Origin of the sequence: Alloalcanivorax marinus (genome assembly GCF_016785095.1) — a bacterium.
GTDB classification, from domain to species: domain Bacteria; phylum Pseudomonadota; class Gammaproteobacteria; order Pseudomonadales; family Alcanivoracaceae; genus Alloalcanivorax; species Alloalcanivorax marinus_A.
This window is the reverse complement of sequence record NZ_JAEKJB010000011.1, coordinates 281,912-324,595: the sequence shown is the minus strand read 5'-3', so window position 1 is coordinate 324,595 and position 42,684 is coordinate 281,912. Positions and strand designations below refer to the sequence as shown.

The following is a 42,684-nucleotide window of genomic DNA, read 5'->3' as shown; positions in this document are numbered from 1 at the left end:
TATGGCGGCGGTGGTCGCGAGTCGTCACAACCCGGTGGTGGGTGCGTTTTACGCCCGATTGCGTCAGGCCGGAAAGCCCCCGATGTCTGCCCTCGGCGCCGCCATGCGCAAACTGGTGCACATCGCCTTCGGCGTACTGAATCGACAAACCCCATTCCAGACCCAACCCCTCGGGGGTTGAGTCCGGATAGGAGAGACGGTATCTACCGCAACATCCAACCGCCAACGCCACACTACGGAGCCGCCACCACCACCCACCCTGGTTCATCGTTGTTGGTACCCGGACCGGTTCGGCTACCTCGAAGCGGAGCTGTGTGGGTGCCTTCCGGGACCCTTTTTGGCAGGGATGCCAAAAACGGGAGCGCCCAGGGACGGCTTGAGCGATCCCGGAAGGCACCCACACAGATCCGCGCCCCGGATAGAGACCGCCCGCATCGATGCCCCGCCAAAGCGCGATGAACCAAAAAAAGCCGGCGGGCTGGGAGCCACGCCGGCATTCTCGGGGGGAGACGAGGAGCGAATACGCTTAGAAGTTGTAACGACCAAACAGACCGAGATTGTCGGAATCGTCGGTGAAGCTTACCCGGGCGCCCACATCCCAAGCCTGGGTCAGATGCACCAGCCCCTGGCCGTAAACACCGAAGTTGCCATCATAGATGTCCTCGTAGAGGGCACCGCCAGCCAGCTCCAGGCTCTCGGTGGTGCGATGACGCAGGCCGCCACGCACCGCGTAGCCCCATTCGGAATCATCGAAATCGTTGTCATCGCGGATCACGTCGGCGGTACCGACCAGATCCAGGTTACGCTGCAGCGGCGTATGGAAGCCGACACCCGCGTAGGCGCGGTTACCGTCCACGTCATCGCTGCCCGGGCTATCGTAGTCGCCGTCATAGAAACTCAGACCGCCACGCAGAAAGACATGCTCGTCCAAGGCGAAGGCGCCTTCGCCGGTAATCACATCCACATCCGGGCCATGGTCATAATCCCACTGGTCATAGCCGAACTGGCCATAGCTGTAGGAAAAACCGTTATCCCGCACCGGGGTGGTGCTTTGCGCGTGGGCACCGAGGCTGGCCAGAGTGCCGGCGGCAATGGCGGATGCAATCAGGGTCTTCTTCAACATTTCCGTGTCCTCGCTCATGTTAGCGGCTCAAAACGTGGGCCTATACTCGCTCCCCAAGGATTGCCACGCCAGGGACTGAATCGCGCTACGCGCCGCTTTTATAAAAGTTTTCATTGTCGCCCTATTTCCAGGGGACCGTATTTGACCTGGGGGTTACCCCGAGGTTGGATACTGGGCAACATCCGCCGAACCAACGGCCAAGGAGGTAAATCATGAGCCGGCAAACCCTTCCCATTCAGGGCGCCACCTGCCAGCACTGCGTGAAGAGCATCCACAAGGCGCTGGAGCCCCTGAACGGTGTCAGCGCCGTGAGCGTGGACCTGCAAAACCAGACCGTCACCGTGGACGGCGACGCCGACCGGGGCGCGCTGCGCGCCGCGCTGGCCGAGGCCGGTTACGCCGCCGACGAGGACGACGATCCCGGGCCAGCGCCGCCGGCCAACGACGAACCGACAGGCGGTGACGCCAATGGCGCGCCACCGAAAAGCGACGCACCCGCCAGCGAACCGCGCGACCTTTCCCTGGCGGTGACCGGCGCCCACTGCGCCTCCTGCGTGCGCACCATCGAGAGCGCTCTGCAAAGCGTACCCGGCGTCGACACGGCGAGCATGAACCTGGCCAACCACACCGCCCGGGTGAGTGGCTCCGCCGACCCGGACGCCCTGGTGCGGGCGGTGCAAAACGCCGGTTATGACGCCACTCCGGTGCGCGACCCGGCCCGCGCCGAGGATGACCGCGAGGAGCAGGAACACCGGCTTTACCGCAAGCTGGTGCGCCAGACCACCGTGGCCCTGGCGGTGGGCGTGCCCGTCATGCTGTGGGGCTGGTTCGGCGGCACCATGACCGTGCAAGCCGGTGGCGCCAGCCAGTGGGGGTGGGGCGCGGTCTCGGTGATCACCTTCCTGATACTGGCTCTGCCCGGGCGGCATTTCTTCGTCGGCGCCTGGAAAGCGTTCCGACACCACAACGCCAACATGGACACCCTGATCGCGGTGGGCACCGGCGCCGCCTGGGGCTATTCCACCCTGGTGGTGATCGCCCCCAACCTGCTGCCGGAGATGGCCCGCCACGTCTACTTCGAGGCCAGCCCGATGATCATCGGCCTGGTGAACCTGGGCCTGGCCCTGGAGCTGCGTGCCCGGGGCAAGACCGGCGCCGCCGTGAAGCGGCTGCTCAACCTGGGCGCCAAGACCGCCCGCCGCCTGGACGACGACGGCGAGCACGACGTGCCGGTGGAGGACATCCGCGTGGACGACCGGCTGCGCGTGCGCCCCGGTGAAACCATCGCCGTGGACGGCGAGGTGCTGGAAGGCGACAGCGAGGTGGACCAGTCCATGCTCACCGGCGAGCCCATGCCGGTGGTGAAAAGCGAGGGCGACACCGTGGCCGCCGGTACCCTGAACGGCAGCGGCACCCTGGTGTACCGCGCCACCCGGGTGGGCGCCGACACCGCCCTGGCTCGCATCATCGATCTGGTCAAGAAGGCCCAGGGCGCCAAGCCGCCCATCGGCCGGCTGGCGGACACCGTGGCCAGCGTGTTCGTGCCCACCATTCTGTTGATCGCCGTGGCCACCGCGCTGATCTGGTACAACTTCGGCCCGCAACCGGTGGCCGCCTACATGGTGGTGGCCTCGGTGACCGTGCTGATCATCGCCTGCCCCTGCGCCCTGGGCCTGGCCACGCCCATGTCGGTGATGGTGGCGGTGGGCAAGGCGGCGGAGTCCGGCATCCTGATCCGCCAGGACGCCGCCCTGCAGACCGCCGCCGAGTTGGACACCGTGGTGCTCGACAAGACCGGCACCATCACCGAGGGCCGGCCTTCCGTGACCCGGGTGATCGCCGCCGAAGGTCAGGATGAGGACACCGTGCTGCGCCTGGCGGCCAGCCTGGAGGCCGGCTCCGAGCACCCGCTGGCGCGGGCGATCCTGGACGCCGCCGAGGAACGCGGCCTGAAAACAGCGCCGGTGAGCGACTTCCGCGCCCTCAACGGCAAGGGCGTCAGCGCCCGCCAGGACGACACCCTGCTGCGCCTGGGCAACCGCCGCTGGCTGGAACAGGAAGGCATCCGTCTGGGTCTGGAGGACGAGGCCCGGCAGCTCAGTGACGAGGCCGCCACGCCCCTGTTCCTGACCCGCGACGACACCGTCATCGGCGTGCTCGGAGTGGCCGACCGCATCAAGGCGGACGCCGCCGAGGCCATCGCCCGGCTGCGCGACCGGGACGTGCGGGTGGTGATGATCACCGGCGACATCCAGGCCACCGCCGACGCCATCGCCAAGCAGGCCGGCGTCGACGAGGTGCTCGCCGAGGTGCTGCCCGAGGACAAGGCCCGCGAAGTGGAAAAACTGCAGAAGGAAGGCCGCAAGGTGGCCATGGTCGGCGACGGCATCAACGACGCCCCGGCCCTGGCCCAGGCGGACGTGGGCTTCGCCATCGGCACCGGCACCGACGTGGCCATCGAGTCCGCCTCCATCACCCTGATGAGTGGCTCCCTGCACGGTGTCGCCGACGCCATGGCGATTTCCCGGGCCACCCTGCGCAACATCAAACAGAACCTGTTCGGCGCTTTTGTTTACAACACGCTGGGCGTGCCGGTGGCCGCCGGCCTGCTCTACCCCTTCACCGGCTGGCTGCTCAGCCCGGTAATCGCCGGCGCCGCCATGTCGCTGAGTTCGGTGACCGTGGTCAGCAACGCCAACCGGCTGCGTTTCTTCAAACCCCGCGGTCATCACGGCCCGCGCGCCAAAACGGGAGATCATTCATGAGCCTGTTGATCAATGTGACCGGTCTGGCGCTGATGGCCCTGATCGTATGGTGGTTCTGGCTGTCCTCCAAGGGCCGCCCGGCGAAACGGGCGGAAGGTGGCGCCATCGACATCGTCGTGAGCGACGGCGTTTACGAACCCTCGGTGATCGAAACCAATGCCGGAGAGACCCTGACGCTGCGTTTTGAGCGGCGCGACCCCAGCCCCTGCGCCGAGCAGGTGATCTTCCACAAACTGGACGTCAGCGAGACCCTGCCGGTGGGCGAGAAGACCACCGTCACCCTGACGCCGGAAAACCCGGGTACCTACCGATTCACCTGCCAGATGCAGATGTATCAGGGCACCCTGATCGTTCACTAAAGAAGGGAAAAAAGGAGATTTTCATGACCCGCCTGATGATCGCCGCCGGCCTGCTGCTGACCAGTACCCTGGCCGCCGCCGGCAGCCTGCAAGTCTACAAATCACCGAGCTGCGGCTGCTGCACCGCCTGGGCGGAGCACATGCGCGACAACGGCTTCGAAGTGGAGGTCCACAACACCCAGAACCTGCAATCCATCAAGGAGAAAGCGGGCCTGAAACCGGGCATGGGCTCCTGCCACACCGCCTTCATCGGCGGCTACGCCATCGAGGGCCACGTGCCCGCCGAGGACGTGAAGCGGCTGCTGGAGGAACGCCCGGACGCCCACGGCCTCACCGTGCCGGGCATGCCGGCGGGCTCCCCGGGCATGGAAATGGGCGACCGCCGCGACGCCTACAAGGTCTTCCTCTACGGGGACCAGGGCGTGCGGGTGTTCTCCGAACATCCCTAGCTTCGCCGAACCCGCCGCGCCGGTCCTTCTGGGTCTTTTTTTAAACGCTATTGCACCTCATTCCTATTCGCAATAGCATGCGACCGACCCGGCCCATCGGGGGCCGGGGCAGGTTTCGCTGATCTTCCGCCAGCCATGCAAAGCCCGCCAGCCTGGTTCACGCGAGCCTGAATCGCGCCGTCGTCCGGCCTGCTCCGCGACGGTCCCGGATACGCAGTGAACTGGAAACCGACCCATGGCCTATATAACCCGCCGCAAACGCCCGGTGGCACGCACCGCTTTTTCCCAGAGCATGACCCTGGGCACCGCCGTCCTCACCGGCCTGATGGCCTCTTCCGCGGGCGCCGCCGGACTACGCGACGAATCCAACAACAGCGCCTACACCCTCGATGAAGTCTCGGTGCAATCGCCGAACACCGGCGATTACAAGAGTGATCGCCTGGCGACCCCTAAATTCACCCAGCCGGTTTCGGAAACGCCGCGCACCATTCAGGTCATCAACAAGCAACTGATCCGCGATCAGCAGACCACCACCCTCACCGAGGCGTTGCGCAACAGCCCCGGCGTCGGCACCTTCTACGCCGGCGAGAACGGTGCCAGCACCACCGGCGATTCGGTGTACATGCGCGGCTTCGACAGTTCCAGTTCGATTTTCGTGGATGGCGTCCGCGATCTGGGATCGATCTCCAGGGACACCTTCAACACCGAGCAGGTGGAGGTAATCAAGGGCCCCGCCGGCGCGGACTATGGCCGCACCGCCCCCACCGGCTCCATCAACATGGCCACCAAACAGGCCTTCATGGGTGACCTGAACGCCGGCTCACTCACCGGCGGTACCGATGGCCAGAAGCGGGTGACGCTGGATCTCAACCGCCAGCTCGGCGACAACCTGGCCGGGCGTCTTAACCTGATGGGCCAGGACAGCGACGTGGCCGGCCGCGACACCGTCAACAACAGCCGCTGGGGGATCGCCCCGGCCCTGACCCTGGACCTCGATGATCGCGGCCGGCTGGCGTTTAATTTTCTCCATATCACCCAGAACAACGTGCCCGACGGCGGCGTCTCCACCGTCGGCCTGCCCGGCTATACCACGCCGGACCCGGCCTATCCGCAAATCAGCAACGCCCCCAAGGTGGACAGCGAGAATTTCTATGGCGCCGAATCCGACCACGACGACGTGGACGTGGATATGGCCACGGTCCTGTTCGAGTATGATCTGAGCGACGACACCCGGTTTCACAACACCCTGCGCTGGGGCCGCACCCACCAGGACTACCGGCTGACCGCGATCATGGCAGTGAACGCCAACGGCTCCACCGACCCGGCGGATTGGACGGTCCGGCGCCTGCCCAATTTGAAGGACCAGACCAACACCATCCTCACCAACCAGACCGGCCTGGTCACGGCGCTGGACACCGGGCCGGTGTCGCACACCCTGTCCTACGGCGTGGAGGTGACCCGCGAGGAAATCGAGACCTCGGGCCTGGCCCGCCCCACCGTGCCCGACGCCTCGCTCTATGATCCGAACGACAACTTCTACTACGGCGCCACCAAGGACGGCAGCGGCGGCGAAGGCACCACCGACACCGTGGCCGGCTATCTGTTCGACACCCTGACGTTCGGCGAACACTGGCAACTGAACGGTGGCGTCCGTCTGGACCGCTACAAGGCGGACTACCAAAGCACCTCCGCCTGCACCGGCGGCGGCCGCGACCCGGCGGCCTGTTCCGGCCAGGCGGTGGGCACCGTGGTGCCGTCCGTGGACAGCGACAGCAGTGATACCCTGTTCAACTGGAAGGCCGGAGTGCTGCACAAGACCACTCCGTGGCTGAACCTGTACGCCGACTACGCGGTATCCCACCAACCCCCGGGCGGCGAAAACCTGCAACTCAGCGACAGCGACCGCAGCGCCGACAACAGCGACTACGATCCCCAGAAAGCCCGCACCGCCGAAGTGGGCGCCAAATGGAAACTGGCCCATAACCAGCTTCTGCTGACCACCGCCCTGTACCGCACCGAAGTCAGCGACCTGATCGAACAGGACCCCACGGACGGCAACTACTACCAGACCGGCGAAAAACGGGTGCAGGGGGTGGAAGTCTCCGTGGTCGGCAACCTGACGCCCAACTGGAACCTGAGCGCCGGCTACACCACCATGAACGCCACCGTCGAGGAAGGTTCGGCTCAGGCTCAGGACGGCGGCAGCCGGCTGACCTACACCCCCAAGCACGCCTTCACCAGCTGGACCACCTACCGGCTGCCGTTCGACCTTACCGTGGGCGCCGGCGCGCGCTACACCGGCGGTCTGAAACGAGGCCGCGACGGCGCCGTGGGCACCCCGGACCATACCGAGGGCTACTGGGTGGCGGACGCCATGGCCCGCTATCCGTTGAACCGCAACGTGGACCTGCAGCTTAATGTGTATAACCTCTTCGACGAGGAATACGTGGCCGCCATCAACAAGAGTGGCTACCGTTATACGCCGGGCACGCCGCGCACCGCGTTGCTGTCCGTGAATCTGCACTATTGATGTAGTCGACTATGCTGCTGCACGTACCCGAGGTGTTCGGCGCCGAGGAAGTCAGGGAGATCCGCCGGGCGCTGGAAACCAGCGACCAATGGGTGGACGGTCGTGAAACGGTGGGCGCCCAGGGCGCCGCCGTGAAACACAACCAGCAACTAGCGGAGAACGCGCCGTTACGGCGACAACTGGCCGAACGGGTGCTGGCGGCGCTGGCGCGCCATCCGCTGTTCTTCGCCGCCGCCCTGCCGGTGGAGATCCTGACGCCACGTTTCAACCGCTATCAGGGCGGCGGCACCTACGGCATGCATGTGGACGGGGCGGTGATGCGGCTGCCCGGCCACGGCGGCTTCCCCGGCAAGCAGCTGCGCACGGACCTGTCCTGCACGCTGTTTTTGTGCGAGCCGGAGGAATACGAAGGTGGTGAGCTGATCGTCGCCGACACCTACGGAGAACACGAGGTCAAACTGCCGGCCGGCGACCTGATCCTGTACCCGGCGTCCAGCCTGCATCAGGTGCAGCCGGTCACCCGGGGAGCCCGGCTGGCCTCGTTCTTCTGGGTGCAGAGCATGATCCGCGACGACGCCCGCCGCACCCTGCTGTTCGACATGGACACCGCCATCACCCGCCTCAAGCAAACCGGCGGCGATGAAACGGCGGTGCTGCAACTGACCGGCACCTACCACAACCTGCTGCGCCAGTGGTCGGAAACCTGAAAAGCAGGGCCTCCAAGGAGGCCCTGCTGTTTTGGGGGGATGACAATGCCGGTCAGTTGGTGGTGGTGCGGCTGAGCAGAAACTCCACCAGGGCGTCGCGACCGTTCTGGTCGTCGCCATTGTCGAGGCTGCCCGGGAAGTAGAACGGGTGCGGCGCGTTCTCGCCACGGGCCGGGTCGAGCAAGGCTTCGAGCCCGGCAGCCGGGGTATCCAGACCCACCGAGCCATCATGCAGGTAGTTCAGCTTGGTGTTCAGACCCAGCAGCAAGGGCTTGGCCTGGCCGCGTTGTTCGCCGCGCACACTGGCGTCCAGTACCACCACGGAATCGTCGTAGGACGGCGCCGGGCCGGCGGTGCTGTTCTGAATCGGCGTCAGGCCGTTGGCGGAGCGGTCCAGGATCACATCCGGCATGCCGTAGGCCCGGTACAGGGTGTCGATGGCGATGATGCGGTTCTCCACCGGCTCGTTGGGGTTGGCGGTGTGGCAGCCGGCACAGCCGGCGCCGCCCTCCCCGCGGGCGGTGGTGAACAGATCCTGGCCCTGGCTGACGAGCTGGTCGTCCAGGCCGTCCGGCGCCGGCGGCGCGGCCAGTTGATCGGTGTAGGCGGTCAGCGCGTCCAGCTTGTCCTGGCTGACGCGGCGGCCCACCGGACCGGCGGCGCTACCGGCGGCCAGATCGTCCCGGGCCACGTCCACCAAGGGCAGCACGTCCGAGGCGGCCATGCCGTCCGGAATCACCCCGGTGTCGCGCAGCACCGCTTCATAGCGGTCGGCGATTTCGTCGCCCACTGGCCCGGCCAGCACGTTCAGGAAGGCGCGGCCATCGGCGGTGAGCAGGCTGGTGGGATCCAGAGCCACGGTGTAGACCAGATTGTTGAAATCCTCCAGTTCCGCGAAGGCGCCACTGTGCCCCCAGGGCGCGGCCAGGTCGGTGCGGAAGAACGGCGGGATGTAGGTGGCGTTGCCGATGCCGTCCGGCGTGGCGTCGAAGGAGGTGCTGCCGTAGTAGCGTTTTTCCTCCTCGCCGTCCACGAAAGTGCCGGTCAGATAGGTGCGGGCGGCGGCGGTGGCATCGGCGCCGGTACCGCCGGAAGCGATGCCGGCGAAGTCGCCCTTGCCGATGGTGGCACCGTTAAGAGCGTCGAACCGCAGTTGCAGCAGCGGCAGGTAGGCGAGCGGGTTGTCGGCGGCGGCAAAGATGGCGCCCACGTCCAGGCCGCCGGCGATCACGCCGTCGGTTTCCGCGCCCACGGAGCCCGGGCCCACCATGCCCGCCGGCACCACGGAGCCGTCGGTCTTGGCGTGGCACAGGGCGCAGGTCACCCCCACCTTGTCGCCGCCGGCGATGTCCAGGGAATCCATGCCGTTGTAGTCCGCGTCGCTCCCCAGGGGCTTGCGGTCACCGTTTTCATCGAAGGGCACCACGCCGATCACCGCGCCCTCGTTGATCAGCAACAGGGTGACGGCGGGGCTGCCCAGGGCGGTATCTTCCGGCGGAGTGCCGCTGCCCACCTGCTCCAGGGCGTCCAACAGGGCCTGGGCGGTGCCGTCGCTGAGCGCGCCCACGTTGACGTTCAGGCCCAGCCCCAGGGCTTGCAACGGCGTGACGCCGGCGCCGGCGATGCCCTGGGGCAATTGCATGGCGTCGGTCCAGAAGCGCTGGTTGCCGAAGGTTTCATAGCGGAACACGGTCTGGCCCTGCACCGCCGGGTCCGGAGCCTGCATCACCGGGTCGTCGTCATCGTCGTCGCCCCCGCAACCGCTCAACAGCACGGCGGCGGCCATGAGTGCGCTAAGCAGGGTCGGCATGAGTGCCGGGCGCCGGGGCATTCCGGCACGGTCTCTGGCTGGCCCTTGAGGCTGGCTGTACATGATTATTCTCCTGATTTGGTCGGCGGTCGTTCCCGTTCATGTGGAACCCGCGACCGACGCTGCACGCGCCGGAGTGAGCCCCGGGTCAAGGACCCGGCGGTTTTCGTCAAGGCCCCGTGAGCGGCCGTCACGGGGTCCCGCCGGGCCGCCGCGAACTGCTTTGCGGACAGCCACTTAGCGGCGGCGAACCGTTTGGTGTTTTTATGTAAGCGTTGACGGGAACGGCGCCCTGGCGTGCAATGCCCGCTTCCTGAACGGACGAACGACATGCTTGCGATCGAGGACTGGTTACTGCTGGCCGGGGTGTGTGCCCTGGGGGCGATGACGCCAGGCGCCAGCCTGGCGGTGGTGTTGCACCATACCCTGCACGGCTCGGCACCGGCCGGGGTGCGCGCCGGTCTGGCCCACGCCCTGGGCATCGGCGTTTACGCCGCCGCCACCGTGGCCGGCCTGGCGGTGGTGCTGCACCGCTTCCCGTCCCTGGAAACCGGCATCCGACTGGCCGGCTCGCTGTTCCTGCTGTGGCTGGCCTGGAAGAGCTGGCGTGGCGCCGGCGAGGCGCCGGCCTCCGCCCCGGAGGACCGAGGTCGCCCCGCCCGGGACGGCTTCCTGATCGCCTTTCTCAACCCCAAGGTGGCACTGTTCTTTCTGGCGTTGTTCAGCCAGTTCATCGATGCCGGCATGAGCACCGCCGCCCGGGTGCAGGTGGCGGCCACGGCGGTGGTCATCGACGGCGCCTGGTATTCCCTGGTGGCGCTGCTGCTGGCCCGGGGGCCGGTGCTCGCCGCCCTGCGCCGGCATCACGTCCGCGTGGAGCGGGCCACGGCCCTGGTGCTGGCCCTGGTCGCCGTCGTCGTCTGGGTGTAGGAGCGGCCGGGAATCAGAAGCGGAACAGCAACCGCCCGAACCAGCTCTTCAGATACGCGGTTTCCGGCATCGCCGGCTGGATCGGATGGTCCGGCCCCTGGCCTTCCTGACCAATGATCTGTAGGGCGCGGTCGATGTGGCGAGCGGAGGCACGCACCACGTCCAGCAGCTTGTCCGCCGGCAGGTGCATGGAGCAGGAGGCGGACACCAGATAGCCACCGGGCTTCACCAGCCGCACCGCCAGCTCGTTGATGGCATGGTAACCGGCCAGGCCGTTCTTGAAGTCCTTTCGACGCTTGATGAAGGCGGGCGGATCGAGGATCACCAGGTCGAATTTCTCGCCGTCGGCGATAAGCTCCTTCATGGCGGTCTGGGCGTCCCCTTCCAGGGTACGCAGGCGATCGCCGACGCCGTTCAGTTCCGCGTTGCGGTGCATGAAATCCAGCGCCAGGCCGGAGCTGTCCACGCCGGTGACCTCGCGGGCGCCGGCCAGGGCCGCCTGTACGCCCCAGCCACCACAGTAGGCGAACACGTCCAGCACCCGGGCGCCCTTGGCCAGCGGCGCCATGCGCGCGCGGGCGGCACGATGGTCGAAGAACCAGCCGGTCTTCTGGCCGTCTCGCAGGGGCGCCACGAAATGGCCACCGTTCTCGTGCAGATGCACTTCCTCGGGCACCTCGCCCTTGAGCGCCTTGGTGTAGAGCGGCAGGGCTTCCAGCTCGCGCACGCCGGCCTCGTTGCGCACCACGATATTGGCCGGGTTGATGACCGCGTCCAGCGCGGAGGCCACCGTCTCCAGGTGCGCCTCCATGCCAGCGGTGCCGGCCTGCATCACCAGGGTATCGCGGTAACGGTCCACCACCAGCCCGGGCAGGCCATCGGCCTCGCCGTGGATCAGCCGGTAGCCGGGCTCGGCAAACAGGGTCTCGCGCAGGGCCAGGGCCTGCTCGATGCGTTTCTTGAAGAAACTGCGGCTGGGCTCCTGCTCCGGGTCGCGGCTGTAGAGCCGGCCCACGATCAGGGAATGGGGGCTGAGCAGCGCCCGGCCCAGGGATTTGCCACGGGCATCCTGGACCAGGGCGGCGGCACCGGCGGGCAGATCCTTTACCGGGGTTTCGCCGCTGTCCACCTCGTTGGCGTAGATCCAGTCGTGGCCGGCCTTGAGGCGGCGTTCTTCATTCTTCCGCAGGCGCAGGACGGGTATTGCTTGGGACATGGCGGTGGGCTCGCGCAAAACGGGCATCTTAGGCCCTGGCCGATTGCTTTGCATCCTTGAATCAGCGGCGACCGTCGAAGTAGTGCTCAATCCTGGCGATTTCCCTCTTGCTGGCCGGGGTCAGCCGGTCAAGCCTCGCTCTGGCGGCTATAAACCACACGGCTCAGGCTGCTGCTGGCCACCAAACGGGACTCCAGGCTTTCCAGCGCCTGCCAGTCAGGGAACAGCGACCGGACGAGCGCCTCAACGCCGCCGGCTCGCTCACTGTTCATCCAGCCATCGAAATCGTGGTTGCTCAACGCCATCGCGGAACACGGTTTCCTGGAACTGAGCCAGGGGACGCACCCACAGCCCACCTTCTCCGTACAGGGGACGATAGACCACCAGGTGGTCACCGGTTTCCGAGTGCGTGGCCGTGCCCAACACCTGATAATCATTGCCTTTAAAGTGCCGATAACGGCCTGGACGGGGGGGTTCCATCGACATTACTCCTGAAACACGAACCTTGGCATTATAACCACCCAGGACCGGGAAGACCGGCCCGCAACCCCTGAATTCCCCCCTGCATACCTATCGGTATGCCCGATAACACCGGCGGAGTACACTGAGCCGAGCCGTCATAACACCAACAACATACCGGGGTTTCCATGCGTTTCTTTCAACGGCGCCCGCCGTTCTTCCTGATGGTGACCACCGGGGCCCTGTGCACCGTGGTGCTGCTGGTATTCGCCCGGCTCAGCTATGGCCTGGTGCTGCCGGCCATGCGCGAGGGCCTGGACCTGAGCTACCAGCAGGCCGCCAACCTGAGCACCGCCAACGCCCTGGGTTATCTGCTGCTGGTGATGGTGGCCGGGGTGTTCGCCGCGCGCTTTGGCGGCAAGACCGCCATCCTGATCGGGCTGGTACTGGTGATCGCCGGTTTCCTGGGGCTCAGCCGCGCCAGCGACTACCCCCTGCTGATCGTATTGATGGTGGTACTGGGCACCGGCACCGCCTTCGGCTATACCCCGTTGATTTCCTTGCTGGCCAACACCTATCCGCACCGGCGCGGAGCGGTGATCGGCTTCACCAACAGCGGCGTGGGCATTGGCATGCTGCTGGCCGGCGCCCTGGTGCCGGCGCTCACCGAGGCCGCCGCCGGCGACGGCTGGCGTCGGGTATGGCTGCTGTTCGCCGCCGGCGGCGTGGCGGTGACGGTGCTGGTGGCCCTGTTCCTGCGCAATCCGCCCCGGCCCCTGGCGCCGGACACCGCCAGCGCGCTGGGCGAGCCGGACGAGCCTGTTTTTCGCAATCCTCATGTGATCGTGGTGGGGCTGATCTACGGTGTACTGGGGCTTACCTTCATCGTCCAGACCACCTTTATGTACAGCTTCGCCCTGGACGCGGGCACGCCGCCGATCACCGCCGGGCATCTGGTCTCCACGATGGGGATGTTGTCGATTTTCGCCGGGCCCGCCTGGGGCTGGCTGGCCGACCGGCTCGGCTACGCCAGCGGTCTGATGCTGTCCATGGGCCTGTCCCTGGTGGCCACCCTGGTTCCGGTGATCCACCCGGGCAGTTGGGCGTTCGGCGTTCACTTCGTGCTGATCGGGCTGTGCGCGGCGGGCATGTTCTCCACCGTGTTGGCGGCGGCCACGGAAACCGTGCCGGCCCACCGGGCGCCGGTGGCGGTGAGTTTCGTGACCCTGTTCTACGCCGTGGGGCAGTTGCTGGGGCCGGCCCTGGCCGGGCCACTGATCGAATGGCGCGACGGCTTCCGGCTGGTGTTCGCGTTCAGTTGCCTGGTGATGGCGGCGGGGGTGGCGCTGAGCGCCTACAGCCGCCGCCATCAGCGCTACCGCCCGGCGCCACCGGTGGCCTGCGAGGCGGACTGGGACTGATCCGCCAGCCGCTGCCACAAATGCAACACCGCGTAGGCCCGCCAGGGCCGCCAGCCCTCGGCGCGCCGCCGGGCCCGCGCCGGTGAGCGTTCATTCAGCGCCTTGAGCACGCCGTAATCCGAGGCCGGGAAGGCATCCGGCCAGGACAGGGCACGCAGGGCCAGGTACTGGGCGGTCCAGTCGCCGATGCCAGGCAGCGCCCGCAGCCGTTCCAGGGTGGCATCCACCGGCGCCCCCGGTGCCAGCACCAGGCCGCCGTCGGCGCAGGCCCGGGCCAGAGCCTGAATGGCGCCCACCCGGGCACGCAGGATACCCAGCTTGCCGAGCGCTTCCGGGTCGGCGTCCGCCACCGTGGCCGCCTCCGGGAAGGTGTGGGTCAGTTCCGGGAAGGGCGTGTCCAGGGGCTCACCCAGGCGAGACGCCACCCGGCCGGCCAGGGTCTGGGCGGCGCGCACCGTGATTTGCTGGCCGAGCACCGCGCGCACCGCCGCCTCGAAACCGTCGAAGGCACCCGGCACGCGCAGCCCCGGCCACCCCTGGGCCAGCTCGCCCAGGGCCCCGGCCACTTCCTCCGGCTGGCAATCCAGATCGAACAACCACCGCAGACGGGTCAGAACCTCGGGCACCACCGCCGCCAGGGAGGCGGACAGGGTTACCCGTAACTGGTCCTTGCCGGCCACCGGGGTCACCGCCAGCCAGCCCCGGTGCAGGCGCTCCCCGCGACGCAACGCCACGGTGCGCCGGTAAACATCACCGTCAAGGTGTTCGACCCCGGCAATGGCCCGCTGGCCGAGGAAATCAGCCAGCGGCGCCCAGGGATAAGGCGGCCGGTAGGCGAGCAGGAAAGTCAGGGTATCGGTGGGCCGCGCGCCCCGGCGGCGCAGGCTGGAGGGCTTGAGCCGGTAGCGCTGCTGGAACAACGCATTGAAGCGGCGCAGGCTGCCAAAGCCGGCGGCCAGGGCCACCTCGGTCACCGGCAGACGGGTGTCGGTAAGCAATTGCTTCGCCAGCAGGAGCCGCCGGGTCTGGGCGTAGGCCACCGGCGTAACGCCGTACTGGTCCCGGAACACACGCCGCAGGTGGCGATCGGTGACGCCCAGTTCGACGGCCAGGGCCGCCAGCCCGCCCTCGTCCAGGGGCCCGGCTTCCAGCCGCGCCGCCGCCGCCCGCGCCAGCCGGCCACGGGCGTCCACGCTGGCGTGGCCGGGGGCCAGTTCCGGGCGGCAGCGCAGACAAGGACGGTAACCGTGCGCCTCGGCGGCGGCGGCACTGGGGTAGAAACGGCAGTTTTCCCGGCGCGGCACCCGGGCCGGGCACACCGGCCGGCAGTACACGCCGGTGGAGGTGACGGCCACGAAGAAGTGGCCGTCAAAGCGGGGGTCCCGGGCGCTCAGGGCGCGGTAGCGGACATCGTCATCGAACATGAGCCGATGATACCCCCGGAGCGAACCACGGCACTCGCCGTTTTCGGACCCCGGGGCCCGCCGGGCCTAGGGAGCGTAGCCGCGCAGGAAAACGCGCACCACCTCGCGCACATGGGCCTCGGTCTCGGCCTGCCCCGGCGGCGGCGCGCAACCAATCAGCACCTGCATGTGCCGGCAGCTTTGCAGCATGCCGAAGAACAGCTCGGCGGCGCCCCAGGGGTCGTCCAGGACCACCAGCCCCCGCTCCCGGGCGGCGATCAGCAAGCGCTCCATGTCCTTGAGGGTGCGCTCCGGCCCCACCTCGAAGAACAGCCGGGCCATCTCCGGGTCCTGGCTGGCCAGACTGTTCATCAGCCGTTCCAGGCCAATGGCTTCCTCGCTGTTGATCAGTTCCATGAAGGCATGGCCGATGCGCTCCAGCACCCGGGGCAGAGCGTCATCGCTCTCCAGGGAAAAGATGGGAACGGGCATCAGGCCCTGGCACTTGGCCTCCACGGCGGCGGCGAACAGCGTCGCCTTATCGGAGAAGTGGCTGTAGACGGTGAGCTTGGAGACTCCCGCTTCGGCGGCCACGGCATCCATGCTGGTCCCCGAGAAACCCTGGGCGAGGAACAGGGCTTTGGCGGCATCCAGAATCGCCTGGCGTTTGGCCGGGTCCTTGGGCCGGCCGCGCAGGCCAGTCTGGGGGTCATTATCGGACATGTCGCTCCAAATGGCCTTCCAAATACTGGACCAGTAAGTTCAATAAAATTACTATACCGGCGAGTATAGCATTGCCGATGCGCTAACCGACGCTTTTTTTACGTGATTCCACAATAACGCTCCGAGGGTCCACGCCATGTTCCGTCCTCTCTTGCTTGCCTTGACGCCGCTGGCCTTGACGCTGGCCGCCTGCTCCCCGGCGGAGCCCCAGGGCGAGGTGAAGCCACGCCCGGCCCTGGTGGTGCAGCCGGAAGGCGCCGACACCCTGATGGATATTTTTCCCGGTGAGGTGCGCGCCCGCTTTGAGCCGGAGCTGGCGTTCCGCATCGGCGGCAAGATCAGCCGGCGGCTGGTGACCGTGGGGGACCGGGTCGAGCAGGGCCAGCCCCTGGCGGAGCTGAACGCCGAGGACGTGGGCCTGGAGCTGGATGCCGCCCGCGCCCGGCTGGCCTCCGCCCGCGCCGACCACCGGCTGGCCGCCAGCGAGCTGGAACGCTACCGGCCGCTGGTGGAGCGCGGCGTGGTGAGCCGCTCCCAGTTCGACAGCGTGGAAAGCCGCTTCCAGGCCGCCGAAGCCCAGCTCAAACAGGCCCGGGCGCAGATGGACGTGGCCCGTAACCAGGCCGGCTACGCGGTCCTTGAAGCCCCGGATAACGGCGTCATCGCCCGACGGCTGGCGGAGGCCGGCCAGGTGGTGGCCGCTGGCCAGACCGTGTTCGTGCTGGCGGTGGACGGCGACCGGGAGGTGCGCATCGACCTGCCGGAACAGGACATCGACCGTTTCCAGGTGGGCGACGAGGTGGCCATCGAACTGTGGTCCCGACCCGGCGACACCTTCCCAGGCCATATTCGTGAGCTGGCGCCGTCGGCGGACCCGGCGTCGCGCACCTTCGAGGCAAGGGTCGCCTTCGACAACGACGAAGTCGGCGCCGATCTGGGCCAGAGCGCCCGCGTGCTGGTGCACGGCGGTAACGGCGAGGCGCTCAGCCTGCCGCTGTCGGCGGTCACCGCCGACGACGGCGACGCCTATGTGTGGGTGGTGAACCCGGACGACCTGACCCTGACCAAAACCCCGGTGCAAACCGGCGCCTACCACGCCGAGCGGGTGCCGGTGCTGGCCGGCCTGGCCATGGACGCCTGGGTGGTGGCCGCCGGCACTCAGGTGCTGCGCGAGGGGCAGACGGTGCAGCCGGTGGACCGGCAAAACCGGCCGCTGCATCTGAACGGCACGGACGGGGAGTAAGCCATGCGCTTCAACCTTTCCGAATGGGCACTGCGCAACCGCACCCTGGTGCTGTACGCCATGATCGTGCTGGGTGCCCTGGGCGTCCTGTCCTATTCCCAGCTCGGACAAAGCGAGGACCCGCCCTTCACCTTCAAGGTGATGGTGGTGAACACGGTCTGGCCCGGGGCCAGCGCCAAGGAAGTATCGCGGCAGGTCACCGAACGCATCGAGAAGAAGCTGATGGAAACCGGGGATTACGACCGCATTACCTCGTTTTCCCGGCCGGGCCAGTCCCAGGTGCTGTTCATGGCCCGCGACGACATGCACTCCCGGGACATTCCCGACCTCTGGTACCAGGTGCGCAAAAAGGTGGGCGACATCCGCCATACCCTGCCCCAGGGCATTCAGGGGCCGTTCTTCAATGACGAGTTCGGCACCACCTTCGGCAACATCTACGCTCTCACCGGTCCGGGCTTCGACTATGCCCTGATGAAGGACTACGCCGACCGTATCCAACTGGCTCTGCAGCGCGTGGAAGACGTGGGCAAGGTGGAGCTGGTGGGCCTGCAGGACGAAAAGGTGTGGGTGGAAATCTCCAACACCAAGCTGGCCTCCCTGGGCATTCCCATGGGCGCGGTGCAGCAGGCGCTGCAATCCCAGAACACGGTGGCCGAGGCGGGCTTCTTCGAGACCCCCAGCGACCGGGTGCGGCTGCGGGTGAGCGGCCAGTTCGAATCCGTGGATGAAATCCGCCGCTTCCCGATCCGCGCCGAGGGCCGCACCCTGCGCCTGGGCGACATCGCCGACGTCTACCGGGGCTTTAGCGACCCGCCCCAGCCGCGCATGCGCTTCATGGGCGAGGACGCCATCGGCATCGCCGTGTCCATGAAGGAAGGCGGCGACATCCTCGCCCTGGGCGAGCACCTGGACGGGGAGTTCAAGCGGCTGCAGGAAACCCTGCCCGCCGGCCTGGAGCTGCGCAAGGTGTCCGACCAGCCGGCGGCGGTGGAACACGGCGTGGGCGAGTTCGTGCAGGTGCTGATCGAGGCGCTGGTGATCGTGCTGCTGGTGAGCTTCTTCTCCCTGGGCGCGCGCACCGGCCTGGTGGTGGCACTGTCGATTCCGCTGGTGCTGGCGATGACCTTCGCGCTGATGAATTACTTCGACATCGGCCTGCACAAGATTTCCCTGGGCGCCCTGGTGCTGGCCCTGGGCCTGATGGTGGACGACGCCATCATCGCCGTGGAGATGATGGCGATCAAAATGGAACAGGGGCTCAGCCGCATCAAGGCGGCGGGCTTCGCCTGGACCAGTACCGCCTTCCCGATGCTCACCGGTACCCTGATCACCGCCGCCGGCTTTCTGCCCATCGCCACGGCGCAGTCCGGCACCGGCGAGTACACCCGCTCGATCTTCCAGGTGGTGACCCTGTCGTTGCTGGTGTCCTGGATCACGGCGGTGGTGTTCGTGCCCTACCTGGGCGACAAGCTGCTGCCCAACCTGGCACGCCGCGACGACAGCGGCCAGGTGCATGACCCTTACCAGAAACCTTTCTATCAGCGCTTCCGGCGGCTGGTGCTGTGGTGCGTGCGGTACCGCAAGACGGTGATCGTTTCCACGGTGCTGATCTTCCTCGGCGCGGTGGCGTTGTTCCGGCTGGTACCGCAGCAGTTCTTCCCGCCTTCGGCGCGGCTGGAGCTGATGGTGGACCTGAAGCTCCACGAGGGCGCCTCTCTGGCGGCCACCGAGGAGCAGGCCCGACGTCTGGAGAAGATGATCGCCGGTAACGACAAGATCGAGAATTACGTGGCCTACATCGGCTCCGGGTCACCGCGCTTCTACCTGCCACTGGACCAGCAACTGCCAGCGGCCAGCTTCGCCCAGTTCGTGGTGCTGACCCGCGATATCCAGGAGCGCGAGGAAGTACGCGCCTGGCTGATCGACGCCCTGCACGATCAATTCCCGACCCTGCGCAGCCGGGTATCGCGGCTGGAGAACGGCCCGCCGGTGGGCTACCCGATCCAGTTCCGGGTGTCCGGCGAGCACATTCCCGAGGTGCGCGCCATCGCCCGCTCGGTGGCCGCCAAGGTGCGCGGGAATCCGGAGGTCACCAATGTGCACCTGGACTGGGAGGAACCCAGCAAGGTGGTTCGCCTGAACATCGACCAGGCCCGCGCCCGGGCGCTGGGCGTGAACAGCGCCGACCTGTCCCGGGCCCTGCAGAGCTCCCTGTCCGGCGTGGTGGTGAGCCAGTACCGGGAAGACAACGAGCTGATCGACGTGGAAGTGCGCGGCGACCGCCGCGAGCGCCATGCGCTGGGCCAGCTCGGCAACCTGGCGGTGCAGACCGAATCCGGCCGCAGCGTGCCGCTCAATCAGGTGGCGACCCTGGAATACGGCTTCGAGGAAGGGGTGATCTGGCACCGTAACAGGCTGCCCACCATCACCGTGCGCGCCGACATCTACGGCGACGAGCAGCCCGCCACCCTGGTGCAGCGGATCTGGCCGGACCTGGCCGGTATCCGCGACAACCTGCCGCCGGGCTATCTGCTGGAAGTCGGCGGCACGGTGGAGGAATCCGCCCGGGGCCAGGCCTCGGTGAATGCCGGCATGCCGCTGTTCATCCTGGTGGTGGTAACGCTGCTGATGCTGCAGCTGCGCAGCTTCTCGCTGGCCACCATGGTGTTCCTCACCGCGCCCCTGGGGCTGATCGGGGTGACCGTGTTCCTGCTGCTGTTCGGCGAGCCGTTCGGCTTCGTGGCGATGCTCGGTACCATCGCCCTGGCCGGCATGATCATGCGCAACTCGGTGATCCTGGTGGACCAGATCGAGCAGGACATCGAACAGGGACATAGCCAGTGGGATGCGATCATCGATTCCACGGTACGCCGCTTCCGCCCCATCGCTCTCACCGCCCTGACCGCGGTGCTGGCGATGATTCCGCTGTCGCGCAGCGACTTCTTCGGGCCCATGGCGGTGGCGATCATGGGCGGGCTGATCGTGGCCACGGCGTTGACGTTGCTGTTCCTGCCGGCGCTGTACGCGGCCTGGTTCCGGGTCAAGGAGCCCGCTCGATGAAGCGCGTGCCGTCCACCAGGGCCTGCAGATCACCGAACGCGCGGGTTTCGCTGAACGGCGCCTCCCGGGGCGGGTCATACACCTGGCCGTTGCTGCCCTGCACCACCAGATCGATGGCGTAGCACACGCCACGGTGCACGGCCCGGTAGGCGTGCACCTTGCGATAGTGGTTCATGGCGGCATCACCGCCCTGGAAGGTGGTGAAGATAACGCCATCCAAGTGGGCCTCGCCGACGCTGCCACGCCGCGCCCAAGGATCGGGCTCGGTGCAGGTGGCCAGGGCCGCCTCGTCGCGGCTGGCGCCCAGGCGCAACTCGCCAGCGCGGATTTCATCCGAGCCCTTCAGCCGCAATACCAATAAGGCCGCGCCCGGAGCGTCCGGGCCCGCGCCCAGCCGCCAGCCTCCCTCGTCGAAGTAATCATCGCGGTCCTTGCTGCGCTCCGCCTCTTCCTTCGGGTAGCTCAGCGCGATGCCATAATCCAGATTCTCATATCGAGCCTGGGGCGCGCCGGACGCTACGGCGGTGCTACGCGCGCCGCTATTACCCGGGGCAGCCTTGCCCAGGGGCGACGAGTCACAACCGCTCAGAGCGACCAGCGCCGCGAGCAAGACGGTGCAGTAACGCATGGGTCCTCCTTGATGTTTCCCTCCTATTTGACCGCATACGGGCCCCGACCGCGCCCCGGACACTTCACGGATTTACAGTCTTTAACGGCCAGCGGCGCTCTTCCACCCCCCCCTGGCGCCGGAGTAGAGTGAGCGCCGCGACCAACGGCGGGGAACGGGCTTGGAACTGGAACTGACAACGCTGTTCATGCTCGGCGGCCTGGCGCTGCTGGCCGGCTTCATCGACACCCTGGCCGGCGGCGGCGGGCTGCTCACCCTGCCCGGCCTGCTGTTGGCCGGACTGCCGCCGGTGCAGGCCCTGGCCACCAACAAGCTGCAGGGCACCTTCGGTTCCGGCATGGCCACCTTCACCTTGCTGCGTTTGCGGCGGTTCTCGCCGGCGGCGGTACGCCGGCCGTTTCTCTGGGCACTGGTGGGCAGCGCCGCCGGCACGGTGCTGGTACAGGTGGTGCACACCGATGCCCTGGAGATTCTGGTGCCGGTGGTGCTGGCGATCATCGCCCTGTATTTCCTGCTCACGCCCGGCGCGGGCCGGGTGGAACGGGCTCCGCGTCTGGGCGCAGCCCTCTACGAACGCACGGTGGTGCCGGCGATCGGCTTCTACGACGGTTTTTTCGGCCCCGGCACCGGCTCCTTCTTCTCCCTGGCGGAGGTGGCCCTGCGCGGCCGCGAGCTGATCACCGCCACCGCCCACGCCAAGGCCTTCAATTTCGCCAGCAACATCGCCTCGCTGGTGCTGTTCGTGATCGGCGGCAAGGTGTTGTGGCTGGTGGGTGGCACCATGATTCTCGGCCAGCTCACCGGCGCCTGGCTCGGCGCCCACGCCGTGTTGCGCGGCGGCCAGCGGCTGATCCGACCGCTGATCGTGCTGATGTGCCTGGCGATGATTGGCCGTTACCTGTACGCCACCGTGGCGGGCTGAGCGCCCTGGCGGTTGACCCGGAGCCCCGTCGCTCTACAGTATTTCAAAACACTATTTTGGCTCGGGAACCAAGATGAGAGACTATCGCCGCGCGGACGGCGAGACCCGCTACTGGCCGCTGGGTCCGTTCAAGGTCCGCCTCCCCTTCCTGCATTACCGCTTTGAGTGGCCCGATTATTTCCAGGGCCTGCTGATGTGCGCCGTCGATCTGGCCGCCATTCCGTTGATGACCGAACTGCTGGGCATGCCCTTCGAGGCGGCGCTGGCGGTGGTGATGCTCAACGGCCTGCTCTATCTCACCCATCACCTGCTCGGCGACCCGGTGGTGCCGGGCTGGATCACGCCGGCGATTCCGTTGCTGATCGCCTACTGCCAGACCTTCCCGGAGGGCCCGGAGCGGGTGCACGCATTGATCGCCTTCCAGTTGTTGCTGGGGCTGTTCTGCATCGGCCTGGGCATCACCGGCCTGTCGCGCAAGGTGGTGGGCCTGGTGCCGCCGGCGATCAAGGCCGGCATCATCATGGGCGCGGGCATCGCGGCGGTGATATCGGTGTTCAAGGTGGGCGGCCGCTTCGACAGCTTCCCGTGGACCATTTCCATCGCCATCGGTATCGCCTTTTATCTGATCTTCTCGCGGCACTTCGCCTGGCTGAAGCGACGCAACGCCTTCTGGGCCAACTTCGGCAAGCTGGGTATCTTCCCGATCATCGTCCTGGCCATCGTGATCGCGCCGCTGTTCGCGGAAGCGCCCTGGCCCACCATCGAGTGGGGTTTCTCCAAGCCGGACTTCGTGACCCTGTGGAACGAGTACACGGTGTTCGGCCTGGGCCTGCCGTCGGTGCCCATGTTCCTGCAGGCGATCCCGACCATGCTGGCCGCCTACATCGTACTGTTCGGCGATGTACTGCAGGGCAAGGCGCTACTCAAGGAGGCGGACGAATCGCGCCGGGACGAGAAGGTGGACTACAACCCGGACCGCGCCCACATGATCTTTGGCGGCCGTAACGCCACCATGAGCATTATCGGCCCGGACGTGGCCATGTGCGGCCCGCTGTGGGCGGCCATGCACGTGGTGATCGTGGAGCGCTTCAAGGAAGGCCGCAAGGCGATGGACTCAATCTTCGGCGGCGCCGGCTCGTTCCGATGGGGCACCAACACCGGCCTCATCCTGATGCCCATCGTCAGTCTGGTGGAACCGATTCTCGGCGTGGCGCTGGCGCTGACCCTGCTGATCCAGGGCTATGTCAGCGTCCGCATCGGCGTGCTGGAAGCACGCAGCCAGCGTGACCTGGGCATCGCCGGCGTGATCGCCGCGGTGCTCGCCACCAAGGGCGCCACCTGGGCGTTCGCGGTGGGCGTGGCGCTGTGCATCCTGATTTACGGTCGCCGCTTCTTCCAAGGCGAAAACGACCGCACCTTCAGCAAACACGACCTTCCCCCGGACAACCCTTCCCAGGACAACCCTTCCCGGGACAACCAAGAGGAATCCCCATGAAGACCCGCGCGGCAGTACTTCGCGAAATGGGCGCCGAGCGCCCCTACGGCGGCTCCAAACCGCTGAAGATCGAAGAGGTGGAGCTGGACGCTCCGGAACACGGCGAGATCCTGGTGCGGGTGCGCGCCGCCGGCCTGTGCCACTCGGACCTGTCGGTGATCGACGGCAACCGGCCCCGACCGCTGCCCATGGCCCTGGGCCACGAAGCCGCCGGGGAGGTACTTGAAGTGGGCCCCGGGGTCACCGACCTGGAAGTGGGTGATCATGTGGTGTTTTCGTTCGTGCCCAGCTGCGGCACCTGTGACTACTGCCTGGGCGGCCGCGCCGCCCTGTGCGCGCCGGGGGCGGTGGCCAATAACGAGGGTGTGCTGCTGGGCGGCGGCCGCCGGCTGCACCAGGGCGACACCACCGTGAACCATCACCTGGGTGTCTCCGGCTTCGCCGAGCACGCGGTCACCTCACGGCGCTCGGCGGTGAAAATTCCCAAGGATCTGCCGTTCGATATCGCCGCCGTGTTCGGCTGCGCGGTGCTCACCGGCGTGGGCGCGGTGGTGCACACCGCCGGCCTGCGCGCCGGCCAGTCGGTGCTGGTGGTGGGCCTGGGTGGCGTCGGCCTGTCCGCGGTGCTCGGCGCCGTGGCCGGCGGCGCCCGCCAGATCATCGCCGCCGACATCGCCCAGGACAAACTGGACATGGCGAAATCCCTGGGCGCCACCCACGTGGTCAACTCCGCCGACGAAGACGCCGTGGAACAGGTGAAGGCCATCAGCGGCGGCGGCGTGGACATCGCCGCGGAATTCGCCGGCGTGGGCCCGGCCCTGGAATTCGCCTTCGCCGCCACCGGCAAGGGCGGCAGCACGGTCACCGCCGGCCTGCCCCACCCGAGCACGCGGCTGGCGGTAAGCCCGGTTCAGATGGTCGCCGAGGAACGGCGCTTCCTGGGTTCCTACCTGGGTGGCCACGTGCCGGCGCTGGATATTCCCGAGTACATCGCCCTGTATCAGGCCGGCCGCCTGCCGGTGGACAAGCTGCTCACCCACCGGCTCAAGCTGGAGGACATCAACGAAGGCTTCGAGCGGCTCGCCAAGGGCGAGGCAATCCGGCAGGTGATCGTTTTCGACTAGCGGCCTGTCGGCCGCGATACAGGGTGCAGGATGCATCCTGTATCGGGTCCGCCTTGGCGAGCCCTTTATTTTTTCAGCCGCTCCAACATGGCGCCCATCATTTCGTGGATCTTGTTGACCCCTTTCAGCGGGCGGACCATGACCTTGAAATCGTCGATGCGACCCTCGGCGTCGCAGTGAATGATGTCCACGCCGTTAAGGTGAATGCCGTCCAGGTTGGTGGTGAATTCCAGCATGGCGTTGTCGCCCTGAAGGATTTCGCGCTCGTAGCGAAAGTGCTCGTTATTGAGCGTGTGCAGGGCGGCGGTGAGGTACATTTTGGTGATCGCCTTGCCTTCCTGGGGCGTGTGTACCACCGGCGAGTGGAACACCACGTTATCGGCCAGCAGCCGGTCCAGCTCATTGGCGTCCTTGCTCTCCACCAGGCGGTGCCAGTGTTGGATGGTTTGTTCGATCATATCAGGCTCCCGTTTCAGTGTTTACAGTGTAAACATTTAGACGGGACTGTAGCGTTTTTGGCGGGTTGGGGCCAGCCCTGGAGCAGGTAGCCATGACGGCGCCGGGTATCGCGACTGAAGCGGAACGCCGCCCGGTCGCTCCTACAACTTACTGCCGCCGTAGGAGCGACTTCAGTCGCGATCCGCTTCAGTCGGCGCCAGGACCGCTCTCGGCCTTGACCTCGAAGTAGTTGTAGAGCGCATCCAGTACCGCGCGCAGGCTTCCGCCCTGCAGCTCCAGCCCCGCCATCATCTCGTCCAGGGCGTCCTCGGCGTTGATCCCATCCAGGTTTTCCTGGATCAGGTCCAGGGGCTTGAGGCGCTTGATGGCGAAGTCCTGCTGCAGGTCGAACTCCATCTCGTCCTTCCAGGCCAGGTTCACCTTCACCGCCGCCAGTTCCTCCAGGTGGGCGAGGATTTCCTCGCGGCCCAGGTCCAGGGCGGTGATGCGCACACTGGCGCCGTCGCCGTTCTTGAATTCACAGCGGTCGCCCAGGGTGAAGCCGTCGGGCAGACCGCGCGGATCACGCAGCCAGCCGGCGAACGCGGCGGTGGTGGCCGACGCGGCGGTGGGGCGGCTCACCGGCAGCGAGTCCAGCGCCTTGCGCAGGGCCGACACTACCTGCTCGGCGCGGCTCTCGGAGCCGCAATCCACCATCACCCGGCGGCGCTGGGGGTCAATCAGCACGCCGGTACGCCGGGAACGGGTGAATGCCTGGGGCAGCAGTTCGAAGGTGATCTGGTCCTTCAGCTCGGAGCGCTCCTTGCGACCCACCGGCCGCCCCTCGCGGTCGCGGATTTCCTCCACCCGGGCGTCCAGTTCCTCCTTGACCACCGGCCCGGGCAGCAGCCGGGTGATTTCCTGGTGCACCAGGTAGAAATAGCTGCCGGTGGCCACCACCATGCGGTCCTCGTTCTTCAGCGGCGGCACGAAGCCCTCGCTGCTCGGACTCTGGCGGCCACAGGGCGGACAGCGGTGCGCGTCCAGGCGCTCCTCCAGCTCGGCGGCGCTCCAGTTGAAGGGTTCGGTGCCCAGAAAGACGGTGAGGTTCTTGATCCACATAGCAGGGTTCCGGAAAGCGGCTGTCACGAAAGGGCGGCCACATTATCCCAGCGAGCCACGGAAGAAAACCGTGACTGTCCCAATGGTGGGTCAAGCGGACTGATTCAGTTTCCAACGCCGAACCCGTTTCCTTTCACAGGGATACGACCGGCACGCCGCCACCCTGGTCCGGACGGATTTGACAGCTCCTTCGGATAAAGGAAATCTCGAAGGTCTCAAAACAACAACGGCAAACACTCGGAGAGCTCCTATGCTAGGCCAGATGATGAACCAACCGCTGCTGATCAGCAGCCAGATCCGCCACGCGGCCCGCTACCACGCCGACGGCGAAATCGTCTCGGTGGAAACCGCCGGCGGCCTGCACCGCACCAACTGGGGAGAGGTGGAACAGCGCGCTCGGCGCCTGGGCTCCGCCCTGCTGGGTCTGGGCCTGGAACGCAGCGACCGGGTCGCCACCCTGGCCTGGAATAACCACCGCCACCTGGAGATCTACTTCGGCGTGTCCGGCGCCGGCCTGGTCTGCCACACCATCAACCCGCGCCTGTTCCCGGAACAGCTGGTCTATATCTTCAACCACGCCGAGGACAAGGTCCTGTTCATCGACAAGACCTTCCTGCCGCTGATCGAGGCCCTGCAGGACAAGCTGCCCAAGCTGGAGCACGTCTACCTGCTCAGCGGCAAGGACGACGAGGCCGCCGCCAAGGTGCCGGGGCTGAAGTTCTACGAGGACCTGATCGAACAGGGCGACGACGGCTTCGAATGGCCGGAGTTCGACGAGAACACCGCCTCCAGCCTGTGCTATACCTCCGGCACCACCGGCAATCCCAAGGGCGCGCTCTACTCGCACCGTTCCACGGTATTGCATTCCCTGGCCGTGGCCCTGCCCGACAGCCTGGCGCTGACCGCCCGGGACTGCCTGCTGCCGGTGGTGCCCATGTTCCATGTGAACGCCTGGGGCATTCCCTACGCGGCGGCCATGGTCGGCGCCAAGGTGGTGCTGCCCGGCCCGGGCCTGGACGGCGACAGCCTCAAGAACCTGATCAACAGCGAGGAAGTAACCTGCGCCGCCGGCGTGCCGACCCTGTGGCAGGGCCTGATCGGCGCCCTCAAGAAAGCCGGTGAGAAAGTACCGACCCTGACCCGCACGGTAATCGGCGGCTCCGCCTGCCCGCCGTCCATGATCGCCACCTTCCGCGACGACTACGGCGTGGACACCCTGCACGCCTGGGGCATGACCGAAATGAGCCCGGTGGGTTCGGTGAGCACCCTGCTGCACAAGCACATGGCGTTGTCCCCGGAAGAGCAGGCGGCGATCCGCGCCAAGCAGGGGCGGCCGCCGTTCGGCGTGGACCTGATGATCGGCGACGAAGACGGCAACGAGAAACCCATGGACGGCGACACCCAGGGCGACCTGTACGCCAAGGGCCACTGGGTGATCAGCGAGTACTTCAACGTGGACACCCCGGCACCGCACAAGCAGGGCTGGTTCCCCACCGGCGACATCGCCACCCTGGACCCCAACGGCATCCTGACCATCAAGGACCGCTCCAAGGATGTGATCAAATCCGGCGGTGAGTGGATCAGCTCCGTGGAGCTGGAGAACATCGCCATGGGCATGGAGCAAGTGGCGGACGCGGCGGTGATCGCCGCCAAGCACGCCAAGTGGGACGAACGCCCGCTGCTGATCGTGGTGAAGGCCGAGGGTCAGGACCCGTCCGAGCAGGACGTGCTGGCCGGCTTCGAGGGCCAGGTGGCCTCCTGGCAGGTGCCCGACGCCGTGGTGTTCGTGGACGCCCTGCCCCGCAACGCCACCGGCAAGGTGCTGAAGACCAAACTGCGCGACGAGTACGAGAACCACCTGCTCGGCTGAGCCTGGCCTCGGCATATCGCGACCAAAGTCGCTCCTACGGTTCAGGATGGTGTAGGAGCGGCCGGGCGGCGTACCGCTTCAGCCGCGATTCGAGCCTGCGACACGACCACGGCGGCATGGAGACACGATCGCGGATGAAGGGAGCCACCGTGCGCCGCCTGTATCCTGCATCCTGAATCCGGGTTCCCCCCCTCCCCTTTCGACAGCTTCCTGAAGCGCTGCTAGGCTTTTCGCTTTACGCGCACAGTAAGGAAGCACCATGGGAGAGTTCATCGACGTTACCGCCAAAGATGGCGGCCGGTTCCGGGCGTACCTGGCGCTGCCACCGGCAGGCAAGGGCCCGGGCCTGGTGGTGGGGCAGGAAATTTTCGGCGTCAACGAGACCATGCGCCGGGTGGCCGATGGCTACGCCGAGGAAGGTTACGTGGTGCTGGTGCCCGACCTGTTCTGGCGCATCGAGCCGGGTATCGAGCTGGGCTACGAAGAGGCGGATTTCCAGCGCGCCTTCGAGCTGTTCCAGACCGTGGACCTGGACCGCGCCATCGACGACATCGACGCCAGCCTGGAAACCCTGGCGGCGCGCCCGGAGGTGACCGGCGGTGACCTGGGTTTCGTGGGTTTCTGCCTGGGCGGCAAGCTCGCCTACCTGACCGCCGCGCGCACCCGGGTGGCGGTGTCGGTGGGCTACTACGGCGTGGGCATCGAGGAGCATCTGGACGAAGCGGCCCAGATCCAGGGCCGCCTGGTGCTGCACTTCGCCGAACAGGATGGCTTCTGCGACGAAACCACCCGCAACCAGATCATCACCGCCCTGGGCGGCACCGTCAGCAAGCTGGAAACCTTCGTCTACCCGGGCGTGGACCATGCCTTCGCGCGCCCCGGCGGCGACCACTTTCACAAAACCAGCGCCGACATGGCCCACGAGCGCACCATCGCCGCGCTGAAACGGGAGATCGGCCCGGACGTGGACCTGTCGGCCCTGTGGGATGAACACTGCCGGCATGAATTCGCCACCCGTAACGTGGACGCCACCATGGCGACCATGGTGGCCGAGCCCTACGTGAACCACATCCCCACCATGACCGGCGGTGTCGGCTACCAGCAGCTCAGCCGCTTCTACCGCAACCATTTCGTGCACGGCAATCCGGACGATATGACGCTGGTGCCGGTGTCACGAACAGTGGGCGCCACCCAGCTGGTGGACGAGTTCATCCTCAGTTTCACCCACGACCGGGAAATCGACTGGATGCTGCCCGGCGTGGCGCCCACCGGCAAGAAAGTGGAGATCCCCATGCTCGGCGTGATCCGCTTCCGGGGCGACAAGCTCTGCCACGAGCACATCTACTGGGACCAGGCCAGCGTGCTTAAGCAGATCGGCCTGCTGGACGGCGAGGGGCTGCCCGTGGCCGGCGCGGAAACCGCCCACAAGCTGCTCGACGAAAGCCTGCCTTCCAACACCCTGATGGCCCGTTGGAAGGACAGCGAAGGGAAATAACAAAAGCCCCTGATCGGGATCCGCCGTGAAGCTACCTCGGAGCGTTTCGGCGTGGTCCCCCTTCCGGGACCCTGTCAAACAGGATGTTTGACGGGAGCCCCCATGGACGGGTTCACGGCGTTCCCGGAAGGGGGACCACGCCGAAACGCGGCCCGAATGGAGCGCCCGGAACGCTAGAAGAACAGATCCGGCAGATAGGTGGCGATCTCCGGGAACATCATGATCAGGGCGATGCCCACGATCTCCACCAGCACGAACGGAATCACCGAGACATAGATGTCCTTCATGGTGATGCTCGGCGGCACCACCCCCTTCAAATAGAAAAGGTTGAACCCGAACGGCGGTGTCATGTAGCCGATTTCCATGTTGATCACGAACAGGATGCCGAACCAGACCGGATCGAAGCCCAAGGCTTTGACCACCGGCAGGAACACCGGCAGCGTGATCAGCATGATACCCACCGGGTCCAGCACCATGGCGAGCAGGAACACGATCAGCATCATGGTGATGATGATCGCCCAGGGCCCACCGGGAATGCCGGTGATCAACCCCTGGATCATCTCCTGGGCGCCCATGCTCTGGTAAGCCGCGCTGAAGGCGTGAGCGGCGAACAGAATCCACATGATCATGCCGGTGAGCTTGAAGGTGCGCAGCGCCGCGTCACGCATCAGCTCCCAGGACATGCGCCGGTACACCAGCGCGGAGATCAGGGCGCCGAGCACGCCCATGGCGGCCGCTTCGGTGGGCGTGGTAACGCCCAGGATGATGGAGCCGAGTACCATGAAAACGATCAGGATCGGCAGGATCACCGCGCGCAGGGCGGTCATCTTTTCGCCCCAACTGGCACGCTCTTCCTTGGGCAGCGCCGGCGCCAGATCCGGCTGGAAGTAACAGCGGATGATGATGTACGCGCAGGTAAGCACCATCAGCAGAATGCCCGGCAGCACGCCGGCGGCGAACATCTGGCCCACGGACACGCCGGTGATCAGCGAGTAGAGGATCATCAGAATGCTGGGCGGAATCAGAATGCCCCAGCCGCCGCCGGTGTTGATGCAGCCCAGCACCATGCGCTTGTCGTAGCCGCGCTCCAGCATGGACGGCAGGGCGATGGTACCCATGGCCACCACGGCGGCGCCGGAAATCCCGCACATGGCGGCGAAGATGGCGCAGATCGCCAGGGTACCGATGGCCAGGCCACCGCGCAGGCCACCCCACCACAGGTACATCATCCGATACAGATCCTTGGCCACGCCGGTGCGCTCCAGCACCATGGCCATGAATACGAACAGCGGAATCGCCACCAGGGTGAAGTTGCCCATGGTGCTCCATATCTGCGAAGCGACCATATAGAAGGCATCCGGCCCCCAGGTGAAATACAGGAAAATCACCGACACACCGCCAAGCACGAAAGTCAGCGGCAGGCCCAGTACCAGGAAGAACAGCAGCGAGCCGAAGAACAGCAGCGTGATCATTTCAATGCTCATCAGATCTGCTCCTCTTCACCGGTGTCGATGCCGTCTTTAAGCACGTTGGCGTTGTTCGGGTTGATCGCCACGGCGATGTCGCGCAGCAGTTTCACGGTGCCTTGCAGGAACACCAGGAACACGGCGATCGGCATGAACGCCTTGACCGGCCATACCGGCGGGTTCCAGGCGGAATAGCTGGTTTCCATGCCCTGTATTGATTCCCAGGCCATGGAGGTGGCGAAGTACAGAAACGCCAGAATGAAGATGTAGAACACCACGGCGGTGAAAATGTCGATGATCGCCTGGCCGCGAACCGGGATGTGCGAATACAACAGGTCCACGTTGACGTGGCCACGATGGGCCATCACATAACCGCCGGCCATGATCGAATAGATCGCGAACAGGAACTGGGTCAGCTCCGTGGTCCAGACGGTGGGCGAATCAAACGCATAACGGCAGATGACCTCGAACAGCAGCAGCGCGCTCATGACAAACACCAGCAGCGCGATCCACCGGCCCAGAAAATCATTCAGGCGGGTCACCCCGTTAATCAGCTTCTGAAGGAAGGACATGGTTCCTCCGCGGGGGGCATCAATCGATCAATGGGAAAACGGGGACGCCGGAACGGCGCCCCCGGGGGTTCACAACGGGCTTACAGGTAACCCAGGTCGGAGAGGAAGTCCTTCAGCTTTTGTACCGCTTCGGCGGCTTTGTCGCTGCGCTTGGCTTCTTCGTCCCACATCTTCTGCGCCACCTGGGCCAGCTTGTCCTGGACGTCCTTGGGCATGGTGTTGACCTGCACGCCCTGGTCGGCCATCACCTTGGCCAGGGTGATCTGCTCTTTGTAGAGGTATTCGTTGGTGCGCACCCAGAACTGCTCGTCGAGGGCGTCCTTGACGATCTTGGCCATGCCTTCGGGCAGCTTGTCCAGCGCCTTCTGGCTAACGATGAAGGCATCGGTGCCGGCGATATTCAGCGCCGGATGCACGTGGTACTTGGCCACTTCGTAGAGGCCCATGCTGGCGGCACCCTGTACCGCGCCCCAGTGAGCCGCGTCCACCACGCCGCTGGACAGCGCCTGGTACAGCTCGCCGCCAGGCACATAGGTGGCCGCCGCGCCGGCTTCGGTGAGGAACTTCTGCAGCGCGCCGGAAGAACGAATCTTCAGGCCGGTGAAGTCATCCCAGCTCTCGATCGGCTTCTTGGAAACCATCTCGGTGGGATACACCTTGTCGGTGGAGTAATAGACGTTAAACTTCGCCGCTTCCTCGCGGAGCATGTCCTCGAAGCCCATGTTCTTGTGGAAGTAAGCCGCTTCCCAAACGTTGCGGAAAGCGAACGGCATGCCGGAGGCAACGCCCGCCAGGGTCATCTTGTCCTGGGCATAGGCCGGGGAAATGGTGCCCATCTGGATCACGCCGCGGCTTACCGCGTTGAAGGTTTCCTGGGCCTTGAACAGAGCGCCGGCTTCATAGAGCTGCAACTTGAGCTTGCCATCGGTGCGATCCTCGATCACACGCTTGATGCGCTCCAGGCTGTCCTTGTAGGAACTGCTGGAGCCGGGCCAGTGGGACTGGACCTTCCAGGTAATGGTGTCCTCGGCGGCCTGGGCCAGCGGCGACAGCGCGACGGTGGCCGCCACGGCGATCACCGAGCCACCGATCGCGAGGGTCTTGCGGAAACGATGAATCAGACTCATGGGGAGCTCCTGGTTGTTGTTTTCACCCGGGGTGTTTCGCATAGCGAAACACCAAGGCCAAAAAATGAAACTGCGAGGGGAATGTAGCACAGCTCTCACCTTCCCCAATACCCTCTTTTTCTCCCGGAGCCCGGTTTTGGCGGCTCATGTATACAACTTTATGGCCGATGTTGACCGCCCATCGCCTCACTCCGCCGTCGGCGCCGGAGGCAAAGGCGCCAGGGTCTCCGCCAAACGGGCGGCGAACGCCAGCACGGTGCGGTCCTCCAGGTAGGGCCCGACGATCTGCACGGCCAGCGGCAAGCCGTCCCGGGTCAGGCCGATGGGCAGGCTCAGCGCCGGCAGATAGACGCCGCCGGCCAGCCCCGCCCACACCAGAATATCCATGTAGGGCTGATCGACGCCGTTGACCTCCAGCACCCTGGCATCCGGCCCCGGCGTGTGCTGGTGGGGGAACGGCAGGGTCTGCACCACCGGGCACAGCAGCACGTCGTAGTCCTGAAAGAAGCGCTCCCAGGCCAGCCGCATACCCTGGCGGCGCTCGTCGGCGCGCAGCCAGTCGGCGTGGGACTGGGTGGCACCCCGGGCGAAGCGGGCGCGGTAGCCATTGTCGCTAGCCGGCGTGGTGGCGGCGCTCTCCGCCATCTGTTGGTACAGACCATCGGGCAGGCCCACGCCCATGGTGCCCGCCAGTAACTGGTAATAGACGTCATAGGCGGTTTCCAGGGTAATGCCATCCGGGCGCGCCGCCGGGTCCACCGCCACGCCGGCCTCGCCCAGCTCCACCAGCAGCCTCTCCAAAGCCGCCTTCAAGGTGCCGTCCACCGGGCAGCGCGGGTCATCCAGCCAGGCGGCAACGCGGAAATCGGCCAGATTCTGGTGACGGGACGGCGGCAGCGCCAACCGCCAGGCCGGCGCATCCTCGGGCTCCGGCGCCGCCAGCACCTCCAGAGCCAGCTCCAGATCGCCCACGTTGAGCGCCATCGGCCCGGCCACGGACAGATCCCGGCGTGCCAGGGCCCCGGGCGGACCCGGTACATGGCCCCGGGTCGAGATCAGCCCGTAACTGGGCTTGAGTCCGCACACACCGCAAAACGCCGAAGGGGTACGAATCGAGCCACCAATATCGCTGCCCAGCTCCAGGGGCGAGAAGCCGGCGGCCAGGGCCACCGCGGCGCCGCCGGAGGAACCACCCGGGGTGAGATCCGTGTTCCAGGGATTGTTGGTGGTGCCATGGATCTCGTTGTAACTCTGCAGATCCCCGGCGTAGGCCGGCACATTGGTCTTGCCGAAGATCACCGCGCCGGCATCGATCAACCGTTGCACCGCCCGGCTGGTGGTGTCGGAAATGTGCTCACGCAAGCCCTCCACGCCGGCGGTGGTGGGCCAGCCGCTGATCTCGTAGGTTTCCTTCACGGTCATCGGCACGCCGTGCAGCGGGCCCCAGTCCTCACCCCGGGCCAGGGCCTGGTCCGCCCGCCGGGCGCGTTCCCGGGCCAGATCGAAACGTCGCACCACCACGGCATTGAGCGGGCCATCCAGGCGCTCCACGCGATCGATGAAATACTCCAGGGCCGCCTCGGCGGTGATCGCCCTGTTGTGGATACGGCGCGCCAGGGCCCGGGCGCCAATACGATGCAGGTCCATGAACTCTCCCTCTGTTATTATGAAATGACATTCTGTTCGCCATTCCTTGTATCAAAGGGCATCCGAAACATGAAGTATCTGCATACCATGGTGCGCGTCCGCGATCTGGACGAGACACTGCGTTTCTATTGCGACGGCCTGGGCCTGCGCGAAACCCGCCGTAAGGAAGTCCCCAAGGGCCGCTTCACCCTGGTATTCCTGGCCGCCCCGGAAAGCCCGGAGGCGGAGCTGGAACTGACCTGGAACTGGGACCCGGAAGACGACATGGGCTCGGCGCGCAACTTCGGCCACCTGGCGTTCCGGGTGGACGACATCTACGGCCTGTGCGAACACCTGCAATCAATGGGCTACACCATCAACCGTCCACCCCGGGACGGTCACATGGCGTTCGTGCGCTCACCGGATCTGATCTCCGTGGAGCTGCTTCAGAAAGGGGACGCCCTGCCCGCGAAGGAGCCCTGGGCGTCCATGGAGAACACCGGCACCTGGTAGGCGCGGTCAGACGTAGAAATCCAGCTCCTCCTGGTGTTTGAGAAGCTCGCGCATCCGGTAGGGATCGTCGCCGTGGAAGTACACCAGGCCCCAGTGGGTGCCGAAGGCGGTGCGTTTGGTGACGGTCTCTTCCAGGGGCGGCGTCAGTTCGTGGAAATCGAAGTAGGGGTCGTCCTGGGTCTCCTCCGGAATCTCCAGACGGCTCACCACCCGCCGGCGCGGATAGACCCCGAAGCAACCGGCGTGGCCGTCCGCGTCCACCACCTCGCGGGGGAAGAAGGCCTTGATCTCCTCCGCCGTGGCTTTCGGGTCGAACACCAGCACCATGCCCTGGTAGGCGTTAAAGCCATAGACCCGCTCCAGCAGCTCGAACACCTTGAAGCCCGGCGGGCGGAAGGCCACTTCGCCGAAGTACATGGTGCCGTCGCTGGTGACGAAGTACTCCGGGTGAATAAAGCCGGATTTGAGATCGAAGGTCTTGATCAGTTTCTCGATCTCCTCGCGGATGCGCGGCCGCCAGGCTTCCAGCTCCGGGCTGGCCGGCACGAACACGGAATAGCCCAGGGTCACGTACTCGGAGATGTTGAGGAAGCAGATCTCACCGTCGTGAATCCAGGCTTCCACCGCGAATTCCCAACCATCCAGGTGGCTCTCCATGAGCACCGGGAATTCCTCTTCCGGGATGGTATCGACCTCATCCGGCGTGCGAATCACCCGGTGGCCCAGGCAACCGGCCTTGTCGAAAGCCTTGAGGTGAATCGGGTCGTTGGGGTCACCGTCCAGTTTCAACAGTGTCTGGTTAACCCGCTTGAGAAAGCGGATCACGTCATCGCGATCATGGGCTTCCTCGAAAATACCCACGCGAATGCCGCCCAGTTGCGCGCGCCGTTTCATCAGCGCCTTGTCGCGGAACAGCACGGACTGGCCGTACAAGCGGGGGTTATCCATCAGCACCGAGTTGATGGCGCCGGCCCATTCCACGGTTTCCTCGAACAGCGGCACCGCCACGTCCACGCCTTCGTCGCGCAGCCGCTCCGCGATTTCCATGGAGCGGTCATTGAGGCGTTCGAAATCCCAGCGGATGTAGGGGATATCGTGCTCGCGAGCGTAGTCCTCGGCCCAGTTGGGCGCCACCACCACGAAACGGCGGTCGAATTTTTCCAGAGCGTCGATGGCGTTGAGACTCCAGCCAAGCAACGCGATGTAGCCTTTCTGCGGGTTCTTCTCCTTTACCATGAGGTCACCTCCTGTCGAGGGCGCGCCTCAAAAGTGAGTGGAACCGGCTGGCGGCCCCTGAGCGGCCCTTTTTCTACCCTAGCAGAAGCGACCCGGGCCTGCAGAGCGGCCCCGGCGGTGGGGTGGTGTTCCGGGGAGATGACGGGCAAGCTACGGCTGACAGGCAGCGAACACGGTCCGAAAGCAGCATGAGCAGCAGTGAAATCCAAGATAACGGCAGCGGCGCCCAGGCCCGCTTCGAACGTGCCCTGGATCAGCTCGCGCAGACCCGCGACTTCGCCAAGGGGCTGCACAGCGCCAAGGTCCTGCAGCAAGCCGCCCGGGTGCTGCGCGAACCGGATGGGCCCGCCTGGCTGCTTGAACGGGCGGCCGATTTCGAGCGCGCCGGCGTGTTCGCCGGCACCGACTGGGCGTTCCCGGAAATCCTCCAGGCCGACCTGACGGTAAACACTCTGCGCCTGGGCGGCGCCGACGACATTACCCTGGAGTGCCTCAGCGAACTGCGTTTGCTGGCCGTGGCGCTGGGGCGGCTGCACCATCCCGCGCTCTCCGCCGAGCAGGCGCACCATTATCTGGCACAGGTGCTGGCGCTGAACCTGGATTTGCTGTTCGACATCGGCGGCGAAGCGGTGCGCATACGCCAGGGTCGCCTGGCGCCGGCGGTGCGTGGCGTTCTGCAACTGCTGGTGGAAAACATCGGCTATGACAACATTCTCGACCGCCTGATCGAGGAAATATGGCGCATCCTGGCCCAGCGACCGGTGCGCCTGGATCACATCAAGGCAATGATCACCCAGATCGCCGCCTGCTTGTACAACCCGTCCATTGATGTGTCCGGCAGCCGCGGCGCGGACCGCCTGGTCAGCGCCCTGTTCGGCCCCACCCAAGCCTGCTCGGAGGACCCCGGCCTGCCGCTCTACCGGGAACGGCTTGCCGCCATGGATGGGCCGTCACTGGCCCAGGAAGCCAACGGCTTCGCCCGGGCCATGCACGACACCGGGCTGGTTTCGCCCTATCACGCCGTTTTTCTGCGCTTCGCGCTGGACCACTCCGCCGATCTGATCAGTAGCGCCCTGGGCCTCAGCGCCACCGGTCGCGACGGTCTCCTGTGCTACCAGGAACTGGTCCACGCCCTGATCGAGGCGGCGGTGCATCCGGAAACCGCCCAGACCGTCTATGGTCTGTCGCTGCTGCTGGAACGGGGCACGCTGTTCGCTCCGCCCATGGCTCCGGCTCTGTGGCGCCAGCTCAACCTGGAGCTGTGTCCCGAGGCGGAAACCGCCATTCTTCGCGCCCAGGGCGAGGCGCAGCCGGCCCGGGTGCGGCTGCTGGCCGACGTGCTCGGCGTACTCGGGCTGCCGCTCGGGATCGGCCAGGGCAACAACCCCACCTGCCAATCCGCCCGGGCCCTGTCCATGTGGGCCCATAATGACCCGGACTATCTGCTGCAGATGATCGTCTGGGCGGCCCGGGACGACGACCTGGTGATGCACTTCGAGGGTCAGCGGCTGTCGTCCCGGGAACTGAGCGGCGGCGCCGCCGGCACGGCGCCTTTGGATGTGGACGCGGTTTCCACCCTGCTGGTGCCACACCTGGATCGCATCTATCACGCCATGGGCGCCCTGTGCGCGGACCGTGGCGACGATCCGCACCGTTGGATCAACCCGGAATTCCATGGCTGGTGGGTGGGGCGCGGCTTCAAGCTGGCGGTGGACCTGGCCAGCGGCGCCCTGCATGACTACGAGAATTTCGTGCGCCATTTCCATGCCTGTTATCACCCGCTCTATAACGGCAACCAGCCGCTGATTCACCCGCAACCGGCGGGTCTGGCGGTCACCGACAGCGCCGCGCGCTTCGTCGGCTGGCACGCCATCACCATCCAACGAGTGGCGCTGGATCAAGACGAGGTAATGCGGGTGTATTTCTACAACCCCAACAACGATTCCGGGCAGGATCTGGGCAATGGGGTCAAGGTCTCCACCGAGGGACGCGGCGAACGGTTCGGCGAATCATCGCTGCCGGTGGCGGAGTTCGTATCGCGGCTCTATATCTTCCACTTCGATCCCCTCGAGCACATCGACCCGGCGAGCGTGCCGGCCAAGGACGTGGCCGACGTGGAGGCGCTGGCTCGGGGCAGCTGGGCCCAGGAGCGTTAGCAGGCCGGCTTTCAAGCGCGCATAAAAAAACGGGGCCCGATGGGCCCCGTTTTTCGTTCCGGTCCTTGGACCGGGTGGCTGCGCCTTATACGGCGACCACGTTTTCCGCCTGCGGACCTTTCTGGCCCTGAGTGACGGTGAACTCAACCTGTTGGCCTTCGGCCAGGGTTTTGAAGCCGGAGCCGGTGATGGCGCTGAAGTGAACGAACACGTCAGGGCCGCCGCTCTGCTCGATGAAACCAAAACCTTTTGCTTCGTTGAACCACTTAACGGTACCGGTGGTGGTAGACATAGTTGTCTCCTGATAATTCATAACTGTTGGGTAGCCCAATGACGGGCCGGTTTTGCTGAAAGGTCTTACGGGTTACTTATGAAGGTCAGGACGAAGACTACGGAATGGCATCGAACGGGGTTCATAAATACGGGCGTACTTTCTAGCTCCGTGCAGGATACACCGCCAGAATCCCCGGTCAATCTATTTCGCACCTATTCCCGCGCACCGCTCCGGCAGGTGGACAGCCCGAACGGCAGATAGGCCGGGCACCATCTCAGGGTCGCGGTGGTGATCGGCACCAACCCGACCAGCCCCCACCAGCTTTGGAAGTAAACACCGGCGCCCAACAGGGCGATGCCCACCAACAACCGCAGGCCGCGATCCAGCTCACCCACATTCTTGACCATGGCGATGTCCTCCGAAGTCCGGGCAAAACGCCCATGACGCCACTCTAACCCCACCCCCGCCAAGAGCATTGATCCGGATCAAAGGCGCCAAGGCTAAAGTTTCAGGGCTCACGGCCGATACTGATTCCGGTGAACTTTATCCTTTTAAAACAATAACTAACGAGAATATGAAGGCCCGTTTATTGCAAGGGTCCGATTGCCAAGCGATAAGGGGTACGACCATGCAAGACAACACCATTCTCGAGCTGGCCTACGACATCTCCCAGGTCACCCGCGAGAAAGTCGGCGCCATCGAGGACATCATGCAGACCACCAAGATCCTGGCGCTCAACGCCCGCATCGAGGCGGCCCGGGCCGGCACCGCCGGCGCCGCCTTCGGCGTGGTCGCCGAGGAAATCGGCAAGGTGTCCGAGGAGATCAACCACATCGCCGCGGACTTCCGCGACGCCGTGGAGGGGCACACCAGCCGCATCGAGGACGCCGGCGAGCGCATGCTCACGGAGTTTCGTGGTCAGCGCCTCACCGACCTGTCCCTGAACGCCATCGAAATCATCGACCGCAACCTGTTCGAGCGCTCCTGCGACGTGCGCTGGTGGGCCACGGATTCCGCCGTGGTGGCCGCCGCCGACGGCGGCGACGAGGCCTCGCTGGCCCATGCCAGCGAGCGGCTGGCCACCATTCTGCGCTCCTACGTGGTCTACCTGGATCTGTGGATCGCCGACGCCCAGGGCCGGGTGGTGGCCAATGGCCGCCCGGACCGCTACCCCGGCGCCGTCGGCCTCGACGTGTCACGCAGCGCCTGGTTCCAGCAGGCCATGGCCACCGCCAGCGGCGACGATTTCGCGGTTACCGACATCGCCCTCAACGGCGCCCTGGATGACGCCGCCGTCGCCACCTACGCCACCGCCATCCGCCGCGAGGGCCGCGCCGACGGCGACAAGCTTGGCGTGCTCGGCATCTTCTTCGACTGGAGCCCGCAGGCCGGCGACGTGGTCAAGGGCGTGGGCCTGAGCGAGGAGGAACGCGCCCACTGCCGGGTGATGCTGCTTGACGCGGAGCACCGGGTGATCGCCGACGCCACCGGTCAGGGCGAGCTGGGCACGCCCTACCCGCTACGCACCGAGGAGCGCGAACGGGGCTTCTACCGGGACGGCGACAAGCTGGTGGCCTTCGCCCTGACCCCGGGTTATGAGACCTACCGGGGCCTGGGCTGGTACGGCGTGATCGAGTGCGACCTGGCTACAGGAAGGTGAGCCCGACGCTGATCACCACGCCGGTGATGATCAGCAGCATCAGACAATAGCCCATGATGTCCTTGGCCTTGAGACCGGCGATGGCGAGCACCGGCAACGCCCAGAACGGCTGCAGCAGGTTGGTCCAGGCATCGCCCCAGGCCACCGCCATGGCCACCCGGGGCACGTCGGCGCCAAGCGCCTCGGCCGCGGGCAGCATCACCGGCGCCTGCACCGCCCACTGGCCGCCGCCGGAGGGCACGAAGATGTTGACCAGGCCGGCGCTGATAAAGCTCCAGAACGGCAGGGTATCGGCGCTGGCGATGGAGGCGAAGCCGTTGGAGATAGTGGCCGCCAGGCCGGAGTCGGTCATGATCGCCATGATGCCGGCGTAGAATGGAAACTGGATGACGATGCCGGCGCCGCCCTTGATCGCCTCATGCAGGCTGATCAGCAGCCGACGCGGGGTCTGGTGCAACACGATGGCCAGGAACAGGAACATGAAGTTGACGATATTCAGGTTCAGCCCACCGCCCTGGCTGAAGTAATAGACCGCGTAGGCGACACCGCTGAAGCCCACCAGCCAGGCCAGCACGCGGCTGTTCTCCAGGTGCTCGGCGGGCCGCTGTGGGGTAACGTCAGGCACTTCCGGGTCCTCGATGGCCTTGGGATCGGCGAACACGCTCTCCTCTCGCGGCGGCAGCATCAACCGGTTGATCACCGGCACCACGATGAACAGGGCCGCCACGATGGCCAGATTGAAAAACGCGAAGATGGTGTCGCCGGTGCCGATCACGCCGATCTGGTTCTCGGTGAAATGCCCCGGCGTGGCGATGGTCAGCGGAATGGAACCCGCCAACCCGCCGTGCCAGACCACGAAACCGCCATAGGCGCTGGCGATCAGCAGCGGATAGTGCACCTGGATACGGCGCGCCAGAGCCTTGGCGAACAGCGCCCCCACCACCAGGCCGAAGCCCCAGTTGATCCAGCTCGCCACCAGGGACACATAGGTGACCAGCAGAATCGCCTGGCCCGGCGAACGGGCCAGGGCCGCCAGCTTGTCGAGAATGCTCTTCACCAGCGGCGTACTGGCCAGCATGAAGCCGGTGATCAGTACCAACAGCATCTGCATGGAAAAGGTGAGCAGGTTCCAGAAACCCTTGCCCCACATGTCCATCACCGCCACCGGAGACTGGCCTTCCACGGCCATGGCGGCGACCGCCGCCACCAGGGACAGGATCAGAACGAAGATATAGGGGTCGGGCAGGTAGCGGTCCACCAGACGGACCAGAGGCTGGGATGCGCGATTGAGCATGGCGGGTGTCTCCCGGTTGTTGTTTTTTTCAACACTCGAGGAATTATCCGGCCCCGGCGGGCCCGCCGGCAATCCGATCAGGCCACACTTCGACGAAAGTCGAATACGGCGCTCAGCCTGGCCTGCGCCAATAGCGCTGCATTTCCAGGTACAGGAAGGAGGCGGTCCAGGTGATCAGCACCAAGCCGGTCAACGCCTCGATACCGGTCAGGTAGCGCACGTCACCCAGCGGCTGGATGTCGCCGAAACCGAGCGTGGTATAGACGGTGAAGGAAAAATACACGCAGTCCAGCAAGGTGCCATTATAGTTGCCCGAAAAGGTGGCGTTGAATTCGCCCCAACCGAGCTGGTTGACCATCACGTAGTAAGCGGCGCCGAACAACCACACCTCAACGGCGTGGGCCACCAGGGCGCCCCCCACGCCCACCAGCACCCGGTAACGGTGCTTGATGCCTGCCTTGGGAAGCCAAACGGTGATGCGCGACAGAAATTCGTAGTGGATCAAAACCACCGCCGTCACCAGCAGGACGTTGACGGCGACAATGTAGAACATACGCCTACCCCTGGCTGGACGCTGACGACGACGGCAGTTTATCGCAGCGTGTCACTGGCCCGCCAGCGCAGCCCTTTACCGCTTTTTACGACGCGCCCCTCATGTTCCGCCCGCCCACCCCGTAAACTCGTTGTTTCCATGCTCAAGGACGGAGAACGCCCCCTCAATGGACGACCCGCGCACCCAGGACCGAACTGGCGGCGACCAGGACGATGTCGTCACCCGCCAGGAAACCCGCAAGCTGATGGAAAGGGTGACGGTGCGCTCGGCGATGCTCACCGGTATCTTCGTACTGCTGGTGATGTACACCCTGTACGCCGCCGCCACCCTGTTCGCGCCCCTGGTGGTGGCGTTCCTCACCAGCCTGATTTTCACGCCGGTGGTGCGCGCCCTGCGACCGCTGCGCATCGCGCCGCCGGTGAGCGCGGCGGTGATCGTGTGCCTGGTGTTCTCTCTGGCGGTGAGCGCCCTGTACGGGCTCACCGAACCGGCCATGGAATGGCTGGAGAAAGCGCCCCGGGACCTGCGCAAACTGGAGCTGGAATTCCGTGAACTGGCCGCGCCCATGGAAAAACTGCGCCAGGCCAACGAGCAGATCGCGCGCATCACCCCCGGCGAAGGCGGCAACGACGCCGCCGGCGGCCAGGTGCCCTGGAGCCCGGTGAAGTGGCTGCTGTCCGGCACCTGGTCGGCGCTGTACGGCATCGCCATCAGTTTCGTGCTGCTGTATTTCATGCTGGCTTCCGGCGACACCTTTCTGCGCAAGCTGGTGCGGGTGATCCCTCAATTCGAGAACAAGCGCGCGGCGGTGGCCACGGTGCGCGAGATCCAGAACCGCATCTCCATCTACCTGGGCACCATCTCCATCATCAACCTGTGTCTGGCGATGCTGTCGTCGCTGATTCTCTATGTTCT

General features: G+C 66.0%; 36 protein-coding genes and 1 pseudogene (1 of these 37 running past the window's edge). 19 read left to right on the top strand and 18 right to left on the bottom strand.

The features are described from left to right. A pseudogene (locus tag JF515_RS19500) lies at nt 1-181 on the top strand (IS110 family transposase); the annotation flags it as partial. Between the two features lie 345 nt (nt 182-526). Here JF515_RS19500 and JF515_RS17130 read toward each other — a convergent pair. Continuing rightward, on the bottom strand, nt 527-1,123 hold the full coding sequence (locus tag JF515_RS17130) for an outer membrane beta-barrel protein (protein ID WP_203105672.1): 597 nt from the start codon (nt 1,121-1,123) through the stop codon (nt 527-529). A 212-nt stretch (nt 1,124-1,335) separates the two neighbouring features. Between JF515_RS17130 and JF515_RS17125 the strand changes: the two genes are divergently transcribed. The 5 genes from JF515_RS17125 (at nt 1,336) to JF515_RS17105 (ending at nt 7,933) form a co-directional block, all read left to right on the top strand. Further along, nucleotides 1,336-3,888, top strand: coding sequence for a heavy metal translocating P-type ATPase (locus tag JF515_RS17125; protein WP_203105671.1), 2,553 nt, complete (start codon nt 1,336-1,338; stop codon nt 3,886-3,888). Then, nucleotides 3,885-4,247 carry a cupredoxin domain-containing protein gene (locus JF515_RS17120; RefSeq protein WP_203105670.1) on the top strand — a complete coding sequence of 121 codons (363 nt, stop codon included), beginning with the start codon at nt 3,885-3,887 and terminating at the stop codon, nt 4,245-4,247. Before JF515_RS17125 ends, JF515_RS17120 begins: the two co-directional genes overlap by 4 nt. A gap of 23 nt (nt 4,248-4,270) precedes the next feature. Then, complete coding sequence (locus JF515_RS17115) at nt 4,271-4,696, top strand: DUF411 domain-containing protein (RefSeq protein ID WP_203105669.1); 426 nt, start codon at nt 4,271-4,273, stop codon at nt 4,694-4,696. Between the two features lie 235 nt (nt 4,697-4,931). Then, complete coding sequence (locus tag JF515_RS17110; protein ID WP_203105668.1) at nt 4,932-7,226, top strand: catecholate siderophore receptor Fiu; 2,295 nt, start codon at nt 4,932-4,934, stop codon at nt 7,224-7,226. 11 nt (nt 7,227-7,237) lie between these two features. Then, a complete protein-coding gene (locus JF515_RS17105; protein ID WP_203105667.1) occupies nt 7,238-7,933 on the top strand; it encodes a Fe2+-dependent dioxygenase in 696 nt (231 codons plus the stop codon). Nucleotides 7,934-7,985: 52 nt separating this feature from the next. Here JF515_RS17105 and JF515_RS17100 read toward each other — a convergent pair whose 3' ends face one another. Then, nucleotides 7,986-9,743 carry a hypothetical protein gene (locus JF515_RS17100; protein WP_238401138.1) on the bottom strand — a complete coding sequence of 586 codons (1,758 nt, stop codon included), beginning with the start codon at nt 9,741-9,743 and terminating at the stop codon, nt 7,986-7,988. A 330-nt stretch (nt 9,744-10,073) separates the two neighbouring features. Between JF515_RS17100 and JF515_RS17095 the strand changes: the two genes are divergently transcribed. Continuing rightward, nucleotides 10,074-10,673 carry a LysE family translocator gene (locus JF515_RS17095; protein ID WP_203105666.1) on the top strand — a complete coding sequence of 200 codons (600 nt, stop codon included), beginning with the start codon at nt 10,074-10,076 and terminating at the stop codon, nt 10,671-10,673. A gap of 13 nt (nt 10,674-10,686) precedes the next feature. Here the strand turns inward: JF515_RS17095 and JF515_RS17090 are convergent, their stop codons facing one another. Both JF515_RS17090 and JF515_RS17085 read right to left on the bottom strand, forming a co-directional pair. Continuing rightward, nucleotides 10,687-11,889, bottom strand: a complete 1,203-nt coding sequence (locus tag JF515_RS17090; RefSeq protein WP_203105665.1) for a class I SAM-dependent rRNA methyltransferase — start codon at nt 11,887-11,889, stop codon at nt 10,687-10,689. Between the two features lie 261 nt (nt 11,890-12,150). Continuing rightward, nucleotides 12,151-12,369 (bottom strand): DUF1653 domain-containing protein, encoded by a 219-nt coding sequence (locus tag JF515_RS17085; protein WP_203105664.1) that lies wholly within the window; start codon nt 12,367-12,369, stop codon nt 12,151-12,153. Nucleotides 12,370-12,536: 167 nt separating this feature from the next. Here JF515_RS17085 and JF515_RS17080 point away from each other — a divergent pair, with 167 nt between their 5' ends. Further along, a complete protein-coding gene (locus JF515_RS17080; protein WP_203105663.1) occupies nt 12,537-13,769 on the top strand; it encodes an MFS transporter in 1,233 nt (410 codons plus the stop codon). Here the strand turns inward: JF515_RS17080 and alkA are convergent. After that, nucleotides 13,724-15,193 carry a DNA-3-methyladenine glycosylase 2 gene (gene alkA, locus JF515_RS17075; protein WP_203105662.1) on the bottom strand — a complete coding sequence of 490 codons (1,470 nt, stop codon included), beginning with the start codon at nt 15,191-15,193 and terminating at the stop codon, nt 13,724-13,726. The two genes, JF515_RS17080 and alkA, sit on opposite strands and share 46 nt — an antisense overlap. 66 nt (nt 15,194-15,259) lie before the next feature. Beyond that, the gene (locus JF515_RS17070; RefSeq protein WP_203105661.1) at nt 15,260-15,895 is read right to left on the bottom strand and encodes a TetR/AcrR family transcriptional regulator; all 636 of its coding nucleotides are present in this window, start codon (nt 15,893-15,895) and stop codon (nt 15,260-15,262) included. Nucleotides 15,896-16,031: 136 nt separating this feature from the next. On the opposite strand from JF515_RS17070, the gene JF515_RS17065 reads away from it, so the two are divergent. Together JF515_RS17065 and JF515_RS17060 are read left to right on the top strand one after the other, a co-directional pair. After that, complete coding sequence (locus JF515_RS17065; RefSeq protein WP_203105660.1) at nt 16,032-17,138, top strand: efflux RND transporter periplasmic adaptor subunit; 1,107 nt, start codon at nt 16,032-16,034, stop codon at nt 17,136-17,138. Nucleotides 17,139-17,141: 3 nt separating this feature from the next. Then, the gene (locus tag JF515_RS17060) at nt 17,142-20,198 is read left to right on the top strand and encodes an efflux RND transporter permease subunit (protein WP_203105659.1); all 3,057 of its coding nucleotides are present in this window, start codon (nt 17,142-17,144) and stop codon (nt 20,196-20,198) included. Here the strand turns inward: JF515_RS17060 and JF515_RS17055 are convergent. Further along, nucleotides 20,179-20,826 carry a hypothetical protein gene (locus tag JF515_RS17055; protein ID WP_203105658.1) on the bottom strand — a complete coding sequence of 216 codons (648 nt, stop codon included), beginning with the start codon at nt 20,824-20,826 and terminating at the stop codon, nt 20,179-20,181. The two genes, JF515_RS17060 and JF515_RS17055, sit on opposite strands and share 20 nt — an antisense overlap. Before the next feature lie 160 nt (nt 20,827-20,986). Between JF515_RS17055 and JF515_RS17050 the strand changes: the two genes are divergently transcribed. The 3 genes from JF515_RS17050 to JF515_RS17040 all read left to right on the top strand — a co-directional run bounded on the left by JF515_RS17050 (nt 20,987) and on the right by JF515_RS17040 (nt 24,367). Beyond that, nucleotides 20,987-21,748 carry a TSUP family transporter gene (locus JF515_RS17050; protein WP_203105657.1) on the top strand — a complete coding sequence of 254 codons (762 nt, stop codon included), beginning with the start codon at nt 20,987-20,989 and terminating at the stop codon, nt 21,746-21,748. 73 nt (nt 21,749-21,821) lie between these two features. Further along, on the top strand, nt 21,822-23,243 hold the full coding sequence (locus JF515_RS17045; protein ID WP_238401137.1) for a DUF3360 domain-containing protein: 1,422 nt from the start codon (nt 21,822-21,824) through the stop codon (nt 23,241-23,243). Further along, the gene (locus tag JF515_RS17040) at nt 23,240-24,367 is read left to right on the top strand and encodes a zinc-dependent alcohol dehydrogenase family protein (protein WP_203105656.1); all 1,128 of its coding nucleotides are present in this window, start codon (nt 23,240-23,242) and stop codon (nt 24,365-24,367) included. Before JF515_RS17045 ends, JF515_RS17040 begins: the two co-directional genes overlap by 4 nt. A 65-nt stretch (nt 24,368-24,432) precedes the next feature. Here the strand turns inward: JF515_RS17040 and JF515_RS17035 are convergent, their stop codons facing one another. Next, nucleotides 24,433-24,825, bottom strand: a complete 393-nt coding sequence (locus JF515_RS17035) for a nuclear transport factor 2 family protein (protein ID WP_203105655.1) — start codon at nt 24,823-24,825, stop codon at nt 24,433-24,435. Between the two features lie 187 nt (nt 24,826-25,012). Then, complete coding sequence (locus JF515_RS17030) at nt 25,013-25,927, bottom strand: recombination-associated protein RdgC (RefSeq protein WP_203105654.1); 915 nt, start codon at nt 25,925-25,927, stop codon at nt 25,013-25,015. Nucleotides 25,928-26,177: 250 nt separating this feature from the next. Here JF515_RS17030 and JF515_RS17025 point away from each other — a divergent pair, with 250 nt between their 5' ends. Together JF515_RS17025 and JF515_RS17020 are read left to right on the top strand one after the other, a co-directional pair. Beyond that, nucleotides 26,178-27,797 (top strand): long-chain-fatty-acid--CoA ligase, encoded by a 1,620-nt coding sequence (locus JF515_RS17025; protein WP_203105653.1) that lies wholly within the window; start codon nt 26,178-26,180, stop codon nt 27,795-27,797. Nucleotides 27,798-28,056: 259 nt separating this feature from the next. Continuing rightward, nucleotides 28,057-29,292 (top strand): dienelactone hydrolase family protein, encoded by a 1,236-nt coding sequence (locus tag JF515_RS17020; protein ID WP_203105652.1) that lies wholly within the window; start codon nt 28,057-28,059, stop codon nt 29,290-29,292. Nucleotides 29,293-29,465: 173 nt separating this feature from the next. On the opposite strand, the gene JF515_RS17015 is transcribed toward JF515_RS17020, so the two are convergent. The 4 genes from JF515_RS17015 to JF515_RS17000 all read right to left on the bottom strand — a co-directional run bounded on the left by JF515_RS17015 (nt 29,466) and on the right by JF515_RS17000 (nt 34,104). Further along, a complete protein-coding gene (locus tag JF515_RS17015; RefSeq protein WP_203105651.1) occupies nt 29,466-30,776 on the bottom strand; it encodes a TRAP transporter large permease in 1,311 nt (436 codons plus the stop codon). Then, nucleotides 30,776-31,330 (bottom strand): TRAP transporter small permease subunit, encoded by a 555-nt coding sequence (locus JF515_RS17010; RefSeq protein WP_203105650.1) that lies wholly within the window; start codon nt 31,328-31,330, stop codon nt 30,776-30,778. The genes JF515_RS17015 and JF515_RS17010 overlap by 1 nt, the downstream gene beginning before the upstream one ends. Nucleotides 31,331-31,410: 80 nt before the next feature. Continuing rightward, on the bottom strand, nt 31,411-32,457 hold the full coding sequence (gene dctP / locus JF515_RS17005) for a TRAP transporter substrate-binding protein DctP (RefSeq protein WP_203105649.1): 1,047 nt from the start codon (nt 32,455-32,457) through the stop codon (nt 31,411-31,413). A gap of 186 nt (nt 32,458-32,643) precedes the next feature. Next, complete coding sequence (locus JF515_RS17000; RefSeq protein ID WP_203105648.1) at nt 32,644-34,104, bottom strand: amidase; 1,461 nt, start codon at nt 34,102-34,104, stop codon at nt 32,644-32,646. 69 nt (nt 34,105-34,173) lie between these two features. On the opposite strand from JF515_RS17000, the gene JF515_RS16995 reads away from it, so the two are divergent. Beyond that, on the top strand, nt 34,174-34,596 hold the full coding sequence (locus tag JF515_RS16995; RefSeq protein ID WP_203105647.1) for a VOC family protein: 423 nt from the start codon (nt 34,174-34,176) through the stop codon (nt 34,594-34,596). 6 nt (nt 34,597-34,602) lie between these two features. Here JF515_RS16995 and JF515_RS16990 read toward each other — a convergent pair whose 3' ends face one another. Further along, complete coding sequence (locus JF515_RS16990; protein ID WP_203105646.1) at nt 34,603-35,832, bottom strand: ATP-grasp domain-containing protein; 1,230 nt, start codon at nt 35,830-35,832, stop codon at nt 34,603-34,605. A gap of 188 nt (nt 35,833-36,020) precedes the next feature. Between JF515_RS16990 and JF515_RS16985 the strand changes: the two genes are divergently transcribed. After that, the gene (locus tag JF515_RS16985) at nt 36,021-37,988 is read left to right on the top strand and encodes a hypothetical protein (RefSeq protein WP_203105645.1); all 1,968 of its coding nucleotides are present in this window, start codon (nt 36,021-36,023) and stop codon (nt 37,986-37,988) included. An 85-nt stretch (nt 37,989-38,073) separates the two neighbouring features. On the opposite strand, the gene JF515_RS16980 is transcribed toward JF515_RS16985, so the two are convergent. Beyond that, a complete protein-coding gene (locus tag JF515_RS16980; protein WP_203105644.1) occupies nt 38,074-38,280 on the bottom strand; it encodes a cold-shock protein in 207 nt (68 codons plus the stop codon). Between the two features lie 194 nt (nt 38,281-38,474). Further along, entirely contained in the window at nt 38,475-38,669 is a 195-nt protein-coding gene (locus tag JF515_RS16975; RefSeq protein ID WP_203105643.1) for a YgaP family membrane protein, read from the bottom strand. A gap of 167 nt (nt 38,670-38,836) precedes the next feature. Here JF515_RS16975 and JF515_RS16970 point away from each other — a divergent pair, with 167 nt between their 5' ends. Then, a complete protein-coding gene (locus JF515_RS16970) occupies nt 38,837-39,922 on the top strand; it encodes a methyl-accepting chemotaxis protein (protein WP_274380709.1) in 1,086 nt (361 codons plus the stop codon). On the opposite strand, the gene JF515_RS16965 is transcribed toward JF515_RS16970, so the two are convergent. Both JF515_RS16965 and JF515_RS16960 read right to left on the bottom strand, forming a co-directional pair. Further along, nucleotides 39,909-41,216: a short-chain fatty acid transporter gene (locus JF515_RS16965; RefSeq protein ID WP_203105641.1), complete on the bottom strand. Its 1,308-nt coding sequence runs from the start codon at nt 41,214-41,216 to the stop codon at nt 39,909-39,911. The two genes, JF515_RS16970 and JF515_RS16965, sit on opposite strands and share 14 nt — an antisense overlap. Before the next feature lie 112 nt (nt 41,217-41,328). Then, nucleotides 41,329-41,769 (bottom strand): potassium channel family protein, encoded by a 441-nt coding sequence (locus JF515_RS16960; protein WP_203105640.1) that lies wholly within the window; start codon nt 41,767-41,769, stop codon nt 41,329-41,331. A 166-nt stretch (nt 41,770-41,935) separates the two neighbouring features. On the opposite strand from JF515_RS16960, the gene JF515_RS16955 reads away from it, so the two are divergent. Further along, nucleotides 41,936-42,684, top strand: the 5' portion of a protein-coding gene (locus tag JF515_RS16955) for an AI-2E family transporter (RefSeq protein ID WP_203105639.1). It continues 373 nt past the right edge of the window; 749 of the gene's 1,122 nt are visible here — the first part of the coding sequence; it begins with the start codon at nt 41,936-41,938; the stop codon falls past the right edge of the window.

Bases quoted from the DNA above. Each gene is read 5' to 3' on its own strand.
- JF515_RS17105 (WP_203105667.1), top strand. From the start codon at position 7,238: ATGCTGCTGCACGTACCCGAGGTGTTCGGCGCCGAGGAAGTCAGGGAG.
- alkA (WP_203105662.1), bottom strand. From the start codon at position 15,193: ATGTTCGATGACGATGTCCGCTACCGCGCCCTGAGCGCCCGGGACCCC.
- JF515_RS17130 (WP_203105672.1), bottom strand. From the start codon at position 1,123: ATGTTGAAGAAGACCCTGATTGCATCCGCCATTGCCGCCGGCACTCTG.
- JF515_RS17020 (WP_203105652.1), top strand. From the start codon at position 28,057: ATGGGAGAGTTCATCGACGTTACCGCCAAAGATGGCGGCCGGTTCCGG.
- JF515_RS17060 (WP_203105659.1), top strand. From the start codon at position 17,142: ATGCGCTTCAACCTTTCCGAATGGGCACTGCGCAACCGCACCCTGGTG.
- JF515_RS16990 (WP_203105646.1), bottom strand. From the start codon at position 35,832: ATGGTAAAGGAGAAGAACCCGCAGAAAGGCTACATCGCGTTGCTTGGC.
- JF515_RS16985 (WP_203105645.1), top strand. From the start codon at position 36,021: ATGAGCAGCAGTGAAATCCAAGATAACGGCAGCGGCGCCCAGGCCCGC.
- JF515_RS17065 (WP_203105660.1), top strand. From the start codon at position 16,032: ATGTTCCGTCCTCTCTTGCTTGCCTTGACGCCGCTGGCCTTGACGCTG.
- JF515_RS17095 (WP_203105666.1), top strand. From the start codon at position 10,074: ATGCTTGCGATCGAGGACTGGTTACTGCTGGCCGGGGTGTGTGCCCTG.
- JF515_RS17110 (WP_203105668.1), top strand. From the start codon at position 4,932: ATGGCCTATATAACCCGCCGCAAACGCCCGGTGGCACGCACCGCTTTT.
- JF515_RS16980 (WP_203105644.1), bottom strand. From the start codon at position 38,280: ATGTCTACCACCACCGGTACCGTTAAGTGGTTCAACGAAGCAAAAGGT.
- JF515_RS17090 (WP_203105665.1), bottom strand. From the start codon at position 11,889: ATGTCCCAAGCAATACCCGTCCTGCGCCTGCGGAAGAATGAAGAACGC.
- JF515_RS17125 (WP_203105671.1), top strand. From the start codon at position 1,336: ATGAGCCGGCAAACCCTTCCCATTCAGGGCGCCACCTGCCAGCACTGC.
- JF515_RS16965 (WP_203105641.1), bottom strand. From the start codon at position 41,216: ATGCTCAATCGCGCATCCCAGCCTCTGGTCCGTCTGGTGGACCGCTAC.
- JF515_RS17040 (WP_203105656.1), top strand. From the start codon at position 23,240: ATGAAGACCCGCGCGGCAGTACTTCGCGAAATGGGCGCCGAGCGCCCC.
- JF515_RS17035 (WP_203105655.1), bottom strand. From the start codon at position 24,825: ATGATCGAACAAACCATCCAACACTGGCACCGCCTGGTGGAGAGCAAG.
- JF515_RS16975 (WP_203105643.1), bottom strand. From the start codon at position 38,669: ATGGTCAAGAATGTGGGTGAGCTGGATCGCGGCCTGCGGTTGTTGGTG.
- JF515_RS16970 (WP_274380709.1), top strand. From the start codon at position 38,837: ATGAAGGCCCGTTTATTGCAAGGGTCCGATTGCCAAGCGATAAGGGGT.
- JF515_RS17100 (WP_238401138.1), bottom strand. From the start codon at position 9,743: ATGCCGACCCTGCTTAGCGCACTCATGGCCGCCGCCGTGCTGTTGAGC.
- JF515_RS17080 (WP_203105663.1), top strand. From the start codon at position 12,537: ATGCGTTTCTTTCAACGGCGCCCGCCGTTCTTCCTGATGGTGACCACC.
- JF515_RS17015 (WP_203105651.1), bottom strand. From the start codon at position 30,776: ATGAGCATTGAAATGATCACGCTGCTGTTCTTCGGCTCGCTGCTGTTC.
- JF515_RS17010 (WP_203105650.1), bottom strand. From the start codon at position 31,330: ATGTCCTTCCTTCAGAAGCTGATTAACGGGGTGACCCGCCTGAATGAT.
- JF515_RS17030 (WP_203105654.1), bottom strand. From the start codon at position 25,927: ATGTGGATCAAGAACCTCACCGTCTTTCTGGGCACCGAACCCTTCAAC.
- JF515_RS17085 (WP_203105664.1), bottom strand. From the start codon at position 12,369: ATGGAACCCCCCCGTCCAGGCCGTTATCGGCACTTTAAAGGCAATGAT.
- JF515_RS17025 (WP_203105653.1), top strand. From the start codon at position 26,178: ATGCTAGGCCAGATGATGAACCAACCGCTGCTGATCAGCAGCCAGATC.
- dctP (WP_203105649.1), bottom strand. From the start codon at position 32,457: ATGAGTCTGATTCATCGTTTCCGCAAGACCCTCGCGATCGGTGGCTCG.
- JF515_RS17120 (WP_203105670.1), top strand. From the start codon at position 3,885: ATGAGCCTGTTGATCAATGTGACCGGTCTGGCGCTGATGGCCCTGATC.
- JF515_RS17000 (WP_203105648.1), bottom strand. From the start codon at position 34,104: ATGGACCTGCATCGTATTGGCGCCCGGGCCCTGGCGCGCCGTATCCAC.
- JF515_RS17070 (WP_203105661.1), bottom strand. From the start codon at position 15,895: ATGTCCGATAATGACCCCCAGACTGGCCTGCGCGGCCGGCCCAAGGAC.
- JF515_RS17045 (WP_238401137.1), top strand. From the start codon at position 21,822: ATGAGAGACTATCGCCGCGCGGACGGCGAGACCCGCTACTGGCCGCTG.
- JF515_RS17115 (WP_203105669.1), top strand. From the start codon at position 4,271: ATGACCCGCCTGATGATCGCCGCCGGCCTGCTGCTGACCAGTACCCTG.
- JF515_RS17055 (WP_203105658.1), bottom strand. From the start codon at position 20,826: ATGCGTTACTGCACCGTCTTGCTCGCGGCGCTGGTCGCTCTGAGCGGT.
- JF515_RS16960 (WP_203105640.1), bottom strand. From the start codon at position 41,769: ATGTTCTACATTGTCGCCGTCAACGTCCTGCTGGTGACGGCGGTGGTT.
- JF515_RS16995 (WP_203105647.1), top strand. From the start codon at position 34,174: ATGAAGTATCTGCATACCATGGTGCGCGTCCGCGATCTGGACGAGACA.